The 57,671-nt window shown below is 73.3% G+C and carries 47 protein-coding genes and 1 pseudogene (1 of these 48 running past the window's edge); 17 read left to right on the top strand and 31 right to left on the bottom strand.

Annotation, left to right across the window (positions count from 1 at the left end; genetic code table 11):
* Positions 1–1,274, bottom strand: partial view of a vitamin B12-dependent ribonucleotide reductase gene (locus tag IRY44_RS26760; RefSeq protein WP_194802977.1) — the beginning only. The gene continues 1,621 nt to the left of window position 1, outside the view; only the first 1,274 of its 2,895 coding nucleotides appear in the window; it begins with the start codon at positions 1,272–1,274; its stop codon lies off the left edge, out of view.
* Positions 1,275–1,312: 38 nt separating this feature from the next.
* The gene (gene nrdR, locus IRY44_RS26755; RefSeq protein ID WP_013284751.1) at positions 1,313–1,813 is read right to left on the bottom strand and encodes a transcriptional regulator NrdR; all 501 of its coding nucleotides are present in this window, start codon (positions 1,811–1,813) and stop codon (positions 1,313–1,315) included.
* A gap of 489 nt (positions 1,814–2,302) precedes the next feature.
* Between nrdR and lexA the strand changes: the two genes are divergently transcribed.
* Positions 2,303–3,085: a transcriptional repressor LexA gene (lexA, locus tag IRY44_RS26750; protein ID WP_013284750.1), complete on the top strand. Its 783-nt coding sequence runs from the start codon at positions 2,303–2,305 to the stop codon at positions 3,083–3,085.
* Positions 3,086–3,140: 55 nt separating this feature from the next.
* On the opposite strand, the gene IRY44_RS26745 is transcribed toward lexA, so the two are convergent.
* A complete protein-coding gene (locus IRY44_RS26745) occupies positions 3,141–4,895 on the bottom strand; it encodes a hypothetical protein (protein WP_194802976.1) in 1,755 nt (584 codons plus the stop codon).
* Between the two features lie 50 nt (positions 4,896–4,945).
* Complete coding sequence (hflX, locus tag IRY44_RS26740; RefSeq protein ID WP_194802975.1) at positions 4,946–6,409, bottom strand: GTPase HflX; 1,464 nt, start codon at positions 6,407–6,409, stop codon at positions 4,946–4,948.
* Positions 6,410–6,604: 195 nt separating this feature from the next.
* Between hflX and IRY44_RS26735 the strand changes: the two genes are divergently transcribed.
* Entirely contained in the window at positions 6,605–8,077 is a 1,473-nt protein-coding gene (locus IRY44_RS26735) for an NAD-dependent malic enzyme (protein WP_013284747.1), read from the top strand.
* Between the two features lie 443 nt (positions 8,078–8,520).
* On the opposite strand, the gene dapF is transcribed toward IRY44_RS26735, so the two are convergent.
* From dapF to IRY44_RS26720, 3 genes are read right to left on the bottom strand one after another with little or no spacing between them, the layout of a single operon-like run.
* Entirely contained in the window at positions 8,521–9,369 is an 849-nt protein-coding gene (gene dapF, locus IRY44_RS26730; RefSeq protein ID WP_194802974.1) for a diaminopimelate epimerase, read from the bottom strand.
* 7 nt (positions 9,370–9,376) lie between these two features.
* Positions 9,377–10,282: a tRNA (adenosine(37)-N6)-dimethylallyltransferase MiaA gene (gene miaA / locus IRY44_RS26725; protein WP_194802973.1), complete on the bottom strand. Its 906-nt coding sequence runs from the start codon at positions 10,280–10,282 to the stop codon at positions 9,377–9,379.
* Positions 10,279–10,998: a hypothetical protein gene (locus IRY44_RS26720; RefSeq protein ID WP_194802972.1), complete on the bottom strand. Its 720-nt coding sequence runs from the start codon at positions 10,996–10,998 to the stop codon at positions 10,279–10,281. The genes miaA and IRY44_RS26720 overlap by 4 nt, the downstream gene beginning before the upstream one ends.
* Before the next feature lie 204 nt (positions 10,999–11,202).
* On the opposite strand from IRY44_RS26720, the gene IRY44_RS26715 reads away from it, so the two are divergent.
* Both IRY44_RS26715 and IRY44_RS26710 read left to right on the top strand, forming a co-directional pair.
* Positions 11,203–12,411 carry a DUF349 domain-containing protein gene (locus IRY44_RS26715; protein WP_194802971.1) on the top strand — a complete coding sequence of 403 codons (1,209 nt, stop codon included), beginning with the start codon at positions 11,203–11,205 and terminating at the stop codon, positions 12,409–12,411.
* Positions 12,412–12,742: 331 nt separating this feature from the next.
* Positions 12,743–14,365: a cellulase family glycosylhydrolase gene (locus IRY44_RS26710; protein WP_194802970.1), complete on the top strand. Its 1,623-nt coding sequence runs from the start codon at positions 12,743–12,745 to the stop codon at positions 14,363–14,365.
* A 47-nt stretch (positions 14,366–14,412) separates the two neighbouring features.
* Here the strand turns inward: IRY44_RS26710 and miaB are convergent, their stop codons facing one another.
* Positions 14,413–15,912: a tRNA (N6-isopentenyl adenosine(37)-C2)-methylthiotransferase MiaB gene (gene miaB / locus IRY44_RS26705; RefSeq protein WP_194802969.1), complete on the bottom strand. Its 1,500-nt coding sequence runs from the start codon at positions 15,910–15,912 to the stop codon at positions 14,413–14,415.
* 52 nt (positions 15,913–15,964) lie between these two features.
* On the opposite strand from miaB, the gene IRY44_RS26700 reads away from it, so the two are divergent.
* Entirely contained in the window at positions 15,965–16,192 is a 228-nt protein-coding gene (locus tag IRY44_RS26700) for a DUF2277 family protein (protein ID WP_013284740.1), read from the top strand.
* A gap of 78 nt (positions 16,193–16,270) precedes the next feature.
* Here the strand turns inward: IRY44_RS26700 and IRY44_RS26695 are convergent, their stop codons facing one another.
* Both IRY44_RS26695 and selD read right to left on the bottom strand, forming a co-directional pair.
* Positions 16,271–16,750 (bottom strand): hypothetical protein, encoded by a 480-nt coding sequence (locus IRY44_RS26695; RefSeq protein WP_135238912.1) that lies wholly within the window; start codon positions 16,748–16,750, stop codon positions 16,271–16,273.
* 214 nt (positions 16,751–16,964) lie between these two features.
* Positions 16,965–17,954, bottom strand: coding sequence for a selenide, water dikinase SelD (gene selD / locus IRY44_RS26690; RefSeq protein ID WP_194802968.1), 990 nt, complete (start codon positions 17,952–17,954; stop codon positions 16,965–16,967).
* A 199-nt stretch (positions 17,955–18,153) separates the two neighbouring features.
* Between selD and IRY44_RS26685 the strand changes: the two genes are divergently transcribed.
* The 4 genes from IRY44_RS26685 to IRY44_RS26670 all read left to right on the top strand — a co-directional run bounded on the left by IRY44_RS26685 (position 18,154) and on the right by IRY44_RS26670 (position 21,502).
* On the top strand, positions 18,154–18,909 hold the full coding sequence (locus tag IRY44_RS26685) for an amino acid ABC transporter ATP-binding protein (RefSeq protein ID WP_269696335.1): 756 nt from the start codon (positions 18,154–18,156) through the stop codon (positions 18,907–18,909).
* A gap of 50 nt (positions 18,910–18,959) precedes the next feature.
* Positions 18,960–19,895 carry a glutamate ABC transporter substrate-binding protein gene (locus IRY44_RS26680; protein ID WP_013284736.1) on the top strand — a complete coding sequence of 312 codons (936 nt, stop codon included), beginning with the start codon at positions 18,960–18,962 and terminating at the stop codon, positions 19,893–19,895.
* 78 nt (positions 19,896–19,973) lie between these two features.
* Complete coding sequence (locus tag IRY44_RS26675) at positions 19,974–20,630, top strand: amino acid ABC transporter permease (RefSeq protein WP_194802967.1); 657 nt, start codon at positions 19,974–19,976, stop codon at positions 20,628–20,630.
* Complete coding sequence (locus tag IRY44_RS26670) at positions 20,627–21,502, top strand: amino acid ABC transporter permease (protein ID WP_194802966.1); 876 nt, start codon at positions 20,627–20,629, stop codon at positions 21,500–21,502. The genes IRY44_RS26675 and IRY44_RS26670 overlap by 4 nt, the downstream gene beginning before the upstream one ends.
* 78 nt (positions 21,503–21,580) lie before the next feature.
* On the opposite strand, the gene rny is transcribed toward IRY44_RS26670, so the two are convergent.
* The 8 genes and pseudogenes from rny to IRY44_RS26630 all read right to left on the bottom strand — a co-directional run bounded on the left by rny (position 21,581) and on the right by IRY44_RS26630 (position 30,136).
* Entirely contained in the window at positions 21,581–23,347 is a 1,767-nt protein-coding gene (gene rny / locus IRY44_RS26665) for a ribonuclease Y (protein ID WP_194802965.1), read from the bottom strand.
* A gap of 828 nt (positions 23,348–24,175) precedes the next feature.
* Positions 24,176–24,880 (bottom strand): 3-keto-5-aminohexanoate cleavage protein, encoded by a 705-nt coding sequence (locus tag IRY44_RS26660; RefSeq protein ID WP_194802964.1) that lies wholly within the window; start codon positions 24,878–24,880, stop codon positions 24,176–24,178.
* 50 nt (positions 24,881–24,930) lie between these two features.
* Positions 24,931–25,623 carry a regulatory protein RecX gene (locus IRY44_RS31195; RefSeq protein ID WP_047894669.1) on the bottom strand — a complete coding sequence of 231 codons (693 nt, stop codon included), beginning with the start codon at positions 25,621–25,623 and terminating at the stop codon, positions 24,931–24,933.
* Positions 25,624–25,634: 11 nt separating this feature from the next.
* Positions 25,635–26,684 (bottom strand): recombinase RecA, encoded by a 1,050-nt coding sequence (gene recA / locus IRY44_RS26650; RefSeq protein WP_013284729.1) that lies wholly within the window; start codon positions 26,682–26,684, stop codon positions 25,635–25,637.
* A 185-nt stretch (positions 26,685–26,869) separates the two neighbouring features.
* A complete protein-coding gene (locus IRY44_RS26645; RefSeq protein ID WP_091190932.1) occupies positions 26,870–27,070 on the bottom strand; it encodes a DUF3046 domain-containing protein in 201 nt (66 codons plus the stop codon).
* Positions 27,061–28,373 (bottom strand): annotated as a pseudogene (locus IRY44_RS26640) (MFS transporter). Before IRY44_RS26640 ends, IRY44_RS26645 begins: the two are co-directional and overlap by 10 nt.
* Positions 28,374–28,442: 69 nt before the next feature.
* Positions 28,443–29,585 carry an acyl-CoA dehydrogenase family protein gene (locus IRY44_RS26635; protein ID WP_194802962.1) on the bottom strand — a complete coding sequence of 381 codons (1,143 nt, stop codon included), beginning with the start codon at positions 29,583–29,585 and terminating at the stop codon, positions 28,443–28,445.
* A 20-nt stretch (positions 29,586–29,605) separates the two neighbouring features.
* Complete coding sequence (locus IRY44_RS26630) at positions 29,606–30,136, bottom strand: hypothetical protein (protein ID WP_194802961.1); 531 nt, start codon at positions 30,134–30,136, stop codon at positions 29,606–29,608.
* Positions 30,137–30,219: 83 nt separating this feature from the next.
* Here IRY44_RS26630 and IRY44_RS26625 point away from each other — a divergent pair, with 83 nt between their 5' ends.
* Positions 30,220–30,870 carry a 4a-hydroxytetrahydrobiopterin dehydratase gene (locus tag IRY44_RS26625; protein WP_194802960.1) on the top strand — a complete coding sequence of 217 codons (651 nt, stop codon included), beginning with the start codon at positions 30,220–30,222 and terminating at the stop codon, positions 30,868–30,870.
* A gap of 1 nt (position 30,871) precedes the next feature.
* Here the strand turns inward: IRY44_RS26625 and IRY44_RS26620 are convergent, their stop codons facing one another.
* Together IRY44_RS26620 and IRY44_RS26615 are read right to left on the bottom strand one after the other, a co-directional pair.
* Entirely contained in the window at positions 30,872–31,570 is a 699-nt protein-coding gene (locus IRY44_RS26620) for a UdgX family uracil-DNA binding protein (RefSeq protein ID WP_043325745.1), read from the bottom strand.
* A gap of 81 nt (positions 31,571–31,651) precedes the next feature.
* Positions 31,652–32,989 (bottom strand): aminotransferase class I/II-fold pyridoxal phosphate-dependent enzyme, encoded by a 1,338-nt coding sequence (locus tag IRY44_RS26615; protein WP_194802959.1) that lies wholly within the window; start codon positions 32,987–32,989, stop codon positions 31,652–31,654.
* A gap of 38 nt (positions 32,990–33,027) precedes the next feature.
* Here IRY44_RS26615 and IRY44_RS26610 point away from each other — a divergent pair, with 38 nt between their 5' ends.
* Entirely contained in the window at positions 33,028–34,275 is a 1,248-nt protein-coding gene (locus IRY44_RS26610) for a bifunctional pyridoxamine 5'-phosphate oxidase family protein/GNAT family N-acetyltransferase (RefSeq protein WP_194802958.1), read from the top strand.
* Entirely contained in the window at positions 34,272–34,934 is a 663-nt protein-coding gene (gene leuE / locus IRY44_RS26605; RefSeq protein WP_026268027.1) for a leucine efflux protein LeuE, read from the top strand. The genes IRY44_RS26610 and leuE overlap by 4 nt, the downstream gene beginning before the upstream one ends.
* A gap of 13 nt (positions 34,935–34,947) precedes the next feature.
* On the opposite strand, the gene IRY44_RS26600 is transcribed toward leuE, so the two are convergent.
* The 10 genes from IRY44_RS26600 to IRY44_RS26555 form a co-directional block, all read right to left on the bottom strand.
* A complete protein-coding gene (locus tag IRY44_RS26600) occupies positions 34,948–35,877 on the bottom strand; it encodes a sporulation protein (RefSeq protein WP_194802957.1) in 930 nt (309 codons plus the stop codon).
* A 101-nt stretch (positions 35,878–35,978) separates the two neighbouring features.
* Positions 35,979–37,043 (bottom strand): hemolysin family protein, encoded by a 1,065-nt coding sequence (locus IRY44_RS26595; protein WP_194802956.1) that lies wholly within the window; start codon positions 37,041–37,043, stop codon positions 35,979–35,981.
* Positions 37,040–38,395 carry a hemolysin family protein gene (locus IRY44_RS26590; protein ID WP_194802955.1) on the bottom strand — a complete coding sequence of 452 codons (1,356 nt, stop codon included), beginning with the start codon at positions 38,393–38,395 and terminating at the stop codon, positions 37,040–37,042. The genes IRY44_RS26595 and IRY44_RS26590 overlap by 4 nt, the downstream gene beginning before the upstream one ends.
* 163 nt (positions 38,396–38,558) lie before the next feature.
* Positions 38,559–38,894, bottom strand: coding sequence for a monovalent cation/H(+) antiporter subunit G (mnhG, locus tag IRY44_RS26585; protein WP_194802954.1), 336 nt, complete (start codon positions 38,892–38,894; stop codon positions 38,559–38,561).
* Positions 38,891–39,154, bottom strand: a complete 264-nt coding sequence (locus IRY44_RS26580; RefSeq protein ID WP_194802953.1) for a monovalent cation/H+ antiporter complex subunit F — start codon at positions 39,152–39,154, stop codon at positions 38,891–38,893. The genes mnhG and IRY44_RS26580 overlap by 4 nt, the downstream gene beginning before the upstream one ends.
* Entirely contained in the window at positions 39,151–39,801 is a 651-nt protein-coding gene (locus IRY44_RS26575; RefSeq protein ID WP_194802952.1) for a Na+/H+ antiporter subunit E, read from the bottom strand. The genes IRY44_RS26580 and IRY44_RS26575 overlap by 4 nt, the downstream gene beginning before the upstream one ends.
* Positions 39,798–41,303 (bottom strand): Na+/H+ antiporter subunit D, encoded by a 1,506-nt coding sequence (locus IRY44_RS26570; RefSeq protein WP_194802951.1) that lies wholly within the window; start codon positions 41,301–41,303, stop codon positions 39,798–39,800. Before IRY44_RS26570 ends, IRY44_RS26575 begins: the two co-directional genes overlap by 4 nt.
* Positions 41,300–41,782, bottom strand: a complete 483-nt coding sequence (locus IRY44_RS26565; RefSeq protein WP_194802950.1) for a Na(+)/H(+) antiporter subunit C — start codon at positions 41,780–41,782, stop codon at positions 41,300–41,302. The genes IRY44_RS26570 and IRY44_RS26565 overlap by 4 nt, the downstream gene beginning before the upstream one ends.
* On the bottom strand, positions 41,779–44,613 hold the full coding sequence (locus IRY44_RS26560) for a Na+/H+ antiporter subunit A (protein WP_194802949.1): 2,835 nt from the start codon (positions 44,611–44,613) through the stop codon (positions 41,779–41,781). Before IRY44_RS26560 ends, IRY44_RS26565 begins: the two co-directional genes overlap by 4 nt.
* Positions 44,614–44,858: 245 nt before the next feature.
* Positions 44,859–45,182: a hypothetical protein gene (locus IRY44_RS26555; protein ID WP_194802948.1), complete on the bottom strand. Its 324-nt coding sequence runs from the start codon at positions 45,180–45,182 to the stop codon at positions 44,859–44,861.
* Between the two features lie 189 nt (positions 45,183–45,371).
* Between IRY44_RS26555 and IRY44_RS26550 the strand changes: the two genes are divergently transcribed.
* From IRY44_RS26550 to IRY44_RS26540, 3 genes are read left to right on the top strand one after another with little or no spacing between them, the layout of a single operon-like run.
* Positions 45,372–50,147, top strand: a complete 4,776-nt coding sequence (locus tag IRY44_RS26550; RefSeq protein WP_370585024.1) for a DEAD/DEAH box helicase — start codon at positions 45,372–45,374, stop codon at positions 50,145–50,147.
* Between the two features lie 40 nt (positions 50,148–50,187).
* Entirely contained in the window at positions 50,188–50,691 is a 504-nt protein-coding gene (locus tag IRY44_RS26545; protein ID WP_194802946.1) for a GNAT family N-acetyltransferase, read from the top strand.
* The gene (locus tag IRY44_RS26540) at positions 50,688–51,548 is read left to right on the top strand and encodes an S-adenosyl-l-methionine hydroxide adenosyltransferase family protein (RefSeq protein WP_228532871.1); all 861 of its coding nucleotides are present in this window, start codon (positions 50,688–50,690) and stop codon (positions 51,546–51,548) included. Before IRY44_RS26545 ends, IRY44_RS26540 begins: the two co-directional genes overlap by 4 nt.
* A gap of 129 nt (positions 51,549–51,677) precedes the next feature.
* Here the strand turns inward: IRY44_RS26540 and IRY44_RS26535 are convergent, their stop codons facing one another.
* Positions 51,678–52,928 carry a hypothetical protein gene (locus IRY44_RS26535; RefSeq protein ID WP_194802945.1) on the bottom strand — a complete coding sequence of 417 codons (1,251 nt, stop codon included), beginning with the start codon at positions 52,926–52,928 and terminating at the stop codon, positions 51,678–51,680.
* A 109-nt stretch (positions 52,929–53,037) separates the two neighbouring features.
* Between IRY44_RS26535 and IRY44_RS26530 the strand changes: the two genes are divergently transcribed.
* Together IRY44_RS26530 and IRY44_RS26525 are read left to right on the top strand one after the other, a co-directional pair.
* Entirely contained in the window at positions 53,038–53,859 is an 822-nt protein-coding gene (locus IRY44_RS26530) for an Fpg/Nei family DNA glycosylase (RefSeq protein ID WP_194802944.1), read from the top strand.
* 130 nt (positions 53,860–53,989) lie between these two features.
* Positions 53,990–57,637, top strand: coding sequence for a fibronectin type III domain-containing protein (locus IRY44_RS26525; protein ID WP_194802943.1), 3,648 nt, complete (start codon positions 53,990–53,992; stop codon positions 57,635–57,637).
* Positions 57,638–57,671 lie beyond the last annotated feature (34 nt).

Here is a 57,671-nt window from a genome sequence, read left to right as displayed (position 1 = left end):
ATCTTCTCGGTCGGGAAGTCGGCGAAGCAGATCGAGATGTCCATCGCGGTGATGACGAACTCGACCGACTTGACGAACTTCTCCACCTCGAAGCCGCCGTCGGCGCGGAGGAACTTCATCAGGTTCAGCGAGGCCAGGTTGCACGAGGAGTTGTCCAGGTGCAGGTACTCCGAGCACGGGTTCGACGCGGTGATCCGCCCGGTCTCCGGGCAGGTGTGCCAGTCGTTGATGGTGTCGTCGTACTGCAGGCCCGGGTCGGCGCACTCCCAGGCGGCCTGGGAGATGGTGTGGAACAGCTTCTTGGCGTCGATCGTCTCGATGGTCTGCCCGTCGAGCCGGCCGCGCAGGTCGAAGCCGCCGCCGTTCTCCACCGCGGTCATGAACTCGTCGGAGACGCGGACCGAGTTGTTGGCGTTCTGATACTGCACGCTGACGATGTCGGCGCCGCCCAGGTCCATGTCGAACCCGGCGTCCCGCAGCGCGCGGATCTTGTCCTCCTCGCGCGCCTTGGTCGCCACGAACTCCTCGATGTCCGGGTGGTCCACGTCGAGGATGACCATCTTCGCGGCGCGCCGGGTGGCGCCACCGGACTTGATGGTGCCGGCGGAGGCGTCCGCGCCGCGCATGAAGCTGACCGGGCCGGAGGCGGTGCCGCCGGAGGAGAGCAGCTCCTTCGAGGAACGGATGCGGGACAGGTTGACCCCGGCGCCGGAGCCGCCCTGGAAGATCCGCCCCTCCTCCTTGTACCAGTCGAGGATGGAGTCCATCGAGTCGTCGACGGAGAGGATGAAGCAGGCGCTGACCTGCTGCGGCGACGGCGTGCCGACGTTGAACCACACCGGCGAGTTGAAGCTGAACACCTGGTGCAGCAGCATCCAGGTCAGCTCGTGCGCGAACACCTCGGCGTCGGCCGGGGTGGCGAAGTAGCCGTACTCCTCACCTGCGGTGCGGTAGGTCTCGACCACCCGGTCGATCAGCTGCCGCAGCGACCACTCCCGCTCCGGGGTCCCCACCGCGCCCCGGAAGTACTTGGTGGTCACGATGTTCGCCGCGTTCACCGACCAGGACTCGGGGAACTCCACCCCGCGCTGCTCGAAGTTGATCGAGCCGTCCCGCCAGTTCGTCATCACGACGTCACGGCGCTCCCAGGCGACCTCGTCGTAGGGATGCACCCCCTCGGTCGTCCAGACGCGCTCGATCTTCAGCCCCGCCCCGGCCTTGTTCCGTGACTTGCTGGTCGTCACGCCCTCGCCCCCCTCGTCGGCAACGGTCACCCACCGCGCCTCGTGTACCTGTCAGAAACCCGAAAATGTCAGCTGATCGCGCCGGCGGCGTCCGCCGCACCGGCACCGGCGCCCTCCCGGGCGCGCGCGGCGGCCCGCAGCGTCTCGATCTCGCGCTCGAAGTCGGCGAGCGAGTCGAAGGAGCGATAGACGCTGGCGAACCGCATGTAGGCCACCTCGTCGAGGTCACGCAACGGGCCGAGGATGGCCAGGCCCACCTCGTGGCTGGGGATCTCGGCCGCCCCCTTGGCCCGCACGGTCTCCTCGACCTTCTGTGCCAGCAGCGCGATCGAGTCGTCGTCGACCGGGCGCCCCTGGCACGCCTTGCGCACCCCACCGATGATCTTCGTACGGCTGAACGGCTCGGTCACCCCGCTGCGCTTGACCACCGCGAGCACCGCCTCCTCGACGGTGGTGAACCGCTTGCCGCACTCCGGGCACGACCGTCGCCGCCGGATGAGCTGGCCGTCGTCGGCCTCCCGCGAGTCGACCACCCGGGAGTCGGCGTGCCGGCAGTACGGACACCGCATTCGCCCGACCTCCTCCGTCGATCGCGGGCACACCTATCGGCTCCCGGGCACGCGTCGGCACGGCGGGGCCATCGTCCGATGACCGTCGCCGAGTGCGCGGTGCGGGAGTGCGTTCGGTAGTTGAACCCAACCTGTAGGCAACTTACGCCCGTGTGACTACTACATCTAGGGGTCGACCGTATGCCGAACCCCAAGCGAGGTCAAGTTGACGGGCGTGTCCGGCGAGTCGTCAGGATCACGCCCGGCGCGACGCCGCCGAGGAGCCCAACGGACGGCCTCCCGTGCTAGTCACGGGCGGCCGGGATGGAACATCCGTTCGAGCGGCGTACCCTTCTATCAGAACACCAGTTCGGAAATCCAGGAATTCGACGCGACACGCCGACAGCAGGTCGTACAGATGTTTGAAAATGGCCGATCTCACCTATACGGTCAGACCACACGCACCACGAGCCGACGAGGCACCCCAGCGCCGACCAGGGAGGGACGGACGTGACCGAGGACCGGGCCAGCCGGCAGAAGAACCCGCAGCCGAACGACGGGGCGGGTCCTCCGGCGACCCGTCGCCCCCGCACCGCCCGCAGCCGCACTGCCCCCGCGGCGGTGCGTCCGGTCACCCCGGTGGTGAGCAGCTTCCCCGACCCGGCGACCGTCGACCTGACCGCCCGGCAGCGGCGGATCCTGGAGTTCATTCGCAACTGGGTCGAGCGCCACGGCTACCCGCCGAGCGTCCGCGAGATCGGCGAGGCGGTCGGGCTGGTGTCCCCGTCCAGCGTCGCCTACCAGCTCAAGGAGCTGGAGAAGAAGGGCTTCCTGCGCCGCGACCCGAACCGGCCGCGCGCCGTCGACGTCCGCGCGCCGGGCGAGGCGGACGACGAGGCGGCCCGCGCGCAGCGGCCCGCCCCGGCGTACGTGCCGATGCTGGGCCGCATCGCCGCGGGTGGGCCGATCCTGGCCGAGCAGGCGGTGGAGGACATCTTCCCCCTCCCCCGCGAGCTGGTCGGTGAGGGCGAGGTCTTCATGCTCCAGGTCAAGGGCGACTCGATGCTCGACGCGGCGATCTGCGACGGCGACTGGGTGGTCGTCCGGCAGCAGCCGAACGCCGAGGTCGGCGACATCGTGGCCGCCATGCTCGACGGTGAGGCGACGGTGAAGACCTACCGGCGGCGCGACGGGCACGTCTGGCTGATGCCGCAGAACCCGGCCTTCGACCCGATCCCCGGCGACGACGCCACCATCATGGGCCGCGTGGTGGCGGTCCTGCGCCGCATCTGACGACGGCAAACGAGAAGGGGTGACCGGTCGCCGGTCACCCCTTCGTCGTGTCGTCTCAGTAGCGGTCGCCGCGGTACTCCCGGCCGCCACCGGACACCGGGCCGTACCGGCCCTGATCGTCATAACCGTCGCGGCGCCCGCCACGCGGTTCCTGGCCGCGGCGCGGCGGCTCGGCCCGGCCGCCCTCGGCGCGCGGCCCGCCGCCGTTCGGCTGCCCGCGATATCCGGCCCCACCCGGGCCGCCGCCGTAGCCGCCACCCGGACCGCCACGGCCCGGACTGCCCTGGCCACCGCCACCCGGGCCGCCTCGACCGGGACCGCCCTGGCCCGCGCCCGGTCCGCCCTGGCCTCCGCCGCCGTAGACGCCGCCACCGCGCCCTCCGCCGCCGGCCGGGGCACCGCCCCCGCCGTAGACGCCGCCGCCCTGCGGACGGCCCGCGCCCGGAGGACGGCCACCCCCCTGGCCGCGACCGCCGTCCTGAGGGCCGCCGCCGTACACGCCGCCGCCCGGCCGGCCGCCGCCGTAGACACCGCCGGACGCCGGGCGGTCACCGTTCGGCGCGCCGCCGTAGACGCCGCCCTGACCGCCGCCGTAGACCCCGCCGCGCGGCGCCTCCGGCCGTTCCGCGGACGGGAAGCCGTTGTTCACCGGGAACTCGCCGCTGCGCTCGGGCTCGTCGGCCGGCGCCCGGGGCGCCGGCTTGCGCCGCGCCCGCAGGATGCCGAACACGCCCGCGCCGACCAGGAGCGCGCCGAGCACCCCGACCGCCGCGATCAGGTACGTGATCTCGTCGAGCGAGAGCCCTTCGAGCCAGGACTTCTCGGCCGCCGCCTTGGTCTCGGCCTTGCCGCCGTTCGGCAGCGCCTCGGCACCGGTGGTCGACGGGGTGTAGCTGAGGATGTCGATCGGGTCCGACTCGTCGAGCGTGCCGCCGTCGGAGACGGTGACGAACAACTTGCCGTCCGGCGTGTAGGAGATCGCCTCGCCGAACGGGTCGACCAGCGGGGTGACCCGGGGCTTGCCGGTGGTGATCGCCTTGACGATGTCGCCGCCGGCCACGTCGAACTCGAACGCGTCGGCGTACGTGCGCAGCACGACCTTGCTGCCGTCGGGCGAGCGGGCAGCGCCGGTGACCAACGCCCGGCCGGGCGAGCCGAGCTTGTTCTCGGTGTTCGTCTTCGGGAGCGTGAACTCGCCGGCCTTCTTCATCGGGATCGGCTCGGTGTCGCCGCTCGCCTTCAGCTTCACCGTCGGGGTGAAGATCTCCGACTTGCCGGAGAGCTCCTTGGTGATCACCAGCGGCATGTTGTCGTCGCCGACGAGCAGGGCCTCCGCGTCGTGCGGCTCCTTACCCGGGTAGCTGAGCCGGTGCAGCACCGGCTGCTTCGAGCCGCTCAGCGGCATCGTCCAGACCGCGACCCGCTCCCGGCGCGTCTTCTTCTCCACGTTGTCGCCTGTGTCGGCGATCCAGAGGGTCTTGCGGTCCGGGCTGAGCGCGAGGTCCTCGGTGTCGAGCGGCCCGTCACCGGAGTAACGGACCTCCTTGTCCACCTTGCACTTGGTGTCCAGGTAGAAGACCCGCTTGCGGCTGGGGTCGTCCGAGCCGTCGTTGATCACGACGTACCCGTTGCTGGTGGCCACCAGGCCGGACAGCTCGCGGAGGCGGCTGTCCTCCACGGTGCACTTCTTCTTGGGGGCCGCGGCCAGCACGGGGGCCGCGGCGGGAGCCGCCGGGGCCGGCCCGGCCGGCGCCACGACCGCGCCGACCAGGCCGAGCGCGAGCGTGACCGAGGAGACAACGTGCCGCATGACGCTCAGTGTCGCACGGCGCGGGTTTCCGGCGGGTGACGCCGGACGGCTCACCGCCCGGCGCCCACCCGCTCGTCACTGGTCAGCCGGTCACCCGCCCGGTACGGCGCGAGCTCCGCAGCCAGACCCTCGCTGACCCGCACGTGCACCAGCGTGCCCTCGGGCAGGTGCGCGGTGCTGAGCACCTCACCCTGCCGGTGCACCCGGGAGACCAGGTCACCCCGGTCGTACGGGAGCACCGCGCGCACCTCGACGGCAGGCCGGGGCAGCCGCCGCTCGACCGCCTCGCGCAGTTCGTCGACTCCGCGCCCGCTGTGGGCGGAGACGAAGACCGCGTCCGGCCAGAGCCGCTTGAGCCGCAGCATCGTCTCCTCGTCGGTGGCGTCGGTCTTGTTCACCACCAGTAGTTCCGGCAACCGGTCCGCGCCCACCTCGGCGAGCACCTCGCGTACCGCCCGGACCTGCTCCTCCGGGTCCGGGTGGGTGCCGTCGACCACGTGCACGACCAGGTCGGCGTCGGCGACCTCCTCCAGCGTCGAGCGGAACGCCTCGACGATCTGGTGCGGCAGGTGCCGGACGAACCCGACCGTGTCGGACAGCGTGTAGAGCCGGCCGTCGGACGTGGTGGCCCGGCGGGTGGTCGGGTCCAGCGTGGCGAACAGCGCGTTCTCCACCAGCACGCCCGCACCGGTCAGGCGGTTGAGCAGGCTGGACTTGCCGGCGTTGGTGTAGCCGGCGATGGCCACCGCGGGTACCGCGTTACGGGTACGCCGGGCGCGCTTGGTCTGGCGTACCGTCGCCATGCTCTTGATCTCGCGGCGCAGCCGCGCGATGCGGTGGCGGATGCGCCGCCGGTCGGTCTCCAGCTTGGTCTCACCGGGACCACGCAGACCCACGCCGCCGCCGGCGCCACCCCCGCGGCCGCTACCACCGGTCTGCCGGGACAGCGTCTCGCCCCAGCCGCGCAGGCGCGGCAGCAGGTATTCGAGCTGGGCCAGCTCGACCTGCGCCTTGCCCTCCTTGCTCTTGGCGTGCTGGGCGAAGATGTCGAGGATCAGGGCGGTCCGGTCGACCACCTTGACCTTGGTGCGCTGCTCCAGGTTGCGCAGCTGCGACGGCGACAGCTCACCGTCGCAGATGATCGTGTCGGCGCCGGTGGACAGCGCCACCGCGCCCAGGTCGTCGACCTTGCCGCGGCCGATGTACGTGGCCGGGTCGGGCCGCTGGCGACGCTGGATCAGCCCTTCGAGCACCTGCGAGCCGGCCGTCTCGGCCAGCGCCGCCAGCTCGGTGAGGCTGTTGTCGGCGTCGGTCTGCGTGCCCTCGGTCCAGACCCCCACCAGGACGACCCGCTCCAGCCGGAGCTGGCGGTATTCGACCTCGGTGATGTCTGTGAGTTCGGTGGAGAGGCCGGGGACCCGCCGCAGCGCCTGCCGCTCCGACAGCTCGTACTCGCCGGTGGTGGCGTCGAACTCGTCGTCGGTGTAGGGATGGAAGGTCTCCTGCTCGCGCAAATGCGTCTCCTGTCCGTTTTGGGCAACGCCGAGAATTTTCGGCGCGTGACAGCAATCCTGACATGTGACAACGCCGGACGCACCTGTGTTATGCCCGTGACGCTACCGACGGGTAGCGGGGGCGGATGCCGGGCGACCTGGGCGGGCGAGTAGAAATGCCAGTCGAGCCGCTCAGCGCCGACGGAGGAGTTTCTCGTGGCCAACACCCGACTGCCGAGTGCCGGATTCTCCATCACCATCCGGATCGCGGTACCCGCCGACGCCTCCTCCATCGGCCGCCTCACCACCGCCGCCGGCGAGGCCGGGGCCATCGTCACCGCGCTGGACGTGGTCGACTCCGACCCCGCGCACGTGATCGTCGACCTCACCTGCGACACCGCCGACGCCGGCCACGCCGACCAGGTGGTCGACGCGCTCACCGCGCTCGACGGGGTGGACGTGCGCAAGGTCTCCGACCGCACGTTCCTGTTGCACCTCGGCGGCAAGATCGAGGTCACCCCGAAGGTCGCGCTGCGCACCCGCGACGAGCTGTCCCGCGCGTACACCCCGGGTGTGGCCCGGGTCTGCATGGCGATCGCGGAGAACCCGGCCGACGCCCGGCGGCTCACCATCAAGCGCAACACCGTCGCCGTGGTCAGCGACGGCACCGCGGTGCTCGGCCTGGGCAACCTCGGGCCGGCCGCGTCGCTGCCGGTGATGGAGGGCAAGGCGGCGCTGTTCAAGCGCTTCGGCGGGGTGGACGCCTGGCCGGTCGTGCTTGACACCCAGGACACCGACGAGATCGTGGCGATCGTCAAGGCGATCGCGCCCGCGTACGGCGGCATCAACCTGGAGGACATCGCCGCGCCGCGCTGCTTCGAGATCGAGGCCCGGCTGCGTGAGGCCCTGGACATCCCGGTCTTCCACGACGACCAGCACGGCACCGCGATCTGCGTGCTGGCCGCGCTGACGAACGCGCTGCGCGTCGTGGGCAAGCAGCTCGCGGACGTCCGGGTCGTGGTCTCCGGCGCCGGCGCGGCCGGCACCGCGATCATGAAACTGCTGCTCCGCCAAGGCGTGGGCGACATCATCGCGTACGACCGCCAGGGCGCCCTGCACCGCGGACTGCCGGACCTCAACCCGGCCTGGCAGTGGCTGGCCGAGAACACCAACAAGGAGAACTACTCCGGTGACCTGGCCGGGGCGGTACGCGGCGCGGACGTGTTCATCGGTGTGAGCGCGCCGAACCTGCTCACCGGCGAGGACGTCGCCGCGATGGCGAAGGACTCGATCGTCTTCGCGCTCGCCAACCCCGACCCGGAGGTGGACCCGCGGGAGGCCCGCAAGTACGCCGCCGTGGTCGCCACCGGCCGCTCGGACCAGCCGAACCAGATCAACAACGTGCTCGCCTTCCCCGGCGTGTTCCGCGGCATGCTCGACGCGCACGCCGAGGAGTTCACCGAGGAGATGGCGCTCGCCGCCGCCCGGGCCATCGCGGACGTGGTCGGCGAGGACAAGATCAACCCGACGGTGATCGTGCCGAGCGTCTTCGACTCCCGGGTCGCCCCGGCGGTGGCCGCCGCGGTACGGGCCGCCGCCCAGAACCCGGCCGCCACGCCGGCGCCCGCGGCCGACCCGGGCCCGGCCGACCTCCCCGAGATCGCCGCCAACGCCAGCGCCACCCCCTGACCAGGCACGCCCCTGCCTCTCGCGGCGCCTTCGCACAGGCCAGCACCCTCTCGCGGGGCACCTCCTGCCTCCTCACACGGGGCCCGCCCGCGCCGGGGTCAGCGCACCGGCGCAGTCAGGCGTCCCCGGCGCGTCCACACGAGATCTTGGAAGAAAACGGCCCTCAGAGGGGCCCAAATCTTCCAAGATCCCCAGCAGCGCCTCAGCCGAGGCGGACAAGTCAGACAGAACGTCCCATCGTCGCACTTTGATCGACTCCGCTTCCCCGAAGTAGCGGTATCAGCACCCTTGATCAACACCAGTTCGGCGAGGTGGTGGCATCAGAGGCCCCGCTACAGCACCACTTCGCCGAACTGGTGTTGATCATGCCGGGCAGCCGGGCAGCCGGGCCGCGGCCACCACTCAGCCCCGTGTCGACTCAGCCCCGTGTCGACCGAGGGAGGCTACGGGTGCAGGGCTGTGGGGGTCAGGGTGCCTGTGCCCACCAGGACGGCCGGGCCGGAGAGCCAGCACGAGTCGGCTGTCACGGTGACCGTCAGACGCCCGCCCGGCACATCGACTGTCATCGTGCCGGTGTCCCGGCCGGCGTCGCGCAACGCCACCGCCGCCACCGCGCACGCGCCGGTGCCGCAGGACAGCGTCTCGGCAGAGCCGCGCTCGTACACCCGCATCAGCACGTGCCCGTCGGTGCCGTCGACCGGCTCGCCCGGCGTCGTGAACTCGACGTTCACCCCGGAAGGGAAGGTCGAGGCGTCCACCTCGGGCGCGCGGGTGAGGTCGAGCGCCGTCAGCTCCAGAGCAGCGGGCAGCGCGCACACCAGGTGCGGGTTGCCGACATCCACCGCGGCGCCGGGCAGCGTCAGCCCGCCGAGCGTGGCGGTCGCCGTGTCGTACAGCCGGGGGCGGCGCATCTCGACCGCCACGTCGGCGCCCTCGACCCGGGCCCGCACCAGGCCGGCGCGGGTCGCGATCGGCAGCGTCCCGCCCGACGGGGCGGCGGCCAGCGAACGGTCCAGCAGGTAGCGGACGAACACGCGGGCCCCGTTGCCGCACATCTCGGCGAACGAGCCGTCGGAGTTCCAGTAGTCCATGAACCACTCGGCCTCGCCCGCGAGCGCGACGCCCTCCGGGTGCTTGGCGGCCCGTACGACGCGCAGCACGCCGTCGCCGCCCAGCCCGCGCCGCCTGTCGCAGAGCGCGGCGACCAGGCCGGGTGTCAGGTCGAGGGTGCCGTCCGGGTCGGGCAGGATGACGAAGTCGTTGCCGGTGCCGTGACCCTTTGTGAACTCCACGCCCCCATCATGGCCGATGCTCGGCGACCACCCGCAGGGCAGTGTCGAGAAACGCGGGCGACGCCGCGTCCAGCCAGTGGACGCGCGGGTCACGCCGGAACCAGGAGCGCTGCCGCCGGACGAACCGGCGGGTGGCGCGGATCGTCTCCTCGTGCGCCTGCGCCTCGGTCAGCTCCCCGGCCAGGAACCGCAGCACCTGCTGGTAGCCGAGCGCCCGGCTGGCCGTCCGCCCCTCGGGCAGCCCCTCGCCGACCAGCGCCCGTACCTCGTCGACCAGGCCGTCGGCCCACATCCGGTCCACCCGCAGCGCGATCCGCTCGTCCAGCAGCCCGGTGTCCAGGTCCATGCCGAGCTGCACCGACGGGTAGTACGGCGTGGGCGACGGCAGCGACGCGGTGAACGGCGCGCCGGTCAGCTCGATCACCTCCAGCGCCCGCACGATCCGCCGCCCGTTGGTGGGCAGGATGCTCGCCGCCGCGCCCGGGTCGGCCTCGGCCAGCCGCGCGTGCAGCGGCAGCGGGCCCACCGCCGCGAGTTCCGCCTCCAGCAGCTCCCGCAGGGCCGGGTCGGTGCCGGGGAACTCGAACCGTTCCAGCACCGCCCGCACGTACAGCCCGGAGCCGCCGACGAGCAGCGGCACCCGTCCCCGGGCCAGGATGTCGTCGACCGCCGCGCGGGCCAGCGTCTGGTATTCGGCGACGCTGGCGGGCTCGGTCACCGGCCAGATGTCCAGCAGGTGGTGCGGCACGCCCTCGCGCTCGGCCGGGGTCAGCTTCGCGGTGCCGACGTCCATGCCCCGGTAGAGCTGCATCGAGTCGGCGTTGACCACCTCGCCGCCCAGCGCGTGCGCCAGCGCGATGCTCAGCGCCGACTTCCCGGCCGCGGTCGGCCCGACCACCGCCACGACGGTCATGCCCGCTCCCAGTTCGCCACGAAGTAGGAAACGCCGTAGGGCGCGTCCTGGTAGCTGACGTCGCCGCGCCAGTCGCCGCCCGCCGCCCGGACCGCGCCGGCCAGCACCTGCCACGGCGCCCGCCCGGCGACCCGCAGCTCCGCCGACAGCACCGGGTCCAGGCCGAGCAGGGCGTCTGCGTCCGCGCCGGCCAGGGCCAGGGCGACCCCCTCGTCGTACGCCTCGGCACGCGGGTCGTCGTAGCCAGGCGCCTTGACGCCCCGGCAGGCGGACCCGTCACCGAGCACGAGCAGCGCGACCCGCGGGTCGTCGTCGAGGATCAGGCTCGCGCCGAACGCCGCGCACTCCGCCGGTGCGGCGTCGTGCGCCACCGAGCGGGCCAGCCGGGGCAGTTCGGTGCCGGAGCGGTTCAGCAGCCAGGCGCCGACGGTCAGGCTCAGCGGCAGGCGGTCCCCGCCCGCGCAGTTGACCTTCCAGAGCCGCACGCGCCGGTCCAGCCCGTACGGGCGAAGCGAGCCGTGCTCGGCGGAATTGAACCGGACGGTCTCCGGTCCGCCGCCGACGAGCAGGATCGCCTCGGGCTCGGCGGCGAGCAGCCGGGCGACAGCGGCGTCGGCGGCGGCGCGCAGGCCGTCCAGCTCGGGCGCGGCGGCGCCGGCCAGCTCGGGCACGATCAGCGGCGGGTGGGGGCAGACGGCGGCGGCGACCAGTGGCACGCCCCCAAACCTATCGGGATCCCCCGGTGCGTCCCCGCGCCGATCCGGTCATCGAGGGCGTACAACACCGTATGGTCACGGTCGGCGACAGGCGCTCGACACGGACGGGGGCGGACCTGTGACAATGCCGGGAGAAAGTTTGCTGCGCCGTGGCGGCGAACGAGGGGGCTGTCCCCTCGGCGCCGGGAGAACGAGGATGGGCACATGAGCGACTGGACTGCCTTCGGACGGGTCGACGAGGACGGCACCGTCTACGTCAAGACCGCCGAGGGCGAGCGGGTGGTCGGATCCTGGCAGGCAGGGGCACCGGAGGAAGGGCTCGCCCACTTCGCCCGGCGCTACGCCGACCTGGTGACCGAGGTCGATCTGACCGAGGCCCGGCTCAACTCGGGCGCGGCTGACGCCGGCCACTCCCTGACCACGATCCGCCGGATCCGTGGGTCGCTGGCCGAGGCGCACGTCGTCGGTGACATCGACGCCCTCGCCGCCCGCCTGGACAAGCTGGCCACCGTCGCCGAGGAGAAGGCCGGCGAGGCCAAGGCGGCCCGCGAGGCCGCCCGGGGCGAGGCGCTGGCGCGCAAGACCGCCCTGGTCGAGGAGGCCGAGAAGCTGGCCGCCGAGTCGACCGGCTGGAAGACCGCCGGTGACCGGCTCAAGGAGATCCTCGACGAGTGGAAGACCATCCGCGGCGTCGACAAGAAGACCGACGGTGAGCTGTGGAAGCGGTTCGCCGCCGCGCGGGACGGCTTCACCCGCCGCCGGGGCGCCCACTTCGCCTCCCTCGACCAGCAGCGCAAGCAGGCGCAGACGGTCAAGGAGGAACTGGTCGCCGAGGCGGAGAAGCTCAAGGACTCCAGCGACTGGGGCGTCACCGCCGGTCAGCTCAAGGACCTGATGGCCCAGTGGAAGGCCGCGCCGCGCGCCGCCAAGGAGGCCGAGCAGAAGCTCTGGGAACGGTTCCGCGCCGCGCAGGACGAGTTCTTCACCCGCCGCAGCGAGGTCTTCTCCGCCCGCGACAACGAGCAGCGCGCCAACCTGGAGCGCAAGCAGGCGCTGCTGGCCGAGGCCGAGGCGCTGGACGTCGACGGCGACCCGAAGGGCGCGCAGGCGAAGCTGCGGGACATCCAGGCGCAATGGCACGAGGCCGGCCGGGTGCCGCGCGAGGCCGCCGCCGGGCTGGAGCGCCGGCTGCGGGCCGTGGACGACAAGGTCCGCGAGGTGATGGACTCGGCGTGGCGGCGCACCTCCAAGGAGGACAACCCGCTGCTGGCGCAGATGCGTGCCCAGGTCGCCGAGGCCGAGGACCGGCTGGCCCGGGCCCAGGCCGCCGGCGACACCCGGCGGATCAAGGAGGCCGAGCAGGCGCTCGCCTCGAAGCGGCAGTTCCTCCAGCTCGCCGAGCAGGCCGGCTGACGGAAGCACCCCGGCCGGGCAGGCCGGCGGACGGACACATCGGGTGAGCCCCCGGCCCTGTCGGCCGGGGGCTCACCTGCGTCCGGACCAGGGTTGACGCATCGAGGCAGGCTGATCAGAATGAGCGGCGGAGCCAGGTTCAGGCACCGGCACGAGGGCACCGACGGCTGATCTCGCCGTCGACGGTCGCCGGTGCGACATCTCGCGGTTGGCCGTCCACACGACACGGCCCGGCGCGCACTGCGCGCGTACTCGATGACGAGCGGGACGTGCCTCCTGGTCCTGCCGCCCGCGGCGCCTGCGCGGCGCGGGCATCCGAAGTGGAGCTTCCATGCACCGACGCACCGCCCTCGGCGGCGCCCTGACGGCGCTCGCCACCGCGGCAGCCGGCGTTCTCGTCGCCGCCGCCGTCTCCACCGCACCGGCCGCCGCGGCGGCCGGTGGCACCGGCACCGGCTACCTGCACACCAGCGGCAGCAAGATCGTCGACAGTACGGGCGCGACGGTCCGGCTGACCGGCATCAACTGGTTCGGGATGGAGACCGACAACAAGACGTTCCACGGCCTGTGGTCGAGCAACCCGTGGCGCTCGCAGCTCGACACCATGGCCCGGCTGGGCTACAACACGCTGCGCATCCCGTACTCGAACGACGCGCTCAAGTCCGGCGCGACCGCGACCGGCATCAACGACTTCGTCAACCCGGACCTGATCGGGCTCTCCCCGCTGCAGATCCTCGACAAGGTCATCGACTACGCGGGCAGCAAGGGGATGCGGGTCATCCTGGACCGGCACCGGCCGACGTCGGCCGGTCAGTCGCCGCTCTGGTACACCTCGACGGTCTCCGAGGCGACCTGGATCAACGACTGGAAGATGCTGGCCCAGCGGTACGCCGGCAACACCACGGTGATCGGCGCGGACCTGCACAACGAGCCGCACGCCGAGGGCACCAACCCGGCCGCCACCGGCGCCTGCTGGGGCTGCGGCGACACCGCCCGGGACTGGCGGCTGGCCGCCGAGCGGGCCGGCAACGCGATCCTCGGCGTGCAGCCGAACTGGCTGATCTTCGTGGAGGGGGTGAGCTGTCCGAGCGGCGGCCTGTCGAACGTCTGGGACAACGACCCCAGCAACGACGAGGACTGCGGCTGGTGGGGCGGCAACCTGTCCAAGGCCGGGCAGTTCCCGGTGCGGCTGAACGTGGCCAACCGGCTGGTCTACTCGCCGCACGAGTACGCCACCTCGGTCTACCGCCAGGCCTGGTTCGACGACCCGTCGTACCCGGCAAACATGCCGGCCATCTGGGACAAGTACTGGGGCTACCTCTACAAGCAGAACATCGCGCCGATCATGATGGGCGAGTTCGGCACCACGCTCCAGGACCCCAAGGACAAGATCTGGCTGCAGAACCTGATGGCGTACACCGGCACCGGCGTGAACGGCATGTCCTTCACGTACTGGTCGTGGAACCCGAACTCCGGTGACACCGGCGGCATCGCCAACGACGACTGGACCACGATCAACCAGCCGAAGCAGGACATCCTCACGCCGTACCTGATCCCGCCGACCGGCGGTGGCGGCACCACCAGCCCGTCCCCGACCGGCACGCCGAACACCTCGCCGGCTCCGACCACCCCGCCGCCTCCGGTGACCGGTGGCTGCACCGCCACCTACAAGCAGATCAATTCCTGGGCGGGTGGCTTCCAGGGTGAGCTGACCGTCAAGAACACCGGCACCGCCGCGGTGAACCCGTGGTCGGCCACCTGGACCTGGCCGTCCGGGGTGACGCTGGCCAGCGGCTGGAACGCCACCGTCACGCAGTCCGGGACCACTGTGACGGCGGCCGCGCCGGCCTGGGCGTCGTCGCTGGCGCCGGGCGCGTCGGTCACCGTCGGCTTCACCGCCAACGGCACCGCCGCGAACCCCGGCAGCGTGAAGCTCAACGGCACCGCCTGCTGAGACCGTGACGGCGGGGGCCCGGCTCGGCCCCCGCCGTCACGCTGGGCTCAGTGCGCGGCGCAGCCGCCGACCGGGGCGGGCGCCGCGGCCGGCGCGCCGACCGTCGGCAGGCCGAGCAGCACCCCTGGGGTACGCGGAACCTGTCCCGCCTCGGCCGCGTCCCCGGCCCGGGTGCGCCGGTGCGCCAGCGGCGCGCCGTCGGCGTTGAGGTGGTGCGGGGCGGCGTACGTGACGACTGTGTGCACGATGTCGCCGGGGCGGATCCGCCCGGCCAGCTCACCGGTGGCGAAGTGCACGAGCCGGCCGTCGCGGGCCCGTCCGGACATCCGGCCGGTGCGCTCGTCCTTGCGGCCCTCGCCGACTGCCACCAGGACCTCGACGGTCTCGCCGACGAGCTTCTTGTTCTCCGCCCAGGTGATCTCCTCGACGCAGGCGATCAGCCGCTCGTAGCGCTCCTGCACGACCTGCTTGGGTAGCTGCCCGTCCATCGTGGCGGCCGGGGTGCCGGGGCGCTTGGAGTACTGGAACGTGAACGCCGAGGAGAACCGCGCCTCCCGGACCACGTCCAGCGTGCGGGCGAAGTCGGCCTCGGTCTCGCCGGGGAAGCCGACGATGATGTCGGTGGTGATCGCCGCGTCCGGCATGGCCGACCGCACCTTTTCGATGATCCCCAGGTACTTCTCCGACCGGTACGAGCGGCGCATCGCCCGCAGTACGTCGTCCGAGCCGGACTGCAACGGCATGTGCAGCGAGTGGCAGACGTTCGGCGTCTCGGCCATCGCGGCGATCACGTCGTCGGTGAAGTCCTTCGGGTGCGGGCTGGTGAACCGCACCCGCTCCAGCCCGTCGATGTCGCCGCAGGCGCGCAGCAGCTTGCCGAACGCGTACCGGTCGCCGAACTCGACGCCGTAGGAGTTGACGTTCTGCCCGAGCAGCGTCACCTCCAGCACGCCGGAGTCGGCCAGCGCGCGGACCTCGGCGAGGATGTCTCCGGGGCGGCGGTCCTTCTCCTTGCCGCGCAGGGAGGGCACGATGCAGAACGTGCAGGTGTTGTTGCAGCCGACGGAGATCGAGACCCACCCGGCGTACGTCGACTCGCGCCGGGTCGGCAGCGTGGAGGGGAAGACCTCCAGCGACTCCAGGATCTCGACCTCGGCCGCGGCGTTGTGCCGCGCCCGGTCCAGCAGCGCCGGCAGCGAGCCGATGTTGTGCGTGCCGAAGACGACGTCCACCCAGGGCGCCTTGCGGACGATGTCGCCGCGGTCCTTCTGGGCCAGGCAGCCGCCGACGGCGATCTGCATCCCGGGGTGCTTCGCCTTCACGGGGCGCAGATGACCCAGGTTGCCGTAGAGCCGGTTGTCGGCGTTCTCCCGGACCGCGCAGGTGTTGAACACCACCACGTCGGGCTGCTCGTCGGCCTCCGCGGCACGCACGTATCCGGCGTCCTCGAGGAGGCCGGAGATGCGCTCGGAGTCGTGCACGTTCATCTGGCAGCCGTACGTACGCACCTGGTAGGTGCGCGGGCTGCCCGCGGCTGCGGTAGTCATGACCCGGACAGCGTATCCGGGTGGAGCCGATCGGATCGAACGAGGAGGAGCCGTGTGCCGGAGCATCAAGACCCTGCGTGAGCCGTACGTCCCGGTGGTGACCGAGGAGGACATCCGCGCCGCCGCGTTGCAGTACGTCCGGAAGATCTCCGGATTCCGTACCCCGGCGGCGCACAACGCGGCCGCGTTCGACGCCGCGGTGGACGCCGTGGCCGCCGCCACCGCGACGCTGCTCGACCAGCTCGTGGTGCGGGGGCAGCAGCCGGCGGCCCGGGGCTGAGCCCGGGACCGCCACCGCTCGCCGCCGGTGGGGGCACGGCGGCGAGCACCGCTCACGGGCGCGCGCCGACGCCCGCGCTCAGGCGGCCGCGAGCGCCGGGGCGACCGTGTCCGGCGCCCAGCGGGAGCGGTGGCACTGCGACCAGCCCCGGCAGCGCGCGTCGGCGACGGTGCAGAGCCGGTGGTGGCTGAGCACCTCGCCGTCGTCGGTGTCGGCCACGTCGAAGTGCACCGGCCGGATCGTGCCGTCGGGCGCGACCAGCAGGTGCCGGCCGGCGTCGAGCGTGTCGTCACGCATCAGGCAGTTGCGGCCCAGCAGCCGGGCCAGCGCCGCGATCGCGGGCAGCTCGGTCAGGCTCTCGGGTACGCCGTAACAGTCGACCACGGTGCCGTACAGCCCGGGCGCCTCCCACACGTCGCAGACCACCGCGTACGCGGGGAGCCGCATCGGGTCGGCGACGGCCATGGGCATCACCACCCGGCCGAGCGCCTCGGCCAGTGCCGGGTAGACCTCCACCGGCTCGCCGCCGTCGATTCTCCAGTTCCACAGCTCGGTCATGCCGCCTCCTCGCTGCGCTCGTTCCACCGGCCTCCGGATCGGGCCTTAATGACGATGGTGGGGTGCATTTGACCTCAGCCGGGCGCAAGTTACCGGTCTGTGACCATTCCGGGCAAAATTCCCTCGGGCGACGTTGCCCAGAGTAGCTGGAAGATGACAGTTTATCGGGTACGGTGCCGCGGCGACGGCCCGGCCGCGCCGTGGATCCGGCGGCTCAGCGCACCCGGATCAGGTGCTCCGACGCGGGCAGCAGTTCCCCGATCACCGTGCCGCCCGGCACCTCACCGGCGACCAGCAGGCCGCCAGAGGTCTGCGCGTCGGCGAGCAGCAGGCGCTCCCCCTCGTCCGCCCCGCCGAAATCGGTCCACGGGGTGACCCACTCCAGGTTGCGCCGGGTGCCGCCGCTGACGTACCCGTCGCGCAGCGCCTCCCGCGCGCCGGGCAGGTACGGCACCGCCGCCGCGTCGATCGCCACCGTCAGGCGGCTCGCCCGGGCCAGCTTCGAGGCGTGCCCGAGCAGGCCGAAGCCGGTCACGTCGGTGCCGCAGCGGATGCCCGCCGCGACCGCCGCGCGGGCCGCGTCCCGGTTGAGCCGGGCCATCGACTCGACGGCCTCGGGGAAGCGCTGCCCGGTCTGCTTGTGCCGGGTGTTGAGCACGCCCACGCCGAGCGGCTTGGTCAGCGACAGCGGCAGCCCGGCCTGCCCGGCGTCGAGCGTGATCAGCTCCTCCGGCCGGACCACACCGGTGACGGCCAGGCCGTACTTCGGGCCGTCGTCGTCCACGCTGTGCCCACCGGCCAGGTGGCAGTTCGCCTCCCGGGCCACGTCCAGACCGCCGCGCAGCACCTCGCGGGCCATCTCCGGCGGCAGTACGCCGCGCGGCCAGCAGAGCAGGTTGAGCGCGACGAGCGGGGTGCCGCCCATCGCGTACACGTCGGAGAGCGCGTTGGCGGCGGCGATGCGCCCCCAGTCGTAGGCGTCGTCGACCACCGGGGTGAAGAAGTCGGCGGTGCTGACCAGGCCCGTACGCTCGTCCAGCCGGACCACCGCGGCGTCGTCGCCGTTCTCCAGGCCGACCAGCAGGTCGGCCGAGCCGCCGGTGGCGCCGAGCCCCGCGACCATCGCCTCCAGCTCGCCCGGTGGGATCTTGCAGGCGCAGCCGCCACCGCGGGCGTAGTCGGTCAGCCGGATCGCGTCGGTCATCACCTCATGATCTCCTGCCTGCGGCGACGGCGCCACTCGGCCCACCCGGTGGGTGACGAAATTCGGACGGGCCGGTACGCCGGTGACCGGTGTTACCGCTCCGTGACCATCTGAGTTGCGTTCTGCCACATCACCCCGCCTACAGTTGCCCAACCGGGGGTCGACCGACCCCCGAATTCCGCCATGGACGACAGGGACGGTGGACGACGTGACGACGGGCGACCCGCTGATCGTGCTCGACGGGGTCAACAAGTGGTTCGGGCCGCTGCACGTGCTCGACGACGTGTCCCTCTCCGTCGGCCGGGGCGAGGTGGTCGTCGTGATCGGCCCGTCCGGCTCCGGCAAGTCGACGCTGTGCCGCACCATCAACCGGCTGGAGCCCATCGACAAGGGCACCATCACGTTCGACGGGCAGCCGCTGCCGGCCGAGGGCAAGCCCCTGGCCAAGCTGCGCAGCGAGGTCGGCATGGTGTTCCAGTCGTTCAACCTCTTCGCGCACAAGACCATCCTGGAGAACGTGACGCTGGGGCCGGTCAAGGTCCGCAAGGAGAAGCCGGCCGCCGCCCGCGAGCGCGGCCTGGCCCTGCTGGACCGCGTCGGCATCGCCAACCAGGCGGACAAGTACCCGGCGCAGCTCTCCGGCGGTCAGCAGCAGCGGGCGGCCATCGCCCGCGCGCTGGCCATGCAGCCCAAGGCGATGCTGTTCGACGAGCCGACCAGCGCGCTGGACCCGGAGATGGTCGGCGAGGTGCTGGACGTGATGACGTCGCTGGCGAGCGAGGGCATGACCATGGTCGTGGTGACCCACGAGATGGGCTTCGCCCGGCACGCCGCGAACCGGGTCATCTTCATGGCCGACGGCAAGCTGGTCGAGGACGCGCCGCCGGCTGAGTTCTTCGCGAACCCGCGCAGCGAGCGGGCCAAGGACTTCCTCTCCAAGATCCTCACCCACTGAGCGTCCGTAGTGGAGTCGTCCCGTCGGCTCCGTCGAAGAAGGAGATGTGTATGCGTTACAAGCGCGTGGCGGCGGTGGCCATGATGGCCTCGCTCGCCCTTTCCGCGGCTGCCTGTGGCAAGGAGGGGAACCCGGCTCCCAGCGGCGGCGGCAACGCCAGCGGTGGAGCACAGGGCGACAACTGCAGCAGCTCGGGCGTGACCTTCACCCCGAAGACGGACGCCAACGTCGCCGGCAGCCCGGCCTTCGAGAAGATCAAGTCGGCCGGCAAGGTCGTCATCGGCGTCAAGTTCGACCAGCCGAACCTCGGTTACAAGGACGCCCAGGGCAAGCGCTGCGGCTTCGACATCGAGATCGCCCAGTACGTCGCCAGCACGCTCGGCGTCGACCCGGCGAAGATCGAGTACAAGGAGATCGCGTCCGCCAACCGGGAGACCGCGATCAAGGGTGGCGAGATCGACTACTACGTCGGCACGTACTCGATCACGGACAAGCGCAAGAACGACGTCTCCTTCGCCGGCCCGTACTTCGTCGCCGGCCAGGACCTGCTGGTCCGCAAGGACGAGTCGTCGATCACCGGCAAGGACACGCTCAAGGGCAAGAAGGTCTGCTCGGCCACCGGCTCCACGCCGATCCAGAAGATCCGCGACGAGGGCCTGACCGAGGGCGAGAACATCGTCGAGTTCAAGACCTACTCCGAGTGCGTCTCGCAGCTGCTCGACAAGAAGGTCGACGCGGTGACCACCGACGACGCCATCCTCAAGGGCTACGCCGCGCAGAACCCGGACGAGCTCAAGGTCGTCGGCCAGCCGTTCAGCACCGAGAAGTACGGCATCGGCCTGCCCAAGGACGACAAGGCGCTGCGTGACTACGTGAACGACCAGATCGAGGCGGCGTTCACCGACGGCACCTGGAAGAAGATCTACGACGGCACGCTCGGCAAGTCCGGCTCGCCGGCCACCCCGCCGCAGCTCGAGCGGTACTGACGGTCCGCACCGACGTCGGACCGGGCGGGGAGGTCCTCCTCCCCGCCCGGTCCCGTCTGGAGAGAGTGAGAGCGAGGTATGGGCGAGTTCTTCCGCGTCCTGACGGACAACGCGAGCCTGTTCCGCGAGGGGTTCTTCAACACCGTCAAGCTGTTCCTGATCGCCGGCGTCGGCAGTCTCGTCCTCGGCATGCTGCTCGGCGCGATGCGGGTGTCCCCGGTCCCCGCGCTGCGGGCGTTCGGCGCCACCTACGTCAACCTGGTGCGCAACACTCCCCTGACGCTGGTGTTCGCGTTCCTCGTCTTCGCGGTGCCGAAGCTGGACGTCAACATCGACTACTTCAACAGCGCCTGCATCGCGCTGATCGCGTACACCTCGGCGTTCATCTGCGAGGTGGTCCGCTCGGGCGTGAACACCGTCGCCACCGGCCAGGCCGAGGCGGCCCGCGCGCTGGGCATGACGTTCGCCCAGGTGCTGACGCTGATCGTGCTGCCGCAGGCGCTGCGGGCCATGGTCCCGCCCATGATGAGCGTGCTCATCGCCATGCTGAAGAACACCACGATCGCCGCCGGCTTCTCCGTGCTGGAAGCCGGCGCCATCCCGGCGTACATGTCGGAACGGGGTGAGCCGCAGTTCATCGTGCTCACCTGGATCGTGATCGGCTTCCTCATCCTGATCATCCCGCTGGTGGTGCTCCAGCGGATCCTCGAGCGCAAGTGGGCGGTGGCCCGATGAGCAGCAGCAGCGTCCTCTACGACATCCCCGGCCCGAAGGCCCGGATGCGCAACCGGATCCTCGGCGTCGTCTCGATCGCGGCGATCGTCGCGCTGATCGCGTTCGTGGTCTACAAGTTCAACCAGACCGGTCAGTTCGAGGCCCGCAAGTGGGAGCAGTTCCAGTACGCGGCCGTGCAGCGGGAGCTGCTGAACGGCCTCTGGGCCACGCTGAAGGTCGCCGCCGTCGCCACCGTGCTGGCGCTGCTGTTCGGCGCGTTCTTCGCCAGCGCCCGGCTCAGCGACAAGGTGCTGTTCCGCGCTCCCGCCACGTTCGTGGTGGAGCTGTTCCGGGCCATCCCGCTGCTGATCCTGATCTTCTTCGGCTACTACGTGCCGTTGCAGTACGGCTGGCCGATCGACAAGTTCTGGGCACTGGTCATCGGGTTGACGCTCTACAACGGCTCGGTGCTGGCGGAGATCTTCCGTGCCGGCATCAACGCCGTGCCGTACGGGCAGTCCGAGGGCGCGTACGCGATCGGCATGCGCAAGAACCAGGTGCTCCGGCTGATCCTGCTGCCGCAGGCGTTCCGGTCGATGCTCCCGGCGATCGTGAGCCAGCTCGTCGTCCTGCTCAAGGACACCGCGCTCGGCTTCATCATCACGTACCCGGAGCTGCTCTTCGTGGGCAAGCAGATCGGTGGCCGGCTGGCGTTCGGTCTGCCGTACGTGCCGACGTATTTGATCGTCGCGGCCATCTACATCAGCATCTGCGGCCTGCTGTCGGTGCTGGCCTGGTGGTTGCAGAAGCGGCTGACCCGGCTGCCGCGCACCGCGGCCAAGCCGGTGGCGGCCACGCAGACCGACGGTGGCACCGGCGCCACGCCGCTGTGAGCTGACGTCCTCCGACGGACACGGAACGGGCGGGTGGGGATCTCCCCACCCGCCCGTTCCCCGTTGTCCGCCCGCCGCTCAGCGGGCGATCTCGGTGACCCGCGACTCGCGCACCACTGTCACCCGGATCTGACCCGGGTAGGTCAGCTCCTCCTCGATCTGCTTGGCCACGTCCCGGGCCAGCACCGCCGCGCCGATGTCGTCCACGTCGTCCGGCTTGACCATCACCCGGATCTCCCGGCCCGCCTGCATGGCGAAGACCTTCTCCACGCCCAGCTTGCCGGCCGCGATCTCCTCGATCCGCTCCAGCCGCTTGACGTACGCCTCGAGGCTCTCCCGCCGCGCGCCCGGCCGCCCGCCCGAGCAGGCATCAGACGCCTGGGTCAGCACCGCCTCGATGGTCTGCGGCGGCACCTCGTTGTGGTGCGCCTCGATGGCGTGCACCACGTCCTCGCTCTCGCCGTACTTGCGGGCCACGTCCGCGCCGATGATCGCATGGCTGCCCTCCACCTCGTGGGTGAGCGCCTTGCCGATGTCGTGCAGGAACGCGCACCGCTTGATCGTCGGCACGTCCAGCCGCAGCTCGGCGGCCATCACCCCGGCGATGTGCGCGGTCTCCACCAGGTGCTTGAGCACGTTCTGCCCGTACGACGTCCGGTAACGCAACCGGCCCAGCAGCGTGACCAGCTCCGGGTGGATCTCGGTGATGCCGACCTCGACCAGCGCGTCCTCGGCGGCCCGGAGGCACAGCTCCTCGACCTCCTGCCGGGCCAGGTCGTAGACCTCCTCGATCCGGTGCGGGTGGATCCGGCCGTCCAGGACCAGCTTCTCCAGCGTGACCCGGCCGACCTCCCGGCGTACCGGGTCGAAGCAGGACAGCAGCACCGCCTCGGGCGTGTCGTCGATGATCAGGTTGACGCCGGTGACCGATTCGAAGGCGCGGATGTTGCGCCCCTCGCGGCCGATGATGCGCCCCTTCATCTCGTCGCCGGGCAGGTGCAGCACGCTGACCACGCTCTCCGCGGTCTGCTCGCTCGCGACCCGCTGGATGGCGTCCACGACGATGTTGCGGGCACGCTGCTCGGCGCTGCCCCGGGCGTCCGCCTCGATCTCCCGGACCAGCAGCGCGGCCTCCCGCTTCGCCTGCCCCTCGATCGACTCGACAAGCTCGGTGCGGGCCGCGTCGGCGGTCAGGCCGGCCACCCGCTCCAGCTCCCGGCGGCGCTGCTCCTCCACCTCGGTCAGCGTCCGCTCGCGTTCGGTCAGGGCGGCCTCCCGGGCGGCGAGCGCCGCGGTGGCGGCGGTGAGCTGCCGTTCCCGCTCGGCCAGCCGCTCCACCTCCTCGGTGTGCAGCCGCTCCCGCTCGTCCATCCGGGCGGCGCGGCGTTCCACCTCGGCCGCCTGCTCCCGGGTGGTCGCGGCCAGCACCGCCACCTCCCGCTCGCCGCTGCGCCGTGCGGTGGCGCGCAACTGCTCGGCATCCGCCTCGGCCTGCTTGTGCGCCCGCTCCAGCACCGTGTCGGCCTCGGCGCGGGCGTCGTCGAGCACCCGCCGCGCCTCGGCCCGGGCCGCCTTCGCCTCCGCCTTGGCGGCCGCCGCCTCGGCCCGCGCCGCCGCGGCCGCGGACTTCGCCACGTCGATGGTGCTGTTCACCTCGTCGGCGGCCGTCCGCAACGCCGCGAGGGACTGTTCCTGCCGGTCCTTCTCCGCGATGAAGGCCGGATCCTCCGGCGCGGGCGCCAGGCTGAGCCGCTTGAGGGTACGCACGCCGAACAGCACGGCGCCGACCACCACCACGACCAGCAGCAGCACGACCAGGAGGAGGACGATGTCGAAGGCGCTCATCGAGTCGCTCCGCCGGCCCGGCCGGCGTCGCCGACTTGTCGATACCCGGTGGCCGGGCTGTCGCCCGCCGATGCGGGGTCGGGGCCGTGTGGCAGACCGCCGGTGAACCTGTGCCGCCCTGGCATGGCCGCCTCCCCCTGAACGTCGGCGCCGCAGGACACGCGCGAAGGACACGCGCCTGCGGCTCTGGACGCCCGACCGGAGCGGCTGGCTGTGGGCAGCTTTCCGTCGGCGGTGCCCCCTCATGGGGCACCGCTGGCGGCCGGTTGCAGTTGTCGGAGGCTCCGAAAGGTTCCGGAGCTTCCGTCAAGGGCCGGTGTAGCTGGCCAAAGTGATGCTGTTCTGTTACGAGATCTATGTTGTGCGCTTAGCCTGCGCTGGTCGGGCAAAGTGAGCCTGTATGGCGAGGCTAGGTCGCGAGGGGCCGTTCGGTCAAGGAGTCATGATCAAACCACCCGGACGGAGAGAAGTTACGGCGTCACTCAGTGGTGATCAGATGCCGGACAGGCCGGGACAAACCCCGCCCTCCGGCGCCACTTCCCGGCACTCCCGACCTGCTCAGGCCCCCTCCCTCATCGACGCCGCCCGCCAACCCCCCACACGATCAAGGAGTTGGCGTCACTCCACGGCCCCCGGTGACACAAACCCCCTCCCGCGGACGATCATGAGGTTGACGGGCGTGATCATGAAGTTGGCCTGGACAAAACGGACGGGAAGTGCCGTCAACTTCATGATCGACCGGGCTGGAGCGAGCGGGACCGGGCGGGGGCGGGCCCGGGCGGGGTGGGCCGGGTGGGTGGGCCGGGTGGGTGGGCCGGGTGGGGTCGGTCAGGGAGTGGCGGTGGTGCGGGCTGTGGTTACCAGGGTGGCGTTGTCGGGGGTCTGGGTGCCGTCGGGCAGCAGCAGCGTGTCCTCCAGGCCGATCCGGGTGTGCAGACCCCGCCGGACCGCCTCCGCGTACACCGGCCAGGTGGCCGGGCCCTCCCCGTGCAGCAGCACCGGCGGGTGCCCGTCGGGCAGGGCGGCGAGGATCGACGCCGCGTCGGCGAGAGCCGTCTCGACCTGCTCGGCCATGCACTCGACGAGGATCCGCCCGGTGGGCGTGGACCAGCGGCGCCAGGCATCGACCGCCGCCGGCGTCCACAGGCCGGCCTCGACCATCACGCCGCGCTCGTGCAGGGCGGCGGCGACCTCGGCCGCCCCGGGTTCGTGGGCGTTGACCGAGGCGAAGTCGGGCAGCACCGTCCAGGCGCGGACGGCGGCGACCCGCGCGGCCGGGTCGGGGACGATCCAGGCGCCGGTGCTCACGCCGACCGGCAGGCCGGGACGGGCGGCCCGGATGGCAGTCACCGCAGCGGCGATCACCGCCGGGTCGAGCGACTCGGCTCCGGCGTCGTCGCGCGGGTGCACGTGCACCGCCGCCACCCCGGCGACCGCGCAACGCACCGCGTCGGCGGCCAGTTCGGCCGCTGTGAGCGGCACGGCGGGGTGCTCGTCCCGCCGTCGGGTGCCGTTGAGACACGCCTTCAGCACGGTGTGCGCCTCCCCTCGGGACGGCGGCCGCGACACCGGCCGCCGGTCGGTCAGTCGAGCCGGCGGGAGTCGAGGTCGTGCTCGGCGTCGGCCAGCGCGTCCGCGTCGATGTGCTCGGCGAACTCGGCCGCCTCGGCGCTCTGCGCGGCGAGCGCGTCCTTCACCGCCCGGATCGCCACCCCGGCCGGGTAGCCCTTGCGCGCCAGCATGCCGACCAGGCGCCGGAACACCGCGTCCGGCTCGCCCCTGGCGGTGCGCAGCTTGCGGTCCACCAGGGCGCGGGCGGTCTGCGCCTCGGTCTCCTCGTCCAGCCCGTCCAGTGCCGCGCCGGCCACCTCGCCGTCGACGCCGCGCTGGCGCAGCTCGTTGGCGAGCGCCCGGCGGGCCAGCCCACGACCGTTGTGCCGGCTGCTCACCCAGGCACGCGCGAAGGCGGCGTCGTCGACGATGCCGACCTCGTCGTACCGGTCGAGGACCTGTTCGGCGACCTCCTCGGAGATGCCGCGCCGGGCCAGCGCGCCGGCCAGCTCGGCCCGGGTACGCGGGCGCACCGCAAGCTGCCGCAGGCAGATCTCCCGGGCCACCTCGGCCTCGTCGCGCGGCGGAGCCGGAGCCTCCCCTGCATCGGGCTCCGCCGCGCGGTCACGGCGCCCCCGGCGAGGCCGGGGCGTACCTGTGGCGTCGCCCGTACGGGGTGGACCGGCATCCCAGCCCCGGCCCGTACGGGCGCGTCGTCCTGCCACGGGTCAGCGGATCAGAAGTCGACCGGCGGCAGTTCCGGGCCACCGGCGGCGTCACCGGCACCACCGGTGCCGACGCCCAGCTTCTCCAGGATCTTCTTCTCGATCTCGGCCGCCACGTCCGGGTTCTCGCGGAGGAACTCGCGGGCCTTCTCCTTGCCCTGGCCGAGCTGGTCACCGTCGTAGGTGTACCAGGCGCCGGACTTGCGGATGATCGCCTGCTCCACGCCGACGTCGATCAGCGAGCCCTCGCGGGAGATGCCCTTGCCGTACATGATGTCGAACTCGGCCTGCTTGAACGGCGCGGCGACCTTGTTCTTCACGACCTTGACCCGGGTGCGGTTACCGACCACGTCGGTGCCGTCCTTGAGGCTCTCGATGCGGCGCACGTCGAGCCGGACCGAGGCGTAGAACTTCAGCGCCCGGCCACCGGTGGTGGTCTCCGGGCTGCCGAACATCACGCCGATCTTCTCGCGGAGCTGGTTGATGAAGATCGCGGTGGTGCCGGTGTTGTTGAGCACGCCGGTGATCTTCCGCAGCGCCTGGCTCATCAGCCGGGCCTGGAGACCGACGTGGCTGTCGCCCATCTCGCCCTCGATCTCGGCGCGCGGCACCAGGGCCGCCACCGAGTCGATCACGATGATGTCGATCGCGCCGGAGCGCACCAGCATGTCGGCGATCTCCAGCGCCTGCTCGCCGGTGTCCGGCTGGGAGACCAGCAGGGCGTCGGTGTCGACGCCGAGGGCCCGCGCGTACTCCGGGTCGAGCGCGTGCTCCGCGTCGATGAACGCGGCGATGCCGCCGGCCCGCTGGGCGTTCGCCACCGCGTGCAGCGCGACTGTGGTCTTACCGCTGGACTCCGGACCGTAGATCTCGACCACCCGGCCGCGGGGCAGACCGCCCACGCCGAGCGCCACGTCGAGCGCGATGGAGCCGGTCGGGATGACAGCCGTCTGCACGACGGGCCGCTCCCCCAGCCGCATCACCGAACCCTTGCCGAACTGCTTGTCGATCTGAGCGAGAGCAAGGTCGAGCGCCTTCTCCCGGTCAGGCCCTGCTGCCATCGTTGCCACCCCTGCCTTCGCCGGCGTCTTTCCTGAGCTTCGCGTCACGCGGGACACGCTAGGCGCTGGGTCCGACAGAAAACCAGCCGACGGGCCGTGAGCTGTGGACGAGCACCCCGCTGTGGACAATAGCCGAACAGGTGTACGACTGGGCAAGCGACACGCGGGATCGACGAAAAGGCTGCTCAGCGTAGCCGGGCGGGCACCCGGTCCGGGTAGGCGGCGACCACGGCGCGCCACACCACGTGCGTTTCCTCACCGGCGGCGAGGGCCTGCTCGATGGTCCGCCCGCCGAGCTGGGACAGCACCTGGTCGCTGGCGATGCTGGCCGCGTACCCCGGGCCGAACGCCTCCTCCAGCCGCGTCCAGAAGTCGGTCAGCCGCACGTGTTCAGTCCTCCTCGTCGAGTGGTGCCGTGCCGGTACGGCGCAGTGCCAGCGCCACCAGCGGCACCACGGCGATCGCCGACAGCAGGGTGAGCGTCGGGTACCCCACGGCTCGCATGACGAACCCGCTCGCCGCCGCCGCGCCCGCCCCGGCCAGCCCCATGAGCAGGTCGGACAGGCCCTGCACGCCGGGCCGGTCGGCGGTGGGCACCGACTCCGACAGCAACGTCGAGCCCGCCACCATCGTGCCCGACCAGCCCAGCCCGAGCAGCGCCAGCCCCACCGACAGCAGCGGTGTGCTGTGCCCCGAGGTGCCGGAGACCGCGCACGCGGCCAGCAGCAGCGCCACCCCGCCGAGGATCACCGGCCGCCGGCCGAACCGGTCGGTGAGCCACCCCACCACCGGCGACAGCGCGTACATGCCGGCGATGTGCAGGCTCAGCACCAGGCCGACCACTGGTAGCACGTCCGCGTCGGAGTGCCACTCGCCGAGGTGCACCGGGGTCATCGACATCACCGCGACCATCACCAGGTGCCCCACCGCGACAGCGGCGATGCCGACGCGGGCGGCCGGCCGCCCGCGTACCGTGCGCCACGCGGCGGCCATGCCACCGCGCCGGGCGACAGCCGGTGCGGCGCCCGGCGCCGGCTCGGCCGCCGTCAGCCGGCGCGCGGTGAGCAGCGGGTCCGGCCGCAGCAGGACCAGGAGTACGACGGCGGTGAGCGTGAACGCGACGGCGCTGAAGGCGAACGGGCCGGCCAGCGCCGGCAGGCCCCAGCCCCGGGTGGTCTCGTCGGCGAGCGCGGCGAAGTTCGGCGCGGCCACCGCGCCGATGGTGGTGGCCCACACCACCAGCGAGAGCTGCCGTCCCCGGCGCTGCGGCTCGGCCAGGTCCACCGCCGTGTAGCGGGCCTGAAGGTTGGCCGCCGTGCCGCCGCCGAACAGCAGCATGCCGACGAAGAGCAACGGCACCAGGCGCGTCACGGTGGCGACCACCACCAGCACGCCGCCGACCGCGCCGACCGCGTACGCGAGGACCAGCCCCGGCCGCCGGCCCCGCGCGGTCATCAGCCGGGTGACCGGGATGGCGAGCAGCGCGGCCCCGACCACACCGGCGCTCTGCGCCAGCCCGGCCAGGGCCGTGCCGGCGACCCGGGCGGCGAGCAGCGCGCCGACCGAGATGCCGATGGTGACGCCGATGCCGCCGATGATCTGGGTGAGGAAGAGCAGCCGGACGGTACGCCGCTGGATGCCGGCGACGTCGGGCCGGGGCGGGGCCGGCGCGGTCAGGTCGGTGGACATGCGGCGCTCCTGGTGGGGACGGGTGCCCCATCCTCCCGCACCGGCCCGTCCGGCCGGCACCCGGTTTCGCTACAGGCCGAGGCCCCGGCCGATGATCTCCTTCATGATCTCGGTGGTGCCGCCGTAGATGGTCTGCACCCGGCTGTCGAGCCACGCCTTCGCCACCGGGTACTCCGCCATGAAGCCGTAGCCGCCGTGCAGCTGCACGCACCGGTCGGCCACCCTGGTCTGCAGCTCGGTGGTCCACCACTTGGCCTTCGCCGCGTCGGTCACCGACAGGCGGCCCGCGTTGAACTCGGCGATGCAGTGGTTGACGAACGTGCGCGCGATCGTGACCTCGGTGTCCAGCTCGGCCAGCAGGAACCGGTTGTGCTGGAACCGGCCGATCGGCCGCCCGAACGCCTCGCGGGAGCGGGCGTACTCGATGGTGAGCGCGAGCAGCTTCTCGCAGGCCGCCACCGCTGCCACGGCGATGCTCAACCGCTCCCGGGGCAGGTTGGCCATCAGGTGGTAGAAGCCGTGGTTCTCGGTGCCGATCAGGTTCTCCGCCGGCACCCGGCAGTCGTCGAAGAACAGCTCGGCGGTGTCGTTGGCCTTCAACCCGACCTTGGCCAGCCGGCGGCCCCGGCTGAAGCCCGGTGTGCCGCTCTCCACCACGACCAGGCTCACCCCGTGCGCGCCCTGGTCCGGCGCGGTCTTGACCACCACGACCACCAGGTCGGCCATCTCACCGTTGGTGATGAACGTCTTCTGCCCGTTGAGGACCAGGCTGTCGCCGTCGCGCACCGCGCCGGTGCGGATGCCGGCCAGGTCGCTGCCCGCGCCCGGCTCGCTCATCGCGATCGCGGTGACCAGGTCGCCGGAGCAGAAGCCCGGCAGCCACCGCTTGCGCTGGTCGTCGGTGGTCAGCTCGGTCAGGTACGGCGCGACCACGTCGTTGTGCAGCCCGAACCCGAGGCCCGAGCACCCGGACGCGACGATCTCCTCGTCCAGCACCGCGTTGAACCGGAAGTCGCGCTGCCCGCCGCCGCCGTACTCGGGATCGACGTCCGGGCCGAGCAGCCCGGCCGCGCCGGCGGCCCGCCACACCTCCCGGTCGACGATCCCGTCGGCCTCCCAGCGCTCGTGGTGCGGCACCGCCTCCCGGGTCAGGAACCGGCGGCACAGGTCGCGGAACTCGTCGTGGACGGGCTCGTAGAGATGCTGCTCCATGCCGGCAAGTCTGGCACCGCTCACCCGCCCTGGACAGGGGTGAGCGCCGCTCGCAGCCGGCGCTCCCGGCGGCCGGTACGGACGACCTCGGCCAGGATCGCGACCAGGATGATCCCGAACCCGGCGGCGGCGAACTCCCACCCGGCGCGGATCGCGAGCACGATCAGCGGGCCGAGCAGCACCACGCCGCCGAACGCTCCGAACAGCGCTCCCCAGCGTACCGCGGCAAGGTTGTCCGCCACCGCCGCGCGCCCCGCCTCGTCGGCGGGCGGCTCGCCCCGGCGCAGCGCGGTCTCGGTGACCGCCCAGGCGGCGGCCCGCTCCGCCTCGGCGGGACGCGGCTTCCCGAACCGGCTCAGCGTGAAGAAGAGCGCGAACCCCCAGATCACCGCGCCCAGACCGGCACGGACCACCGCGACCTGCGCGGACCCGTCCCACTCCTCCCAGAGCCGGATGGGCAGCCAGAGGAGACCGGCGAACAGCATGGAGGCCACGTACGGGCCGGGAGCGCCGAACCGGAGCAGTGACACACGAGGTCGGGAGTCGGCCATGCCCGGATGGTATCCCTGCGTGTCGATCCGTGAGCCCTCTGTGGACGGTGGCGGACGGGCGGCGGACAGACCAGGATGGCCGGATGAGCACACTCACGGGGAGACAGGTCGCCGAGGCCGGGCTGGACGGGTGGACGTACCTGCTGGGCGCGTTGCAGACGCGCATCCGTACCCCCGATTTCGCGGCCGGACTGGCGTTTGTGGCCGCGGTGGGCGCGGAGGCCGAGCGGGTCGATCATCATCCGGATCTGGACCTGCGCTACACCCACGTGGACGTGCGGCTGTGGTCGCACGACGCGGGCGGGGTGACGCAGCGTGACCTGCGGCTGGCCCGGCTCATCTCGGGGCTGGCCGCGGACTCCGGGCTGACCCTGTCGGCGGCCGGGCTGTCCCGTCTGGAGCTCGCGCTGGACACCCCCGAGCACGCGGCGGTCCTGCCGTTCTGGCGGGCGGTCCTGGCGCCTGGCGCGCCGCCCGGCCCGGACGGCGACGAGGTACGCGACCCGGACGGCGTGCTGCCCACCGTCTGGTTCCAGCGCTCCGGCCGGGACGAGCCCCGGCAGCGGTGGCATCCGGACGTGTGGGTCGACCCGGCCGAGGTGGACGCGCGCATCGCCGCCGCGCTGGCGGCCGGCGGGACGCTGGTCAGCGACGCGGAGGCGCCGAGCTTCTGGGTGCTCGCCGACCCGGACGGCAACCAGGTCTGCCTCTGCACCTGGCAGCAGCGCTCCTGACTCAGCGCAGCGCCTTGGCGGCCACCTTCAGGTCGGCGACCAGGCCCTCGTACGCGACGTCCTGGTTGTCGGCGCGCAGCACCGCCGACGGGTGGATGGTGGCGAGCAGCCGGGCCGCCGGGGCGTCGGCGACCGCGCCCGTCCGGTCGACCGGCACCCGCTCGAAGTCCTCCGGGTGCTGGGCGGCGGCGGGCCAGGGCAGCAGCTCCCCGCGCTGCTTCGTCACCCGGAAGCTCGGGCCGAGCAGCGCCTTGGCGGCGGTGGCGCCGAGCACCACCACGATCTCCGGGCGCAGCCGGGCGAACTCGGCGACCAGCCACGGCCGGCAGGCGGTGACGTGCACGCGGTCCGGGGTCTGGTGGATGCGCCGCTTGCCGCGCAGCTCGAAGCGGAAGTGCTTCACGGCGTTCGTCAGGTAGATCTGGGCAGGGTCGAGTGCCGCGTCGTCGACGGCCTTGCGCAACAGCCGCCCGGCCGGCCCGACGAACGGCAGCCCCTTCTGATCCTCGATGTCGCCCGGCTGCTCGCCGACGAAGACCACCCGCGCGTGCTCGTCGCCGCGGCCGAAGACGGTCTGGGTGGCGTCCCGGTACAGCTCACAGCCCCGGCAGTCGCCCGCCGCGGCGCGCAGCTCGTCGATGGTGTCCGCCGACGGCGGGATGAACTCCTGTGCGCCGGGTGCGCTCTCGGTCTCGGCCATGCCGATCGTTCTACCCCGTCGGGCGGCGCGCACGCGAGCGGCCCGCCGCGCTCGCCCGGAGGTGTTAAGAAGGGGCCCCTCCTATACCGAATGCGTTAAGAGGGGGCCCTTCCCTCCCGCGGTGAGGGCGTCGGCGAGCGCGGGGATGTCGGCCTCGTCCAGCGCGCTCACCGAGACGCGCACGGCGGGGGCGGCGGCGATCCGGTAGAGCCGGCCGGGCGCCACGGCCCATCCGGCGTCGCGCAGCGTCGTGACCGTCACCGTCTCGTCGGGCACCGGCACCCAGACGTTGATCCCGGTACGCCCGTGCGCCGCCACCCCGCGCGCGGCGAGCGCGGCCACCAGCCCGTCGCGCCGCCTGTCGTAGCTGTCCGCCGCGCGCCGGACCAGCTCGGCGGTGGCCGGGTCGCGCCAGAGCGACACGACCAGGCGTTGCAGCACCGTGGAGACCCAGCCGGCGCCGACCCGGGCCCGCCCGGCCACCCGGGCCACCGTGGCCTCGTCGCCGGTCAGCACCGCGAGCCGCAGGTCGGGCCCGTAGGGCTTGCTCACCGACCGGACGAAGGCCCACGCCGCTGTCGCCCCGGCGAGCGGATGCACTGGTACGCGGGCCAGTTCGGCGGCGTGGTCGTCCTCGATCAGCAGCAGGTCGGCCCGGTCGGCGAGCAGCGTCCGCAGCGCGGCGGCCCGGTCGGCGGAGACGGCGGCGCCGGTCGGGTTCTGCGCCCGGCTGGTCACCACGAGCGCCCGGACCCCGGCGGTGAGCGCCGCCCGGACCCCGCCGACGGTGGGGCCCTCGTCGTCCACCGGCACCCCGACGGTACGCAGCCCGAGCGCGGCGATCAGGTCGAGCAGGTTGGCCCAGCCCGGGTCCTCCACCGCCACCGCGTCGCCGGGGCGCAGGTGGGCGGCGAGCAGCCGTTCGATGCCGTCGAGCGCGCCGCCGGTGACTGTGAGCGCGCCGGCCGGCACGCCGTCGGCGGCGAGCCGGTCCCGGGCCAGGGCGGCCAGGTCGGGCAGCACGGCGTCGGTCGCGTACCCGCCGGGGGGTCCGATCTCGGCGGCGAGCGCTGCCAGGTGCGGGCCGAGCGGCGGCAGCAGCCGGGGGTCGGGCTGGCCGGCGGAGAGGTCACGGCCGCCGGGCAGCGGCGGGGGCAGCAACGCGGCACGGCGACCGGCGACCGGCGGGCGGGGGCGGACCCGGGTGCCGTGCCGGCCGGCGGTCGCGACCAGGCCGCGTTGCCGCAGTTCCTGGTACGCCTTCGCGACGGTGGCCGGGCTGACGTCCAGCTCGGCGGCGAGCGCGCGGACGGCGGGCAGGGCGTCGCCGGGGGCGAGATCGCCGGTGCGGATGCCGGATTCGACGCTTGCCGAAATCGCGGCGGAGGTCGAGCCGGTGACCTGATATTGTGCTGCCACAGTTCAAAGATTGTACTAGAACAAAGGTGGGATGTCACGTGTACGCCCCGACCGAACGCACCACCGCCACCCGCACCCGCGACCGGATGAACTACGACCGGGCCACCGCCCACGCGCTGCTCGACGAGGCGTACCACTGCGCGCTGTCGTTCACCGTGAACGGTGAGCCGCGCATCCTGCCGACCCTGCACGTGCGCATCGGCGACATGCTCTACCTGCACGGGTCCACCGGCAGCCGGCCGCTGCTCGCCGCCCGGGGCGAGGCCGGGCTGAGGGTCTGCGTCGCCGTCACCCACCTCGACGGGCTGATCTACGCCCGCTCCCAGTTCCACCACAGCGCCAACTACCGGTCGGTGGTGGCGCACGGCACCGCCCACCTGGTCGACGACGCCGGCGAGAAGGCGGCGGTGCTGACCGCGTTGGTGGAGAAGGTCGCCGCCGGCCGGTCCGCCGACAGCCGCCCGCCGAACCGGCGCGAGCTGGCCGAGACCGCCGTGCTGGCGCTGCCGCTGCGCGAGGTGTCGGTACGGATGCGCAGCGGCGGCGTCAACGACGAACCGGCCGACGAGGCGCTGCCGTACTGGGCCGGTGTGGTGCCGCTGCGGCTCACGCCGGGCCACCCCGAACCCGCGCCCGGGGTGAGCGCGCCGGTGCCGGCGTACCTGCGCTCGGCCCGCTCGCCGTGGCACGAGCCGGCGGTGCTGCGCGGTGAGCACGTCGTGCTGGAGCCGCTCGACCTCGCCCACGCCGACGAGCTGTACGCCGCCACCGCCGACCCGGAGGTGTGGCGGCACCTGGGCGGTACGCAGCCGGCCGACGCCGCCGAGATGCGCCGGGTGGTCGCCGGCTACCTGGACGCGCAGGAGCGCGGCGAGCAGGTGTGCTGGACCCAGCGCTGCGCCGTCACCGGCGCGGTGATCGGCACGACCTCCTACTACGAGATCGACCCGGTCCGCCGGGCCCTGGCGATCGGCTACACCTGGCTGGGCCGCCCCTGGTGGCGTACCGGCGTGAACACCGAGGCCAAGCTGCTGCTGCTGGGCCGGGCCTTCGACGACCTGGACGCGGTACGGGTCGTGTGGCACACGGACATCCGCAACGACCGCTCGCAGCGGGCGATCGAACGGCTCGGCGCCAGCCGGGAGGGCGTGCTGCGGCAGCACCGGCAGCGCGCCGACGGCTCCTGGCGGGACACCGTGCAGTACTCGATGCTCGCGCAGGAGTGGCCGAACGCACAGGTCAGCCTGCGGGAAAGGCTTCGCCCGACGGCGGGCGCGGCGTCATGATGTCCGGCGTGCTGGGGATCACCGACATCTGGACGTACGTGCTGGGCACCGTGGCGATCGTGCTGCTGCCCGGCCCGAACTCGCTCTTCGTGCTGGCCACCGCCGCCCGCCGGGGCGTGGCCACCGGTTACCGGGCCGCCGCCGGGGTGTTCGTCGGCGACGCGGTGCTGATGGTGCTCTCCGCCGCCGGGGTGGCCTCGCTGCTCCAGGCGTATCCCCCGCTCTACCTGGTGATCAAGTACGCCGGCGCGGCGTACCTCGGGTATCTGGGGCTGGCCATGCTGCGCGGCGCGTGGCGGCGCTGGCGCGACCGCAACGACCCGGCCACGCCGCGCCTGATCGACGAGGTGGAGCCGGCGGAACAGCGGGAGCCGTTCCGGCGGGCGCTGGTGATCAGCCTGCTCAACCCGAAGGCGATCCTGTTCTTCGTCTCGTTCTTCATCCAGTTCGTCGACCCCCGGTACGCGTGGCCGGCGCTGTCGTTCCTGCTGCTCGGGCTGATCGCGCAGGTCGCCAGCGCGCTCTACCTGACCGTGCTGATCTTCACCGGCACGTACCTGGCGGCGCAGTTCCGGCAGCGCCGGCGGCTCGCCGCGAGCGGCACGACTGCCGTCGCGGTGCTGTTCCTCGGCTTCAGCCTGAAGCTCGCCGCCGGCTGACCGGCGGCGCCGGTCAGGTGCCGTCGCCGCCTCCGCCGCCACCGCCGATGCCCGCGCCGCCGGCCGTACCCCCGAGCCCGTAACCCGGCGCGACCGGACGGTCGGGCGGGCGGCTGACGTGCGCCGACTCGCGGATCGTGGCCGACCAGTCGGCGTGCGCGGCGGCGGCCGCGTGCCTGTCGATGGCGTGCCGCAGCCAGCCGTCCACAGTGGCCACCCAGTCACGCTTGTCGGCACCGGCGTGCCAGACCCGGAACCGGCTGATGCTCTGGTGGGTGATCCCGGCCAGGGAGAGCCGCCGGTCCAGCCAGAGCAGCACCTCCATGCCGGCCGAGTCGGTCAGCATGATCATTTCGAGTTCGGTCATCGGGCCGGCGTAGAGCGGGGCGGCCCAGAAGCCGTACCACTGCTGGAACGGCAACGTCTGCTCCACCCCCGGCAGCCGTCCCTCGCGCAGCCCGGCCTGCCGGATCGCGAAGCCGAGCGTGTCCAGCGCGGCGAGCACGTGCTCCTGGGAGGGCAGCGGGTGGATCAGCACCGGCACCATCGCGCCCTGGTCCACCTCCGGGTCCACCGACACCTCGGTACGCAGCCCGGTACGCAGGCTCAGCAGCGGCACCCCGCCGTACGTGGTCACCGGCGACTCCCACGGCAGCGGCACGGCGAACTCGACGGCCCGCCGCCGTCCGGCCGGCACCACGAACCGTCCCGCGATCGTCCACGTCCGGAACTGCACCAGGCGGCGCGGCGCCTCCGGGTCCTCCGGTTCGACCTGGGTGACCAGGCCGAGCCGGATGTGCCGGACCGGCACGTCCGACCCGCCGGCGCTGAGCGTCACCCGGCCCGGCAGGCGCAGGCCCGGCCGGGTGCTCGGGTTGGGCAGCGTGGTGCTCACCGAGAGCCCGGTCCAGGCGGAGTCCCGCGACACGCCGGTCAACCGCATGCCGCAGCTTTCCCGCTGCCCGCCCGGCCATGCCCCGCCGGAACCACGCCGGCCCGGCGAAGTGGTCTCCCACCTCGCCGGGCCGGTACGGATCACGACGGTCAGCGCATCCGGCGGCCTCGCGGCACCGGATCGGTCTCGTCGTCGAACTCGCCGATGACCTCCTCCAGGAGGTCCTCCAGCGCGACGAACCCGATCGGCCGGGTCGGCCCGCCACCGTTGCTCACCAGCGCGAGCTGCGCCTGCCGCGCCCGCATGGCGGCCACCGCCTCGGTCACCGACGCCTCGGCCGGCAGCGTGAAGGCACTGGTCATCAGCTCCTCCGCGGTCGCCGGGCGGCCGGTGGTGACGGCGCGCACCGCCTCGCGTACGTGTACCAGGCCGCACACCTCACCACCGCTGTCGACCACGGCGAGCCGGGACCGGCCGCTGTCGCGGGAGACGTGCTCGATCCGCTCGGCGGTCTCGCTCCGGCCCACCGTGACGATCCGGTCGAACGGCTCCATCACCTGGGCGACCGTGGTGCCCTGGAGTTCCAGCATGCTGGTCAGCAGCTGGTGCTGCTCGGCGCCGAGCAGCCCGTGCTCCCGGGACTGCTCCAGCAGGATGCGCAGCTCGTCCGGGCCGTGCACCTGGGCGAGCTGGTCCTGCTGCTGCACCCCGAACAGGCGCAGCATCGCGTTCGCGAGCCCGTTGAGCAGGGACAGCACCGGCCGGGCGATCCGGGCGAACGCCCGGAACGGCAGCGCCAGCAGCATCGCCGACCGCTCCGCGTCGGTGATCGCCCACGACTTCGGGGCCATCTCACCGACCACCAGGTGCAGGAAGGTCACGAGCGACAGCGCGAACACCAGCGCCACCACATGACTGACCGCCTCGGGCAGGCCGACCGCGTGCAGCAGCGGGCTGAGCAGGTGCTCGATGGCCGGTTCGGCCAGCGCGCCCAGACCCAGCGTGCACAGCGTGATGCCGAGCTGCGCGCCGGCCAGCATCAGGCTCAGCTCGCGGACGCCGTCCAGCGCCGCGCGGGCCGCCCGGCCGCCACCGGCGGCCGCCTGTTCGAGCCGGTACCGCTTGGACGCGACGAGCGCGAACTCGGCGGCCACGAAGAACCCGTTGAGCGCCAGCAGCACCACGGAGAAGAACAACGCGAATCCGGGGCTCATGCGGAACCCTCCCCGGACACCGAGGCGGCGGGCCGAAGCCGCACCGAGTCGGCCACGTGCCGGTCAACCGCCAGCACCTCGACCAGCACCCGCGGGCCGCCGGCCGGCTCGTCGCCGTCCGTGGCGACCGGGATCTCCAGCCGGTCACCGACCTCGGGCACCCGGCCCAGCTCCCGCATCACCAGGCCGGAGAGCGTGTCGTACTCGGGCGCCTCGGGCAGCTCGATGCCGGTGCTGTCGGCGACCTCGTCGATGCGCCAGCGCGCCGGGACCACCCAGGAGCCGTCCTCCTGCCGGGCCGCGGCCCGGTCCGGCGGGTCGTCCTCGTCGCGGATCGGCCCGACCAGTTCCTCGGCCAGGTCCTCCAGCGTGATCACGCCGGCGAAGCCGCCGTACTCGTCGACCACGCAGGCGAGCTGCCGGTGCCCGGACCGCAGGCGGTCCAGCACCGTCGGCAGCGGCAGCGTCTCGGGCACCAGCAACGGGGGTACGGCCACCGCGTCGACCCGGGTGGTCGCGCGCTGCGCCGGCGGCACCCCGAGCACGTCGGCGATGCCGACCACGCCCACCAGGTCGTCGACGCCCTCGGCGCCGCTGACCGGGAACCGGGAGTGGCCGGTGTCCAGCAGCTCGACGATCCGGCTGACCGGCTCGTCGGCCCGGATGGTGTGCACGTCGACGCGCGGCACCATCGCCTCCCCGGCGGTCAGCTCCCGGAAGTCCAGACCCCGGTCCAGCAGGTCGGACATCTCGGCGTCGAGGTGCCCCTCCTCCCGGGACTCGGCGATGATCTGTTCCAGGTCCTGCGGGGTGGCGCCGCTGGGCAGCTCCTCGATCGGCTCGATGCCGATGCGGCGGAGCAGCCGTACGGCGGCCCGGTCGAACAGCGTGATCAGCGGACCGGCGATCTTCAGGTAGATCAGGGTGGACCGGGACAGCGCCCGGGCGAGCGGTTCGGCCCGCGCGATGGCCAGGTTCTTCGGGGCCAGCTCACCCAGGACCATCTGCACCACGGTGGCGATGACCAGGGCGAGGGCCACCGACAACGGCAGCGTGACCGAGCTGGACAGCCCGGCCAGGCCGAGCAGGTCGGCCAGCCCGGCGCCGAGGAACGGCTCGGCGACGTAACCGACGAGCAGGGCGGTCACGGTGATGCCGAGCTGGGCGCCGGACAGCATGAAGGAGAGCCGCGCGGTCACCTCCAGGGCCCGGGCCGCGGCACGGTCGCCACCGTCGGCGAGCTGCTTGAGCTTGCCCCGGTCCACGGCGACGTAACCGAACTCCTGGGCCACGAAGTAACCGGTGGCGGCGGTGAGGACGGTGATGAGAAGGAGACCGACGAGGATCAACACGGGAGGTTCAGGGCTCCCGGGGTCGTCGGGGAGGGAATTCGCCGGGTATTACCCGGCCGGCTACTGCTGCCCTCCGGGGCAGGAGAGTCGATCATGCGGCCCATTTTATCGGTACCCGCTGGACGTTCGCTGAGGGTGCCGGGAAGCCTCCCGCACGTCCGGTTCAGCGTCCGGCCAGCTCGTCGGCGTCCAGCAGCGTCCGGTCGACCCGCCCGGAGCGGTACGCGGCCCGGCCGATCATCTGCGCGGCCACCGGCGCGGTCGAGAGCTGGAAGATCGCCACCAGGACCAGCATGCCCAGGTCCGAGGGGGTACGCAGACGCAGCGCCAGCCCGGCCAGCAGCAGCAGGACGCCCAGCACCTGCGGCTTGGTGGCCGCGTGCATCCGGTCCAGCACGTCCGGGAAGCGCACCAGCCCGATGCCGGCGACCAGGGCCAGCACCGCACCGGCCAGCAGCAGCACCCCACCCACCCAGTCCGCGACCGCGCCGGCACTCATGATTCGGCCCGGACCGCGAAGCGCACCAGCGACACCGACCCGATGAAGCCGAGCAGCGAGAGCACCACCAGCACGGGCAGCGTGGTGGCGTGCCGGTTCACGGCGGCCTCCGCCCCCACCGCGGCGAGCATCGCCGACAGCAGCAGGTCGGCGCCGACGATCCGGTCGAGCAGGGACGGGCCCCGGTAGATCCGGGCCAGGGCGAGCAGCGCGGTGGCCGAGAGCAGCACGGTCAACGCGACGGCGAGCAGGACTGTCACGGGTGGTTCCTCCGTTCGGCGGGTTCGAGGTCGAGCCGGCGTACCTCGTCGGGAGATCCGATGGCGCGGACGATGCGCCGTTCGACGGCGAGCACGCGCTCGCGGCTGCCGGTGATGTCCTCGGGTCCGCGCACGTCGAGCACGTGCACGTAGAGCACGCCCGCCGCCCGGTCGACGTCGAGGATCAGCGTGCCCGGCACCAGCGAGATCACCTCGGCGGTGAGCGCCAGGTTGAGGTCGGTGCGCACGCGCAGCGGCACGGCGATGATCGCGCCGCGCGGGCGGTAGCCGAAGCGCAGCGCCACGGCTGCCACGTGCACGCTGGCGCTGACCAGCTCCGCGACGAACGTCGCCGCGAACACCAGCAGCGCGCGGGGGCGTACCCGGCCGCCGAACGTGACCGGCGGCAGCGGGAAGAACAGCAGCACCGCCACGCCGACCACCAGCCCGGAGGCCAGGTTGCCCCAGGACACGTCGCCCCACAGCAGCATCCAGGCGACGACCAGCCAGCCGAGCGCGACCGCCTGGTCCCGCCGCCGCCCACCCCGGCCGACGGTCGGCGTCGGCGCGTCCGGGGCGGGCGTCGCACGGGACACGCCGGCGGGCTCACCGGTCGCGCCCCCGCCCGGGGGCAGGTCGTCGGTCACGGCACGTCCCGGGGCAGGACCGCCCGCACGTACGGGGTGCGCTCGCGCAGGTCGGTGGCCGCGTCGGCGGTGACCTGGAACAGCGGCCCGGCCACCAGCGTGAACAGCACGCCCAGCGCCACCAGGGCGGTGGTCGCCCCGACCATCAGCCCGGGCAGCCGGGCCGGCGGGGTGGTGGTGGCGAGCCGGGGCTCCCGCCAGAATGCGATGTTCCACACCCGGGAGGCCGCATAGAGCGTGAGCAGGCTGGTCAGGGTGCCCGCCGCGACCAGCACGGCGGGCAGCGTCCCGCCCGCTGCGACGCCCGCCTGGAGCAGGCCGAGCTTGCCGAGGAAGCCGGAGAACGGCGGGATGCCGGCGAGGTTCATCGCGGGGACGAAGAAGAGCACGCCGAGCATCGGCGCGATCCGCGCCAGGCCACCGATCCGGCGCAGGTCGGTGCTGCCGGCGCGTTCCTCGACCAGGCCGGCGACAAGGAACAACGTGGTCTGGATGGTGATGTGGTGCACCACGTAGAAGATCGCCCCGGACAGGCCGGCGACGCTGCTCAGCGCCACCCCGAAGATCATGTAGCCGATGTGGCTGACCAGCGTGAAGGACAGCAGCCGCTTCAGGTCCGACTGGGCCACCGCGCCGAGGATGCCGACCACCATCGTCAGCCCGGCCACCACCATCAGCAGCGTGGCGACCTGGCCGCCGGGGAACAGCAGCGTCTCGGTGCGGATGATCGCGTACACGCCGACCTTGGTGAGCAGGCCGGCGAAGACCGCCGTCACCGGCGCGGGCGCGGTCGGGTAGCTGTCCGGCAACCACGCCGACAGCGGGAACACCGCCGCCTTGATCCCGAACGCGAGCAGCAGCGTCAGTTGCAGGGTCAGGCGTACGCCCGACGGCAGCGCGTCCAGCCGGCCGGCGAGCTGCGCCATGTTCAGCGTGCCGGTGGCCGCGTACACCAGCCCGACGGCGGACAGGAACAGCAGCGACGACAGGATGCTGACCACCACGTACGTCGACCCGGTCCGCAACCGCACCTCGGTGCCGCCCAGCGTGATCAGCACGAAGCTCGCGGCCAGCAGGATCTCGAAGCCGACGAACAGGTTGAACAGGTCCCCGGCCAGGAAGGCGTTCGTCACGCCCGCGGTGAGCACCAGGTACGTGGGGTGGTAGATGTTCACCGGCGCGGTCTCCCCGGTCTCCCCCCGGCCCTGGCCGATCGAGTAGAGCAGGACGCACAGCGTCACCGCCGAGGAGACGAGCACCATCAGCGCCGCCAGCTGGTCCGCCACCAGCACGATGCCCACCGGCGCCGGCCAGCCGCCCACCTGCACCACCACCGGTCCGAACCGGTACGCCTGCACCAGCAGCACCGCCGCCACCACCAGGACGCTGGACAGGCAGAGCACGCTGATCGACCGTTGCAGGCGGGGCCGGCCGGACAGCACGAGGGTGAGCGCCGCGCCGAGCAGCGGCACCACCACCGGCAGCGGGACGAGGGCGCTCATGGGTTCTCCCCGTCTCGGTGCAACCGGCGGCGCGCCGGCTCCGGGTCGACCTGTTCCGGATCTTCGTCCGGGCCCTCGCCGCCGAGGTCCGCGGTGGACACCTCGTTGCTCTCGGCGAGCCGGACGATCTGCCGGTCCTCCAGGTCGTCCTGCACCTCGTCGTCGCCGCTGGTGTACCAGCTCCGGTACGCGACGGCGAGCAGGAACGCGGTCAGCCCGAACGTGATCACCACGGCGGTGAGCACCATGGCCTGCGGCAGCGCGTCGCTCATCTCCCGCTGCGAGGCGGTACCGACCAGCGGAGCGGCGCCGGACCGCCCGCCCAGCAGGATGAGCAGGTTCACGCCGTTGCCGAGCAGGATGATGCCGAGCAGGATCCGGGTCAGGCTGCGTTCCAGCAGCAGCGTGACACCGGCGGCGACGAGCACCCCGACCGCCAGCACCAGCACCAGCGTCGGCCCGGCCGCACCCCTCGTCATGGTGGGCCGTCCCGCTGGACGACCAGGCCGTGCCCCGCCTCGCCCGCCGCCTCCACGTGCCGGTCCACCTCGGCGCCCAGGCTGCGCAGGATGTCCAGCACCAGCCCGACCACCACCAGGTAGACGCCGATGTCGAAGAACAGCGACGTGACCAGGTAGATGTCACCGACCACCGGCAGCCACAGGTTGACCTTGATGCTCTGGAGCACCTCGCCGGTGAGCGCCAGGCCGAGCACGCCGCTGCCGACCGAGATGCCCAGACCCGCGCCGAGCACCGTGCCGGCCCCGACCGGCGCCGCCTCGGCCAGCTCGTACCGGCCGCCGGCCAGGTACCGCAGGGCCAGCGCGAGGCCGGCCACGAGCCCGCCGGCGAAGCCGCCGCCGGGGGCGTTGTGCCCGGAGAAGAGCAGGAACAGCGAGAAGATCAGGACGGTGTGGAAGATCAGCCGGGTGACCACCTCGAACACGATCGACCGCCGCCGTTCCGGCAGCGTCTGCCCACCGCGCAGCCACACCGTGCGCCGGTCGCCGGCGCGCAGTGCGGCCGGTGGGGGACGGCGGGGACGCGGCCCGGTGCGGGACCGCTCGTAGATCAGGCTGGCCACGCCGGTCGCGGTGACCACGAGCACCGAGATCTCCCCCATCGTGTCCCAGGCGCGGATGTCGACGAGCGTCACGTTGACGACGTTGCGGCCGTACCCCTCGATCAGGGCCAGGTCCGGGAAGTCGGCGGAGATCGACGGCGCCCGCCGCGCCCCGGCGGCGGCCAGCGCCAGACCGGCCATCACCACACCGGTGGCGATCCCGATGCCGCGGCGGACCCAGCGGCTGCGGCGCAGCGGACGGGCCGAGAACCGCTCCGGCAGCCGACGCAGCACCAGCACGAACACGGCGATCGTCGCGGTCTCCACCAGGAACTGGGTCAGTGCCACGTCCGGCGCGCCGTAGAGGACGAACATCATCGCGGTGCCGTAGCCGGTCACGCCGACGAGCAGCATCGCGGTGAGCCGGCGGCGCGCGCCGACCGCGAGCAGCGCGGCCACCGCGATCACCACACAGACCACGAGCTGGGCCGGGTTGTCCCAGGTCGCCAGGTCGACCCGCCACGGCGCGGTCGCGATCATCGCCCCGCCCGGCACGAACACCAGCACGAGCAGCACGGTGCCGAGGTACTGCGGCAGGGACCCGCGCTGGGTGGCGCCGGTGACCTCGATGGCGAGCCGGTCGAAGGCGTGCGTCACCCACTCGTACCCCTGGTTGCCGCCCACCGGCGAGCGCAGCCGGGCCAGCGCGGGCGCCAGCGGGCCGCGGACCAGGTGCAGCACCACACCGCCGGCCAGCACGAGGGCGGACAGGCCGAGCGCCGCCGTGGGTCCGTGCCAGAGCGCCAGGTGCTCCTCGACCGGCCCGAACAGCTCGGCGTACGGCTCGAACAGGCCGCTCAGCCACCCGGCCGCCGGACCGGCGGCGAGCCCGGCCACGGCGAGCAGCGCCGGGGGTACGAGCATCGCGGCGGGCGGGCGGGCCAGCTCGGTGTCCGGCGTGCCGGGCCGGGTGCCGAACGCGCCCCAGAGGAACCGGATGCTGTACGCGACGGTGAGCGCGCTGCCCACCACCAGCACGGTCAGCACCAGCGGCTCACCGGTGAACGCGGCGAGCGCCGCCTCCTTCCCGACGAACCCGAGCAGCGGCGGCACCCCGGCCATCGAGGCGGCGGCCAGCGTGGCGACGACGGCCAGCACCGGCGCGGTCCGCCTGACCCCGGACAGCTCCCGCAGGTCACGGGTGCCGGCCTCGTGGTCGACGATGCCGACGACCAGGAACAGCGCCGCCTTGAACAGGGCGTGCGCCGCCAGCATCGCCACACCGGCCAGCGCCGCCTTCGGGGTGCCCGCGCCGAACACGACGGTGAGCAGGCCGAGCTGGCTGACCGTCCCGTATGCCAGCAGCAGCTTCAGGTCGGTCTGCCGCAGCGCCGCCCACCCGCCGATCACGAGCGTGACCAGCCCGGCGACCACGGTGACCGGCCGCCACCAGTCGACCGGGGCGAGCACCGGGCCGAGCAGTCCGATGAGGAAGATGCCGGCCTTCACCATCGCCGCCGCGTGCAGGTACGCGCTCACCGGCGTCGGCGCGGCCATCGCCACCGGCAGCCAGGCGTTGAACGGGAACACCGCGGACTTCGCCAGCGCCCCGGCGAGGATCAGCAGCACCGCGACGACCAGGTACCCGCCGCCGGGTAGCGGCGCCGAGGCCACCGCCGACCACCGGTAGCCGCCGGCGTGGTGGCCGAGCAGCAGGAACCCGACGAGCATGGCGAGCCCGCCCAGCGTGGTCACTGTCAACGCCTGCGCGGCGGCCCACCGGCTGGACCGACGCTCGGTGCTGTGCCCGATGAGCAGGTACGAGAAGACTGTGGTCAGTTCCCAGAAGACGTAGAGCAGCAGCAGGTCGTCGGAGACGACGAGGCCGAGCATCGCCCCGGCGAAGGCGACCATGACGGCGGCGAACCGGGCCAGCCCGAGGGACCCGGGCGGGAAGTAGCGGGCGGAGTAGACCAGCACGAACGCGCCGACGCCGCCGACGAGCAGCAGCATCAGCCAGGACAGCGTCGTGACGCGCAGCGCCACGTCGAGCTGGAGCTGGGAGATCCACTGGTACGTCTCGACCACTTCGCCGCCGTCGCGTACCGCTCCGGTGTGCGCCGCCGCCCAGACCGCTGTGGCGGCAGGGGCGAGCGCGAGCAGCAGGCAGGCGCGCGGACCCCACCGGCGGACCAGCAGCGGGGCGAGCAGCGCCGCCACCAGGTGCACGATCAGCAGGACGAGCACGCGTACTCCCGGTCGAGGTGACAGCGCGCGAACACGCTGGTGTCACAACCGATCACACGCCACAGAGGCACCGAACCGGGCGGTTTTCCCCAAAACCAACCCTTACCTCCACCCGGCCTTCCCGGCCTTCCCGGCCTCTCGGGCGGTGATCAAGGAGTTTGCGGCGGGATCGGGCGCGCTCCCGGACACGAACTCCTTGATCACCGGGGCGGCGGGAGGGCGGAAGGGCGGGGTGCGGCGAGGGGTCAGGGGGTGGGGTTGGGGGTGGCCAGCTGGCGGGCGGCGCGGTCGACGGCGCGCTGGGCGGCGGCCAGGGAGCGCAGCGGCAGCCGGGCGTCGCGGGTCTCCCGGCGCTGGACGAAGTAGTGCACGGCGGCCCGGACCCGGGCGCGGTCGGCGGCGCTGGACCGGGCGGTCGCCAGGATCATCTCGCGCAGCCGCGCGGCCAGTTCCTCGGCCAGCTCGAGATCGGGGCCGTGCAGCGCGGCGCGGAGCGCGGCCAGTCGACTGTCGACCTTGCGGATGAGCACGTCGGTTCCGGAGCCCAGACCTCGGTCCTCGACGGTCATCCATGCCTCCACCCCACGCCGCATCGCGAGTGAAGTTACTTTATGTTGCAGCCCACAAGCAAGCAGTTAAGTAAGACTTAACGGAACAATCGCCCATTCCATTTTTCGGCTGCCGCGCGCGGGACGGAACGGTCCGGCGGCGGGCCGGTTGTCACACCCGCGCGGCAGGATGGGTGCGTGGCGGACGAGGTGACCAGGCCAGACGGGTCAGGCAGGCCAGACGGGTCAGGCAGGTCGGGCGGGGTGCTGGCGGAGTTCGGCGCGGCGACCCGGGAGTGGTTCACCGCGGCGTTCGCCGCGCCCACCCCGGCCCAGGAGGGCGCCTGGCGCTCGGTCGCCGCCGCCCGCAACGCGCTCGTCGTCGCGCCGACCGGCTCCGGAAAGACGCTCGCGGCGTTCCTCTGGTCGCTCGACCGGCTCGCCAAGGAGCCGCCGCCGGCCGATCCCCGGCGCCGCTGCCGGGTGCTCTACGTCAGTCCGCTCAAGGCGCTCGCCGTCGACGTGGAACGCAACCTGCGCGCCCCGCTCACCGGCATCCGCCAGGCCGCCTCCCGGCTCGGACTGGTCCCGCCGGACGTCACCGTCGGGATGCGTACCGGCGACACCCCCGCCGACGAGCGCCGGGCCTTCGCCCGCACCCCGCCGGACATCCTCATCACCACGCCCGAGTCGCTGTTCCTGCTGCTCACCTCCGCCGCCCGCGACTCGCTGCGCGGCGTCGACACGGTGATCGTGGACGAGGTGCACGCCGTCGCCGGCACCAAGCGCGGGGCCCACCTGGCGCTGTCCCTGGAACGGCTGGACGCGCTGCTGGAGCGGCCCGCGCAGCGGATCGGGCTGTCCGCCACCGTCCGGCCGATCGACGTGTGCGCCCGCTTCCTCGGCGGCGCGCGCCCGGTCGACGTGGTGCAGCCGCCGTCGAACAAGACCATCGAGGTCAGCGTCCAGGTCCCGGTGGAGGACATGACCCGCCTCGACGAGCAGGAGCCGCCCGAGGACGACCTGGGCGGCCTCGCGCCCCGCCGCCCCTCCATCTGGCCGGCGGTCGAGGAACGCGTGTTCGCGCTGATCCGCGCGCACCGGTCCACGATCGTGTTCACCAACTCCCGGCGCAGCGCCGAGCGCCTCTGCGCCCGCCTCAACGAGCTCGCCGCCGAGGAGGTCGAGGCGGCGTCCGCACCGGACGGCAGCCGCGTGGCCCGGGGCGGGGAGCCGGTGCGCGTATCCGATCTGTTGCCCGGCGCCGACGGCCCGCCGGCCGGCGACGAGGCCGGGCTCGACGACGCCGACGGGCTCGGCCCGGTGTCCGGCGGCGGGCGGGACGACGGGAGCCGGGCCCGGCGCGGGGCGGAGGCGTTCGGCGGGCCGGTGGGGCCGGTGCGTGCGCCGCGGCAGCCGGCGGAGGTGATGGCGCAGGCCGGCGCGGCGGCCGGGGCGCCGGCGGTGATCGCGCGGGCGCACCACGGCAGCGTGTCCCGGGAAGAGCGCAAGCAGATCGAGGAGGCGCTCAAGTCCGGCCGGCTGCCCGCCGTGGTCGCCACGTCCAGCCTCGAGCTGGGCATCGACATGGGCGCCGTCGACCTGGTGGTGCAGATCGAGGCGCCGCCGAGCGTGGCGGCCGGGCTGCAGCGGGTCGGGCGGGCCGGGCACCAGGTCGGCGCGGTCTCGCGCGGCGTCGTCTTCCCCAAGCACCGGGGCGACCTGCTCTCCTGCACGGTGGTGGCCGAGCGGATGGGCGCCGGGGCGATCGAGGAGTTGCACTACCCGCGCAATCCGCTCGACGTGCTGGCCCAGCAGATCGTCGCGATGGTGGCGCTGGAGCCGTGGCGGCTCGGCGACCTCGCGGTGCTGGTCCGGCGCGCGGCGCCGTTCGCGGAGCTGCCCGACTCGGCGCTGCACGCGGTGCTCGACATGCTCTCCGGGCGCTACCCGTCCACCGCGTTCGCCGAGCTTCGGCCGCGCCTGGTCTGGGACCGCGCCACCGACGTGCTGACCGGCCGGCCCGGGGCGCAGCGGCTCGCCGTGACCAGCGGCGGCACCATCCCCGACCGGGGCCTGTTCGGCGTGTTCCTGGCCGGTGCCGAGCGGGCCGCGCGGGTCGGTGAGCTGGACGAGGAGATGGTCTACGAGTCCCGGGTCGGTGACGTGTTCCTGCTCGGCTCGTCGTCCTGGCGGATCGAGGAGATCACCCCCGACCGGGTGCTGGTCTCCCCCGCACCCGGGCAGGCGGCCCGGATGCCGTTCTGGAAGGGCGACCAGCTCGGCCGCCCGGTGGAGCTGGGGCGGGCGATCGGCGCCCGGGTCCGGGCGCTGCTGCGGCAGTCCGACGCCGACGCGGTCGCGGCGCTGCGGGCCGGCGGGCTCGACGACTGGGCCGCCGGCAACCTGATGAGCTACCTGCGCGAGCAGAAGGCGGCCACCCGGTCGCTGCCGGACGACCGGACGGTGGTGGTCGAGCGGTTCCGCGACGAGCTGGGTGACTGGCGGCTCGCCGTGCACTCGGTGCTCGGCGCCCGGGTCAACGGGCCGTGGGCGCTGGCCATCGGCCGCCGGCTGGCCGAGCGGTACGGCGTGGACGCCCAGGTCATGCCCTCCGACGACGGCATCGTGGTGCGCCTGCCGGACACCGCCGAGACGCCGCCCGGTGCCGACGTGGTCGTCTTCGAGCCGGACGAGATCGCCCAGCTCGTCGAGGAGTCGGTGGGCACGTCGGCGCTGTTCGCGTCCCGGTTCCGGGAGTGCGCGGCCCGGTCGCTGCTGCTGCCCCGGCGTGACCCCCGGCGGCGGCAGCCGCTGTGGCAGCAACGCCAGCGTGCCGCGCAACTGCTCGACGTGGCCCGCGAGTACGCCGACTTCCCGGTCACGCTGGAAGCGGCCCGCGAGTGCCTCCAGGACGTCTTCGACCAGCCCGCCCTCGGCGAGCTGATGCGCGACCTGGCCGCCCGCAAGGTACGCCTGGTCGAGGTGGAGTCCGAACGCCCGTCGCCGTTCGCCAGGTCGCTGCTGTTCGGGTACGTGGGCGCGTTCCTCTACGAGGGCGACGCCCCGCTGGCCGAGCGGCGGGCCGCCGCACTGGCGCTCGACTCCGGGCTGCTCGGCGAGCTGCTGGGCCGGGTCGACCTGCGGGAGCTGCTCGACCCGGACGTGCTCGCCGAAACCGCCCGTCAGCTGCGCTGGCTCACCGAGCAGCGACGCCCCCGCGACCCGGAGGACGTGGTCGAGCTGCTGCGCGTGGTCGGTGACCTGAGCAGCGCCGAGCTGGCCGAGCGGGGTGTGCCGGAGTCCTGGCCGGAGGAGCTGGCCGCGGCCCGGCGGGTGCTGCGCGTCCGCATCGCCGGCGAGGACCGCTGGGTGGTCGTCGAGGACGCCGCCCGGCTGCGCGACGCGCTCGGGGTGGCGCTGCCCGTCGGGGTCGCCGAGGCGTACCTCGCGCCGGTGGCCGATCCGCTCACCGACCTGGTCGCCCGGTACGCCCGTACGCACGGTCCGTTCGCGGCCGCCACCTGCGCGGCCCGGTTCGGGCTCGGCGTGTTCGTGGTGGAGCAGGCGCTGCGCCGGCTGGCCGCGAACGGCCGGGTGGTCTCCGGCGAGTTCGCGCCGGACAGTGTGGGCACCCAGTGGTGCGACGCGGAGGTGCTGCGCCTGCTGCGCCGCCGCTCGCTGGCCGCCCTGCGCCGGGAGATCGAGCCGGTGCCGCCGCGCGCGCTCGCCGCGTTCCTGCCCCGCTGGCAGCAGGTCGGCTCGTCGGCCCGGGGCGTCGAGGCGGTCGCCGCCACGGTCGAGCAGTTGCAGGGCGTGAGCGTGCCGGCGTCCGCGCTGGAACGCCTGGTGCTGCCCGCCCGGGTCGCCGACTACTCCCCCGCCCAGCTCGACGAGCTGTGCGCCAGCGGCGAGGTGGTGTGGGCCGGCGCGGGTGCGATCTCCGGCGGCGACGGGTGGGTGACGCTCGCGTACGCCGACGTGGCGCCGCTGCTGCTTCCGCCGCCGGACGAGGCGCTGACGCTGACCCCGCTGCACGAGTCGGTGCTCGACGCGCTCGCGGACGGGCAGGCGCTGTTCTTCCGCTCGCTCTCCGACCGGGTCGGCGCCACCGACGACGCCGCCCTGTCCGGCGCGGTGTGGGATCTGGTCTGGGCCGGTCACCTCACCAACGACACGCTCGCCCCGCTGCGGGCCGCGCTCGGCGCGGGCGGGGCGCACCGCTCCCGGGCGTCGGCACCGCGCACCCGCTACCGGCGGCCGGGCCGGGTTGCGCTGCCCAGCCGTGGCGGTCCGCCCACGATGGCCGGTCGCTGGTCCCGGCTGCCCGAACGCGACATCGACCCCACCCGCCGGGCCGCCGCCCTCGCCGATCTGCTGCTGGAACGGCACGGCGTGGTGACCCGGGGCGCGGTCGTCGCCGAGCAGGTCACCGGCGGCTTCGCCGGGGTCTACCCGGTGCTGTCCGCGATGGAGGAACGCGGGGCGGCCCGGCGCGGCTACTTCGTCGAAGGGCTCGGCGCGGCGCAGTTCGCGGTGCCCGGCGCGGTGGACGGCATCCGGGCGCTCGCCGACGACTCCCAGGGCCGGGGCGGGCCGACAGTGGTGCTCGCCGCGACCGACCCGGCGAACCCGTACGGCGCGGCACTGCCCTGGCCGGAACGCGTTGTCGACTCCGGCGACGGCGCGGCACCGGCCACCGGCCACCGGGCCGGGCGCAAGGCGGGCGCGCTTGTCGTGCTCGTCGGCGGTGACCTGGTGCTCTACGTGGAGCGGGGCGGCCGGACGATCCTGTCCTTCACCGACGACACCGACACGCTCGGCGCGGCCGGCAAGGCGCTCGCCGACGCGGTGCACTCCGGTGCGCTCGGCGCGATCTCGGTGGAACGCGCCGACGGCGAGGCCGTGAACGCGTCCCCGCTGCGCGACGCGCTGACCGCCGCCGGTTTCCGCGCCACCCCGCGCGGGCTGCGTCTGCGCGGCTGACCGCCCGGAGTTCCGGGGAGCGGGCACGTAGGGTGTGCCGGTGGCCTCGATCCGGGTACGAAAGGCGCGCGACGAGGACCGCGCGGCGCTGGCGACGTTGCACGAGCGGGAGTGGGGCGGGCCGATCGTGGTGGTCCACGACACCCGCTACGACCTGAGTGACCTGCCCACGCTGGTGGCGGTCGACGACAGCGGCGGGTTCGCCGGGGCGCTGGCGTACCGGGTCGACGCCGATGGGCTGGAGGTGGTGAGCCTGGCCGCGTCGGCACCGGGCAACGGCGCGGGCACCGCCCTGCTGGCCGCCGCCGACGAGGCGGCCCGGGCGGCCGGGGCGGACCGGATCTGGCTGGTCACCACCAACGACAACCTGGGTGCGCTGCGCTTCTACCAGCGCCGAGGGCTGCGCATCGTCGCGGTGGACGCGGGCGCGGTGGACCGGGCCCGCGCCGTCAAGCCGACCATCCCGCAGATCGGTGTGGACGGGATCCCGCTGCACGACGAGCTGCGCCTGAGCCGGCACCTGACCGTGGCGGACCAGCGATGAGCGGCCCGGACGAACGCGCCCCGGCCGCCGCCGGCCAGGACCGCGCGACACCGGACGGCACGCGGCCGGCGGCCGGCAGTCCGCTCTGTGTCTCGCTGACCACCGACTACGGGCTCTTCGACGGGTTCGTGGCGGCGTGCCACGGAGTGCTGGCCCGGCTCGCCCCGACCGTCCGGGTGATCGACGTGACGCACCTGATCCCGCCGGCCGACGTACGCCGGGGCGCGGCGGTACTCGCGCAGACGGTGCCGTACCTACCGTGGGGCGTGCACGTGGCGGTGGTCGACCCGGGTGTCGGCACGACGCGGCGCGGGATCGCGCTCGCCGCGCCCGGCGGGCTGCTCGTCGGGCCCGACAACGGCTTGCTGATCCCGGCCGCGGAGGCGCTCGGCGGGGTGACCGAGGCGGTGGAGCTGACCAACCCGGACTGGCTCGGCCCGGTCGTCTCCCGCACGTTCCACGGGCGGGACGTGTTCGCGCCGGTGGCCGCCCGGCTGGCACTCGGCGCACCACTGGCCGAGGCGGGACCGGCGGTGGACCCGGGCACGCTGGTCCGGCTGCCGGAGCCGGTGGTACGCGCCGAGCCCGGCGGCCTCACCGCCGAGGTGCTGACAGTCGACCACTTCGGCAACGTCCAGCTCGCCGCGCCGGGCACGCTGCTCGACGGCCTGCCGTCCCGGGTCCTGGTTAACGGCCACGAGGCGGTCCACGGCCGCACCTTCGGCGACGCCGAACCCGGCACCCTGGTGGTCCACGTCGACTCGGCCGGCCTGGTGGCCGTAGCGGTCAACACCGGCCGAGCCGCCGACACCCTCACCGCCACCCCAGGCGCCCTGGTAGCCATCACCCACCCCTGACCGCTCTCCTCCCTCCCCGACCGCCTCCGCCCCCGCGATCTTGCAGTTGGTGCCCCGGCATAAGGAACAAATGCCCCCAGCGCAGGGCCGAAACTGCAAGATCGCGGAGGAGAGGCGAGGGAGGGAGGGTCAGCAGCGGGGGACTGTGCCGCCGTAGATCGAGGACAGGTACGCGTGGCTGACGTAGTTGCCGCCCACCAGGCGGTACCACCTCGTCGTCGTGCGGTACGTGCCGACGATCCGCTGCCCGGTCACGTAGCACTGCACCGGCACGTGGGCGTACGTGGCGGCCAGCCCTCGGCTCGCGTACGAGGTGCTCGCCCCGGCGCGCAGGTTCAGCGGCCCGGAACCGACCACGGCCCGAGCCCCGCCGCCGGTCCACAACAGCGTCACGTCCACCCACGCGTTGTCGGTGAGCCGCAGCCCGTCCCAGAACGTCCCGTCGGCCAGGTCCAGCCCGGCCGGGTTGCGGACGGTACGGCCGAACTGGTCGCGCCCGCCGTTGTAGCCGTTCTGGTACGCCGCCTGCGCCTCCGGCAACCCGCGCGGCAGGTCCTTCCAGTTCTCCCGGACCGACGCCGGGTTCCACCAGTCGTCGCGGGTGTTCCACGGGCCGACGTCCCAGACCGGGGCGTACTCGCAGCGGCTGCCGCTCGTCGTGCAGACCTTGACCGTGTAGTCGCCGGTGTTTCGCGGGGACAGGCCGCGCCGGGTGGGCAGCGCCGCGAAGTGGTCCCGGGTACGCACCGTGTGCCCGTTGGCGGTGATGCCGCCGACCAGGCCGATCCGGGTCGCGTACACCCGGTACTTGAGCGCGGCGGCCGGCTGGACCGCCGTGGTGGCGACCGAGTCGGCGGCGAGCGTCAGCCCGGTGACGGTGGCCTCCGACGCGGAGTCGCTGGTGGTCAGCACCACGCGCGCCTGGACCCGGCTGACCGGCTGGTCGAACACCGCCTCGGTGGCGTCGCGCCACTCGGTCCAACCGCGGGCACGCCAGCCGCGTACCTGGGCCATCGCCGTACCCCCGTCGCCGGTGCGGGCGGCGAGCTGTGCGCGTACCCGGGTCGCGGGCCGGTCCAGGGCGCGCGGCGCGGAGAGCAGGATGCCCTCGGCGACCGGTCCGGCGACGGCGGCCGGGCGGGTGCGGGCGGTGGGCCGTGGGTCGGCCAGCCGCAGGCGGCCGGACCGCCAGGCGACGTTGACGTCGTCGCCGCCGGCGACGGCGAGGTCGACGGACCAGCGTTCGGGGCCGGGCGCGGTGGTGCGGGACGGTACGGCGGCAGGTGGGAGCGCGGCCGGCGCGGGCGTGCCGGGCAGTCCGGCGGCCACGGTGAGCAGGGCGGTCAGGGCGACGACGGTACGACGTCGTAGATGTGCCATCAGCATTCTCCTCAGAACCCCCTGATCGTTGCGTTTCCGCAGATCAAGTGGAACCTCAGTACAAATAGCGACACATGCGAATTCTGCTCGGCCGGGGGACAATGGCCGGGTGCCCGAAGGCGACACCGTCTGGAACACCGCGCGCGTCCTGCAACGCGCGCTGGCCGGGGCCCGGCTCACCGGGTCCGACTTCCGCGTGCCCCAGCTCGCCACCACCGACCTGACCGGCTGGACCGTGCGCGAGTCGGCGAGCCGGGGCAAGCACCTGCTGCTGCGCCTGACCGGCATCGACGCCGAGCCGTGGACGCTGCACTCGCACCTGCGGATGGACGGTGCCTGGCGGGCGTACGCCCCGGGTGAGCGCTGGAGCGGTCGGCCGGCACACCTGATCCGGGTGGTGCTGCACTCTCCCGCCGCTGTCGCCGTCGGCTACCACCTGCACGAGCTGGCGCTGGTGCCGACGGCCGAGGAGGAGTCGCTCGTCGGCCACCTCGGCCCGGACCTGCTCGGGCCGGACTGGGACACCGACGAGGCGGTCCGCCGGCTCGCGGCCAACCCGGACCGCACCATCGGTGAGGCGCTGCTCGACCAGCGCAACCTGGCCGGGGTGGGCAACCTCTACAAGTGCGAGGTGCTGTTCCTGCGCGGCGTGTCGCCGTGGACGCCGGTCGGCGCGGTGCCGGACCTACCAGGCACCGTCGCACTGGCCCAGCGGCTGCTCGCGGCCAACCGTGGCCGCTGGACGCAGAGCACCACCGGCGTGCTGCACCGGGGTGGCACCAGCTACGTGTACGGCCGCCGGGCCCAGCCGTGCCGCCGCTGCGGGACCGCCGTCCGCAAGGAGGAACTGGGCGAACGGGTCACCTACTGGTGCCCCGCCTGCCAGCCAGACGTGGAACTTCCACGAAACGCCCAAGATCGGCCGAGATAGGGACGATTGGGTACTTCCGCCTCACCCCTGTGACGTCGCATGCTGCGGTGGACCGCTCACGGATCGTCAGCAGCGCGTACGCCCGCCACGCCGGGGTGTCGGCCGGCGCGCCCCGACCCCGGGGAGAGCCATGGTGCTGTTCCGCCGCAGCCGGCCCGGACGCCCGGACCGCGCCGCCGTCGTCGCCGTCGAGACCGCGCCCACCGGTGACCCGACGCCGGCCGGTTCCGTCGCGCCCGCCGTTCCGGCCGCCCGGGACGGCGACGACGAGCAAGGTCGGGCGCCTGCGAGCCTGGACCCGACCGCCGTGCCGCGCCTGTTCGGCCCGGTGCCGAACACCGCCGCCAGCCCGCTGCCCACGCTCGACCCGGACGGCCGCCCGGTACCCGGCACCGGCATCCGCAAGTTCGTCGACCCGCTGCCGCTACCAGGGCAGCCGGCCACCGCCGGGCTCGGCGCCCGCCTGCCGGTCGCCGTCCCGGACACCATCACCTGGCCGGGCTGCGACTACTACGAGATCGGCCTCCAGGAGTACGCGCAGCGCCTGCACCGCGACCTGCCGGCCACCCGGCTGCGCGGCTACCGGCAGCTCAATCTGGGCACCGACGCCTCCGGCCACAACACGGTCAACCCACCCGACCGTCCCTGGCACCTCGGCCCGATGATCGTGGCCCGGCGGGGCCGCCCGGTCCGGATCAAGTTCATCAACCAGCTCCCCACCGGACGGGCCGGCGAGCTGTTCCTGCCTGTCGACGAGACTGTCGACGGCGCCGGGGCCGGGCCGCTCGACGGCCCCGCGCCGTACCCGCAGAACCGCGCCGTGCCGCACCTGTCCGGCGCGCAGACCGGGTGGATAAGCGCCGGCAACCCGTGGCAGTGGGTCACCCCGGCCGGCGAGATCACCCCGTACCCGACGGGTGCCTGTGTGACGCCGGTGCCGGACATGCCGCCGCCCGGCGCGGGCGCCACCACGCTGTACTTCCCGAACGACCAGAGCGGCCGGCTCATGTGGCTGCACGACAACACGCTCGGCCTGTCCCGGCTCACCGTCTACTCCGGGCAGATCGCGCTCTACCTGCTCACCGACCCGGCCGAGGAACGGCTCGTCGACGACGGCGTGCTCCCCGCCGACCAGCTCCCGCTGGTGATCGAGGACAAGACGTTCGTCCCCGACGACGCGCAGCTCGCCGCCCAGGACCCCACCTGGGACCGGGACCGCTGGGGCGCCAAGGGCAGCCTCTGGCACCCGCACGTCTACCAGCCGCGGCAGAACCCGTACCGGCTCACCGGCACCAACCCGACCGGCCGCTGGGACTACGGGCCGTGGACCCACGACCCGGACGGCGGCGCCAGCCCGTGGGTCGCCCCGGTGCCGAACCCGCACCACGACCCCGACACCGACCCGGACGAGCCGCCGCTGGTACCGGGCGTGCCGCACCCGTCGGCGGTCCCCGACGCGTACGGGGACACCCCGCTCGTCAACGGCGTGGCCTACCCGTACCTGGAGGTCGCGCCGCGGGCGTACCGGTTCCGGATTCTCAACGCCTGCGCGGACCGCGCGCTCAACCTCCAGCTCTACCGGGCCGCCTCGGACGCGCCGATGTGGGACGAGGACGGCAGCCAGGCCGACCCGGGCGCCGGTGAGGTGCCGATGGTCGAGGCGGTACGCGCCCCCGGACGGCCCGCGTACTGGCCGGCGGACGGGCGCGACGGCGGCGTGCCCGACCCGGCCGCCGCCGGACCCGAGATGATCCAGATCGGCAACGAGGGCGGCCTGCTCCCCGCGCCTGTGGTGCTGACCAACCGGCCGGTGGACTACCGGTACGACAGGCAGGACCCCACGGTGCTCAACGTGGACGGGCACGCGCTGCTGCTCGCCCCCGGCGAACGGGCCGACGTGGTGGTGGACTTCTCCACAGTGCCGCCCGGCAGCACGCTCATCCTCTACAACGACTGCCCCGCGCCGCTGCCCCGGTTCGACCCGCGCTACGACCACCACACCGGCGCGCCCGACCGGACCGCCGCCGGGGGTCTGCCGCCCACCCGACCCGGGTACGGCCCGAACACCCGCACGCTGCTCCAGATCCGGGTCACCGGCACCCCCGCGCAGCCGTACGACACCCGGCGGCTGGCCGACCGGTTGCCCGGGGCGTACGCCCGCAGCCAGCCGCCGCCGATCGTGCCGCAACCCGCGTACGACACCGCTATCGGCACCACCACCCCGCGCCCGACGCTCGTCGCCGCGCGGGCCACCTCGGTCACGTTCACCCCGGCGGGCGCGACCGCCCCGGTCACGTTGCCGCTGGCGGTGAAGTCGGTCGGGCAGGTGTTCGAGGCCCGGCACGGCCGCGCGGTGGGACGGCTCGGCGTCGGCCACCCGGTCGCCGGACCACTCGCCCCGGCGACCCTGCCGCTGGGCCCGGCCGACCCGGCCACCGAGGTGCTGCACGCCACCGACCCGGCGGTGGCGGTCGGCGCGCCCGGCGACGGCACGCAGCTCTGGCGGATCGTCGGCGACGCCCCGCGTACCCATCCCGTCCACATCGAGGGCTGCGACGTACAGCTCGTCAACCGGGTCGGCTGGGACGGCACGGTCCGCCCGCCCGACCCGGGCGAGCTGGGCTGGAAGGACACCGTCCGGGTCAACCCACGGGAGGACGTCGTGGTGGCGCTGCGTCCCGTCCCACCAGCCCTGCCGTTCAAGATCGGCGACAGCGTACGGCTGCTCGACCCCACCCGCCCGGCCGGCGCACGGCTGGACGCCGGCCCGGTCAGCCCGGTCGACGGCCGCCCCGCTGTCGTGGTCAACCAGCTGGTCAACCTCGGCTGGGAGTACCGCTGGCAGACCCGCTCGGCCGGACTGCGCGACCAGGGCATGAGCCGCCCGCTGGTGGTGCGCGTGGCACCGAAGGCGCCGACCGGGCTCACCGCCACCCCGGCACCGGGCAGCGCCACCGCGCTCCCCGCCATCGCGCTGACCTGGACCGGCAACGGCAGCCGGCCCGTACCCACCAGCCACCGGCTGCAACGCGCCACCGACAGCACCTTCACCACCGGCCTGACCGAGATCACGGTGGCGGCCACCGCCACCCGGTACACGGACGCCACAGTCACCCCCGGCGTCACCTACCACTACCGGATCCGCGCCGAGAACGCGGTGAGCTGCTCGTCCTGGTCCAACGCGGTACCGGCGGCGGTGCACCTGTCCGCGCCGACCCGGGTGACAGCGGTGCTGCCGCCGACCGGGCCGCTGCGGGTGGCGCTGCGCTGGGCCAACCACTCCTTCGCGACAGGGGTGGACGTGCAGCGGGCCACGAACCCGACGTTCACCAGCGGTCCGGGCACCACGGCCATCGCCGTGGGCGAGTCCCACGTGGACCCAGCGGTCGCGCCGGACACCACGTACTACTACCGGGTACGCACGACGTACCTGGGTGCCGCCTCACCCTGGTCGACTGTGGCGACGGTGACCACACCGGCCCGGCCGGTCGCCCCGACCGCTGTGAGCGTCACCGCGAGCGTGTCCGGGCCGGACACCGCCAGCGTGACGGTGACCTGGTCGGCGCCGACGCCGGCCGGACCGGGCGCCGGGTTCGTCGTGCAGCGCGCCACCGACGCCGCCTTCACCCGCGAACCGGCGACGTTCCACGTGACCGGCCGAGGCTTCACCAACACCGGCCTCGCGCGAGGAGTGACCTACCACTACCGGGTACGCGCGACGAACGTCGTAGGCACCTCCCCCTGGACCCCCTCCACACGCACCACAACCCCCACTTGACCCCGCCCCCTCTCCCCCGCGCCACCGCAGGGTT

The organism is Micromonospora sp. ANENR4 (assembly GCF_015354395.1).
Lineage (GTDB): Bacteria > Actinomycetota > Actinomycetes > Mycobacteriales > Micromonosporaceae > Micromonospora > Micromonospora aurantiaca.
This window is presented reverse-complemented; position numbering and strand designations above follow the sequence as displayed.

Bases quoted from the DNA above. Each gene is read 5' to 3' on its own strand.
- IRY44_RS26635 (WP_194802962.1), bottom strand. From the start codon at position 29,585: ATGGAGCAGCATCTCTACGAGCCCGTCCACGACGAGTTCCGCGACCTG.
- IRY44_RS26710 (WP_194802970.1), top strand. From the start codon at position 12,743: ATGCACCGACGCACCGCCCTCGGCGGCGCCCTGACGGCGCTCGCCACC.
- IRY44_RS26525 (WP_194802943.1), top strand. From the start codon at position 53,990: ATGGTGCTGTTCCGCCGCAGCCGGCCCGGACGCCCGGACCGCGCCGCC.
- nrdR (WP_013284751.1), bottom strand. From the start codon at position 1,813: ATGCGGTGTCCGTACTGCCGGCACGCCGACTCCCGGGTGGTCGACTCG.
- miaB (WP_194802969.1), bottom strand. From the start codon at position 15,912: ATGACTACCGCAGCCGCGGGCAGCCCGCGCACCTACCAGGTGCGTACG.
- IRY44_RS26680 (WP_013284736.1), top strand. From the start codon at position 18,960: ATGCGTTACAAGCGCGTGGCGGCGGTGGCCATGATGGCCTCGCTCGCC.
- recA (WP_013284729.1), bottom strand. From the start codon at position 26,684: ATGGCAGCAGGGCCTGACCGGGAGAAGGCGCTCGACCTTGCTCTCGCT.
- IRY44_RS26625 (WP_194802960.1), top strand. From the start codon at position 30,220: ATGAGCACACTCACGGGGAGACAGGTCGCCGAGGCCGGGCTGGACGGG.
- IRY44_RS26595 (WP_194802956.1), bottom strand. From the start codon at position 37,043: ATGAGCCCCGGATTCGCGTTGTTCTTCTCCGTGGTGCTGCTGGCGCTC.
- IRY44_RS26675 (WP_194802967.1), top strand. From the start codon at position 19,974: ATGGGCGAGTTCTTCCGCGTCCTGACGGACAACGCGAGCCTGTTCCGC.
- IRY44_RS26630 (WP_194802961.1), bottom strand. From the start codon at position 30,136: ATGGCCGACTCCCGACCTCGTGTGTCACTGCTCCGGTTCGGCGCTCCC.
- mnhG (WP_194802954.1), bottom strand. From the start codon at position 38,894: ATGAGTGCCGGCGCGGTCGCGGACTGGGTGGGTGGGGTGCTGCTGCTG.
- miaA (WP_194802973.1), bottom strand. From the start codon at position 10,282: ATGACCGTCGTGGCGGTGGTCGGGCCGACCGCGGCCGGGAAGTCGGCG.
- rny (WP_194802965.1), bottom strand. From the start codon at position 23,347: ATGAGCGCCTTCGACATCGTCCTCCTCCTGGTCGTGCTGCTGCTGGTC.
- IRY44_RS26540 (WP_228532871.1), top strand. From the start codon at position 50,688: ATGAGCGGCCCGGACGAACGCGCCCCGGCCGCCGCCGGCCAGGACCGC.
- IRY44_RS26695 (WP_135238912.1), bottom strand. From the start codon at position 16,750: ATGACCGAGCTGTGGAACTGGAGAATCGACGGCGGCGAGCCGGTGGAG.
- leuE (WP_026268027.1), top strand. From the start codon at position 34,272: ATGATGTCCGGCGTGCTGGGGATCACCGACATCTGGACGTACGTGCTG.
- IRY44_RS26535 (WP_194802945.1), bottom strand. From the start codon at position 52,928: ATGGCACATCTACGACGTCGTACCGTCGTCGCCCTGACCGCCCTGCTC.
- IRY44_RS26745 (WP_194802976.1), bottom strand. From the start codon at position 4,895: ATGCGGCACGTTGTCTCCTCGGTCACGCTCGCGCTCGGCCTGGTCGGC.
- IRY44_RS26600 (WP_194802957.1), bottom strand. From the start codon at position 35,877: ATGCGGTTGACCGGCGTGTCGCGGGACTCCGCCTGGACCGGGCTCTCG.
- selD (WP_194802968.1), bottom strand. From the start codon at position 17,954: ATGACCGACGCGATCCGGCTGACCGACTACGCCCGCGGTGGCGGCTGC.
- IRY44_RS26715 (WP_194802971.1), top strand. From the start codon at position 11,203: ATGAGCGACTGGACTGCCTTCGGACGGGTCGACGAGGACGGCACCGTC.
- IRY44_RS26670 (WP_194802966.1), top strand. From the start codon at position 20,627: ATGAGCAGCAGCAGCGTCCTCTACGACATCCCCGGCCCGAAGGCCCGG.
- IRY44_RS26565 (WP_194802950.1), bottom strand. From the start codon at position 41,782: ATGACGAGGGGTGCGGCCGGGCCGACGCTGGTGCTGGTGCTGGCGGTC.
- IRY44_RS26570 (WP_194802951.1), bottom strand. From the start codon at position 41,303: ATGAGCGCCCTCGTCCCGCTGCCGGTGGTGGTGCCGCTGCTCGGCGCG.
- IRY44_RS26555 (WP_194802948.1), bottom strand. From the start codon at position 45,182: ATGACCGTCGAGGACCGAGGTCTGGGCTCCGGAACCGACGTGCTCATC.
- IRY44_RS26620 (WP_043325745.1), bottom strand. From the start codon at position 31,570: ATGGCCGAGACCGAGAGCGCACCCGGCGCACAGGAGTTCATCCCGCCG.